52 protein-coding genes, 1 tRNA gene and 1 riboswitch (1 of these 54 cut by a window edge) are annotated in these 56,773 nt (G+C 66.7%); of the genes, 25 read left to right on the forward strand and 28 right to left on the reverse strand.

Features of this window, described 5'->3' with window-relative positions:
• Positions 1-136 precede the first annotated feature (136 nt).
• The 16 genes from tolA to RMP09_RS18065 all read right to left on the reverse strand — a co-directional run bounded on the left by tolA (position 137) and on the right by RMP09_RS18065 (position 15,573).
• Positions 137-1,021: a cell envelope integrity protein TolA gene (gene tolA, locus RMP09_RS17990; RefSeq protein WP_310567348.1), complete on the reverse strand. Its 885-nt coding sequence runs from the start codon at positions 1,019-1,021 to the stop codon at positions 137-139.
• A 16-nt stretch (positions 1,022-1,037) separates the two neighbouring features.
• The gene (locus RMP09_RS17995; RefSeq protein WP_310567349.1) at positions 1,038-1,466 is read right to left on the reverse strand and encodes a biopolymer transporter ExbD; all 429 of its coding nucleotides are present in this window, start codon (positions 1,464-1,466) and stop codon (positions 1,038-1,040) included.
• A gap of 2 nt (positions 1,467-1,468) precedes the next feature.
• The gene (gene tolQ, locus RMP09_RS18000; RefSeq protein WP_310567350.1) at positions 1,469-2,185 is read right to left on the reverse strand and encodes a protein TolQ; all 717 of its coding nucleotides are present in this window, start codon (positions 2,183-2,185) and stop codon (positions 1,469-1,471) included.
• A 12-nt stretch (positions 2,186-2,197) separates the two neighbouring features.
• Positions 2,198-2,656, reverse strand: coding sequence for a tol-pal system-associated acyl-CoA thioesterase (ybgC, locus tag RMP09_RS18005; RefSeq protein ID WP_310567351.1), 459 nt, complete (start codon positions 2,654-2,656; stop codon positions 2,198-2,200).
• On the reverse strand, positions 2,653-3,873 hold the full coding sequence (locus RMP09_RS18010) for a pyridoxal phosphate-dependent aminotransferase (RefSeq protein ID WP_310567352.1): 1,221 nt from the start codon (positions 3,871-3,873) through the stop codon (positions 2,653-2,655). The genes ybgC and RMP09_RS18010 overlap by 4 nt, the downstream gene beginning before the upstream one ends.
• 16 nt (positions 3,874-3,889) lie before the next feature.
• Positions 3,890-4,408, reverse strand: a complete 519-nt coding sequence (nusB, locus tag RMP09_RS18015) for a transcription antitermination factor NusB (protein ID WP_409559753.1) — start codon at positions 4,406-4,408, stop codon at positions 3,890-3,892.
• Between the two features lie 102 nt (positions 4,409-4,510).
• The gene (ribH, locus tag RMP09_RS18020) at positions 4,511-4,975 is read right to left on the reverse strand and encodes a 6,7-dimethyl-8-ribityllumazine synthase (RefSeq protein ID WP_310567353.1); all 465 of its coding nucleotides are present in this window, start codon (positions 4,973-4,975) and stop codon (positions 4,511-4,513) included.
• A 24-nt stretch (positions 4,976-4,999) separates the two neighbouring features.
• Complete coding sequence (gene ribBA / locus RMP09_RS18025; protein WP_310567354.1) at positions 5,000-6,133, reverse strand: bifunctional 3,4-dihydroxy-2-butanone-4-phosphate synthase/GTP cyclohydrolase II; 1,134 nt, start codon at positions 6,131-6,133, stop codon at positions 5,000-5,002.
• Positions 6,130-6,777: a riboflavin synthase gene (locus RMP09_RS18030; protein WP_310567355.1), complete on the reverse strand. Its 648-nt coding sequence runs from the start codon at positions 6,775-6,777 to the stop codon at positions 6,130-6,132. Before RMP09_RS18030 ends, ribBA begins: the two co-directional genes overlap by 4 nt.
• A 95-nt stretch (positions 6,778-6,872) precedes the next feature.
• A complete protein-coding gene (gene ribD / locus RMP09_RS18035) occupies positions 6,873-8,012 on the reverse strand; it encodes a bifunctional diaminohydroxyphosphoribosylaminopyrimidine deaminase/5-amino-6-(5-phosphoribosylamino)uracil reductase RibD (RefSeq protein WP_310567356.1) in 1,140 nt (379 codons plus the stop codon).
• 12 nt (positions 8,013-8,024) lie between these two features.
• Entirely contained in the window at positions 8,025-8,477 is a 453-nt protein-coding gene (locus RMP09_RS18040) for a type IV pilin protein (protein WP_310567357.1), read from the reverse strand.
• A gap of 36 nt (positions 8,478-8,513) precedes the next feature.
• On the reverse strand, positions 8,514-12,887 hold the full coding sequence (locus RMP09_RS18045) for a pilus assembly protein (RefSeq protein ID WP_310567358.1): 4,374 nt from the start codon (positions 12,885-12,887) through the stop codon (positions 8,514-8,516).
• Between the two features lie 16 nt (positions 12,888-12,903).
• Entirely contained in the window at positions 12,904-13,383 is a 480-nt protein-coding gene (locus RMP09_RS18050) for a PilX N-terminal domain-containing pilus assembly protein (RefSeq protein ID WP_310567359.1), read from the reverse strand.
• Positions 13,384-13,439: 56 nt separating this feature from the next.
• The gene (locus tag RMP09_RS18055; RefSeq protein ID WP_310567360.1) at positions 13,440-14,486 is read right to left on the reverse strand and encodes a PilW family protein; all 1,047 of its coding nucleotides are present in this window, start codon (positions 14,484-14,486) and stop codon (positions 13,440-13,442) included.
• On the reverse strand, positions 14,483-14,968 hold the full coding sequence (gene pilV / locus RMP09_RS18060; RefSeq protein ID WP_310567361.1) for a type IV pilus modification protein PilV: 486 nt from the start codon (positions 14,966-14,968) through the stop codon (positions 14,483-14,485). The genes RMP09_RS18055 and pilV overlap by 4 nt, the downstream gene beginning before the upstream one ends.
• Positions 14,965-15,573 carry a GspH/FimT family pseudopilin gene (locus tag RMP09_RS18065; RefSeq protein ID WP_310567362.1) on the reverse strand — a complete coding sequence of 203 codons (609 nt, stop codon included), beginning with the start codon at positions 15,571-15,573 and terminating at the stop codon, positions 14,965-14,967. Before RMP09_RS18065 ends, pilV begins: the two co-directional genes overlap by 4 nt.
• 197 nt (positions 15,574-15,770) lie before the next feature.
• Here RMP09_RS18065 and RMP09_RS18070 point away from each other — a divergent pair, with 197 nt between their 5' ends.
• On the forward strand, positions 15,771-16,286 hold the full coding sequence (locus RMP09_RS18070; RefSeq protein WP_310567363.1) for a GspH/FimT family protein: 516 nt from the start codon (positions 15,771-15,773) through the stop codon (positions 16,284-16,286).
• 10 nt (positions 16,287-16,296) lie between these two features.
• Here the strand turns inward: RMP09_RS18070 and nrdR are convergent, their stop codons facing one another.
• The 3 genes from nrdR to RMP09_RS18085 form a co-directional block, all read right to left on the reverse strand.
• Positions 16,297-16,746: a transcriptional regulator NrdR gene (gene nrdR, locus RMP09_RS18075; protein WP_310567364.1), complete on the reverse strand. Its 450-nt coding sequence runs from the start codon at positions 16,744-16,746 to the stop codon at positions 16,297-16,299.
• Between the two features lie 91 nt (positions 16,747-16,837).
• Positions 16,838-18,082: a serine hydroxymethyltransferase gene (glyA, locus tag RMP09_RS18080; RefSeq protein WP_310567365.1), complete on the reverse strand. Its 1,245-nt coding sequence runs from the start codon at positions 18,080-18,082 to the stop codon at positions 16,838-16,840.
• Positions 18,083-18,143: 61 nt separating this feature from the next.
• A riboswitch (ZMP/ZTP riboswitch) is annotated at positions 18,144-18,288 on the reverse strand.
• A gap of 62 nt (positions 18,289-18,350) precedes the next feature.
• Positions 18,351-19,265, reverse strand: coding sequence for a transglycosylase SLT domain-containing protein (locus RMP09_RS18085; RefSeq protein WP_409559754.1), 915 nt, complete (start codon positions 19,263-19,265; stop codon positions 18,351-18,353).
• A gap of 704 nt (positions 19,266-19,969) precedes the next feature.
• Between RMP09_RS18085 and RMP09_RS18090 the strand changes: the two genes are divergently transcribed.
• Both RMP09_RS18090 and RMP09_RS18095 read left to right on the forward strand, forming a co-directional pair.
• Positions 19,970-23,683 (forward strand): DUF748 domain-containing protein, encoded by a 3,714-nt coding sequence (locus RMP09_RS18090; RefSeq protein WP_310567366.1) that lies wholly within the window; start codon positions 19,970-19,972, stop codon positions 23,681-23,683.
• 101 nt (positions 23,684-23,784) lie between these two features.
• Positions 23,785-26,496, forward strand: coding sequence for a DUF349 domain-containing protein (locus tag RMP09_RS18095; RefSeq protein WP_310567367.1), 2,712 nt, complete (start codon positions 23,785-23,787; stop codon positions 26,494-26,496).
• Between the two features lie 50 nt (positions 26,497-26,546).
• On the opposite strand, the gene RMP09_RS18100 is transcribed toward RMP09_RS18095, so the two are convergent.
• From RMP09_RS18100 to RMP09_RS18125, 6 genes are all read right to left on the reverse strand, one after another.
• Positions 26,547-27,404: a zinc-dependent peptidase gene (locus RMP09_RS18100; RefSeq protein ID WP_310567368.1), complete on the reverse strand. Its 858-nt coding sequence runs from the start codon at positions 27,402-27,404 to the stop codon at positions 26,547-26,549.
• Positions 27,405-27,423: 19 nt separating this feature from the next.
• Positions 27,424-28,224, reverse strand: coding sequence for a UDP-2,3-diacylglucosamine diphosphatase (locus RMP09_RS18105; RefSeq protein ID WP_310567369.1), 801 nt, complete (start codon positions 28,222-28,224; stop codon positions 27,424-27,426).
• Positions 28,225-28,244: 20 nt separating this feature from the next.
• The gene (locus RMP09_RS18110; RefSeq protein WP_310567370.1) at positions 28,245-28,751 is read right to left on the reverse strand and encodes a peptidylprolyl isomerase; all 507 of its coding nucleotides are present in this window, start codon (positions 28,749-28,751) and stop codon (positions 28,245-28,247) included.
• A gap of 4 nt (positions 28,752-28,755) precedes the next feature.
• Complete coding sequence (locus tag RMP09_RS18115; protein ID WP_310567371.1) at positions 28,756-29,343, reverse strand: peptidylprolyl isomerase; 588 nt, start codon at positions 29,341-29,343, stop codon at positions 28,756-28,758.
• Positions 29,343-30,758 carry a L,D-transpeptidase gene (locus RMP09_RS18120; RefSeq protein WP_310567372.1) on the reverse strand — a complete coding sequence of 472 codons (1,416 nt, stop codon included), beginning with the start codon at positions 30,756-30,758 and terminating at the stop codon, positions 29,343-29,345. The genes RMP09_RS18115 and RMP09_RS18120 overlap by 1 nt, the downstream gene beginning before the upstream one ends.
• A gap of 95 nt (positions 30,759-30,853) precedes the next feature.
• Positions 30,854-31,870, reverse strand: a complete 1,017-nt coding sequence (locus RMP09_RS18125) for a tetratricopeptide repeat protein (protein WP_409559755.1) — start codon at positions 31,868-31,870, stop codon at positions 30,854-30,856.
• Positions 31,871-32,161: 291 nt separating this feature from the next.
• Between RMP09_RS18125 and cysS the strand changes: the two genes are divergently transcribed.
• From cysS to RMP09_RS18210, 17 genes are all read left to right on the forward strand, one after another.
• Positions 32,162-33,547, forward strand: coding sequence for a cysteine--tRNA ligase (gene cysS, locus RMP09_RS18130; protein ID WP_310567373.1), 1,386 nt, complete (start codon positions 32,162-32,164; stop codon positions 33,545-33,547).
• Positions 33,547-34,197 (forward strand): DNA-3-methyladenine glycosylase 2 family protein, encoded by a 651-nt coding sequence (locus tag RMP09_RS18135; protein ID WP_310567374.1) that lies wholly within the window; start codon positions 33,547-33,549, stop codon positions 34,195-34,197. Before cysS ends, RMP09_RS18135 begins: the two co-directional genes overlap by 1 nt.
• A 55-nt stretch (positions 34,198-34,252) precedes the next feature.
• A complete protein-coding gene (locus tag RMP09_RS18140; protein WP_310567375.1) occupies positions 34,253-35,242 on the forward strand; it encodes an acetyl-CoA carboxylase carboxyltransferase subunit alpha in 990 nt (329 codons plus the stop codon).
• Positions 35,243-35,249: 7 nt separating this feature from the next.
• Positions 35,250-36,236, forward strand: a complete 987-nt coding sequence (gene tilS, locus RMP09_RS18145) for a tRNA lysidine(34) synthetase TilS (RefSeq protein WP_409559758.1) — start codon at positions 35,250-35,252, stop codon at positions 36,234-36,236.
• Positions 36,237-36,347: 111 nt separating this feature from the next.
• Entirely contained in the window at positions 36,348-37,628 is a 1,281-nt protein-coding gene (locus tag RMP09_RS18150) for an aspartate kinase (RefSeq protein ID WP_310567377.1), read from the forward strand.
• Positions 37,629-37,687: 59 nt separating this feature from the next.
• Positions 37,688-37,780: transfer RNA gene (locus RMP09_RS18155), tRNA-Ser, on the forward strand.
• A 184-nt stretch (positions 37,781-37,964) separates the two neighbouring features.
• Positions 37,965-39,188, forward strand: a complete 1,224-nt coding sequence (locus RMP09_RS18160) for a tyrosine-type recombinase/integrase (protein ID WP_310567378.1) — start codon at positions 37,965-37,967, stop codon at positions 39,186-39,188.
• 466 nt (positions 39,189-39,654) lie between these two features.
• Entirely contained in the window at positions 39,655-40,101 is a 447-nt protein-coding gene (locus RMP09_RS18165) for a hypothetical protein (protein WP_310567379.1), read from the forward strand.
• Positions 40,098-40,574 carry a hypothetical protein gene (locus tag RMP09_RS18170; RefSeq protein ID WP_310567380.1) on the forward strand — a complete coding sequence of 159 codons (477 nt, stop codon included), beginning with the start codon at positions 40,098-40,100 and terminating at the stop codon, positions 40,572-40,574. The genes RMP09_RS18165 and RMP09_RS18170 overlap by 4 nt, the downstream gene beginning before the upstream one ends.
• A 97-nt stretch (positions 40,575-40,671) precedes the next feature.
• On the forward strand, positions 40,672-40,890 hold the full coding sequence (locus RMP09_RS18175) for a helix-turn-helix transcriptional regulator (protein ID WP_310567381.1): 219 nt from the start codon (positions 40,672-40,674) through the stop codon (positions 40,888-40,890).
• Entirely contained in the window at positions 40,887-41,114 is a 228-nt protein-coding gene (locus RMP09_RS18180; protein ID WP_310567382.1) for a hypothetical protein, read from the forward strand. Before RMP09_RS18175 ends, RMP09_RS18180 begins: the two co-directional genes overlap by 4 nt.
• A 39-nt stretch (positions 41,115-41,153) precedes the next feature.
• The gene (locus tag RMP09_RS18185; protein ID WP_310567383.1) at positions 41,154-43,373 is read left to right on the forward strand and encodes a DUF927 domain-containing protein; all 2,220 of its coding nucleotides are present in this window, start codon (positions 41,154-41,156) and stop codon (positions 43,371-43,373) included.
• 217 nt (positions 43,374-43,590) lie between these two features.
• Positions 43,591-43,887, forward strand: a complete 297-nt coding sequence (locus RMP09_RS18190) for a hypothetical protein (RefSeq protein WP_310567384.1) — start codon at positions 43,591-43,593, stop codon at positions 43,885-43,887.
• Positions 43,881-44,174 carry a hypothetical protein gene (locus tag RMP09_RS18195; protein ID WP_310567385.1) on the forward strand — a complete coding sequence of 98 codons (294 nt, stop codon included), beginning with the start codon at positions 43,881-43,883 and terminating at the stop codon, positions 44,172-44,174. The genes RMP09_RS18190 and RMP09_RS18195 overlap by 7 nt, the downstream gene beginning before the upstream one ends.
• A 10-nt stretch (positions 44,175-44,184) precedes the next feature.
• A complete protein-coding gene (locus tag RMP09_RS18200; RefSeq protein ID WP_310567386.1) occupies positions 44,185-44,745 on the forward strand; it encodes a hypothetical protein in 561 nt (186 codons plus the stop codon).
• Positions 44,746-45,155: 410 nt separating this feature from the next.
• Positions 45,156-47,063 (forward strand): hypothetical protein, encoded by a 1,908-nt coding sequence (locus RMP09_RS18205; RefSeq protein WP_310567387.1) that lies wholly within the window; start codon positions 45,156-45,158, stop codon positions 47,061-47,063.
• Between the two features lie 777 nt (positions 47,064-47,840).
• Entirely contained in the window at positions 47,841-48,752 is a 912-nt protein-coding gene (locus RMP09_RS18210; protein ID WP_310567388.1) for a DMT family transporter, read from the forward strand.
• 7 nt (positions 48,753-48,759) lie between these two features.
• Here the strand turns inward: RMP09_RS18210 and RMP09_RS18215 are convergent, their stop codons facing one another.
• Genes RMP09_RS18215 through RMP09_RS18225 form a run of 3 tightly spaced genes read right to left on the reverse strand, consistent with a single transcriptional unit; the run spans position 48,760 to position 51,304 of the window.
• A complete protein-coding gene (locus RMP09_RS18215; RefSeq protein WP_310567389.1) occupies positions 48,760-49,200 on the reverse strand; it encodes an RNA-binding S4 domain-containing protein in 441 nt (146 codons plus the stop codon).
• Positions 49,201-49,205: 5 nt separating this feature from the next.
• Positions 49,206-50,624, reverse strand: coding sequence for a sensor histidine kinase (locus RMP09_RS18220; RefSeq protein ID WP_310567390.1), 1,419 nt, complete (start codon positions 50,622-50,624; stop codon positions 49,206-49,208).
• Entirely contained in the window at positions 50,621-51,304 is a 684-nt protein-coding gene (locus RMP09_RS18225) for a response regulator transcription factor (protein WP_310567391.1), read from the reverse strand. Before RMP09_RS18225 ends, RMP09_RS18220 begins: the two co-directional genes overlap by 4 nt.
• Positions 51,305-51,434: 130 nt before the next feature.
• Between RMP09_RS18225 and RMP09_RS18230 the strand changes: the two genes are divergently transcribed.
• The 5 genes from RMP09_RS18230 to RMP09_RS18250 form a co-directional block, all read left to right on the forward strand.
• A complete protein-coding gene (locus RMP09_RS18230; RefSeq protein ID WP_310567392.1) occupies positions 51,435-52,397 on the forward strand; it encodes a tripartite tricarboxylate transporter substrate-binding protein in 963 nt (320 codons plus the stop codon).
• Between the two features lie 80 nt (positions 52,398-52,477).
• Positions 52,478-53,014 (forward strand): tripartite tricarboxylate transporter TctB family protein, encoded by a 537-nt coding sequence (locus tag RMP09_RS18235; protein ID WP_409559756.1) that lies wholly within the window; start codon positions 52,478-52,480, stop codon positions 53,012-53,014.
• A 93-nt stretch (positions 53,015-53,107) separates the two neighbouring features.
• The gene (locus RMP09_RS18240; protein ID WP_310567393.1) at positions 53,108-54,601 is read left to right on the forward strand and encodes a tripartite tricarboxylate transporter permease; all 1,494 of its coding nucleotides are present in this window, start codon (positions 53,108-53,110) and stop codon (positions 54,599-54,601) included.
• A 174-nt stretch (positions 54,602-54,775) separates the two neighbouring features.
• On the forward strand, positions 54,776-55,411 hold the full coding sequence (locus RMP09_RS18245) for an HAD family phosphatase (RefSeq protein WP_310567394.1): 636 nt from the start codon (positions 54,776-54,778) through the stop codon (positions 55,409-55,411).
• A 175-nt stretch (positions 55,412-55,586) separates the two neighbouring features.
• On the forward strand, positions 55,587-56,773 hold the 5' portion of the coding sequence (locus RMP09_RS18250; protein ID WP_310567395.1) for a sigma-54 interaction domain-containing protein. 292 nt of this gene lie beyond the right edge of the window; only the first 1,187 of its 1,479 coding nucleotides appear in the window; it begins with the start codon at positions 55,587-55,589; its stop codon lies off the right edge, out of view.

A 56,773-nucleotide genomic window follows, 5' to 3' on the forward strand; every position in this document is an offset into this window, starting at 1 on the left:
GCAAGTTCCTGCAAACCAATCAACACGATGAACGCGCTAAAAGCATACAAGGGGGGCTGGGCCTGCCTTGGGGCGGCCCGGCGGCTGGCCCGTCTGAGCCCCCACGCTCCGCCGCTGCGCGGGGCGCTGGCCTTCCTCAATCCTGCGGTCGCAGGCCGATGATGAGGGCGGGCGGCACGCGGCCGTCGGTGTCGCGGGGCAGGGTGGCCGTGCGGTCGATGGCCTTGAGCACCGCTTCGTCCCAGTCGGCGTCGCCGCTGCTCTTGACGATGCGCCGGCCCGCGATGGTGCCGTCGGGCAGGGTGCGCACTTCCACCTCGGTGCGTGGGTTGCCCACGATGCTTTCGGTGAACACCACGTTGGGCTTGATGCGCGCGGCCACGCGCGCGCCGTAACCCGCCGACGGCCCGGCTGACTGTTGTGCCGTGCCGGTGGCCTGTGGCCCACCGCTGGCGCCGGCCTGGCCCAGCATGCGGCGGATGTTGGCTTGCCTCTGGCGCTCGGTGGCTTCTTCGCGCTCGCGCTGTTCCTCGGCCACTTTCTTCTGGTCGGCCGCCTTTTTCTGTTCTTGCAGACGCTTCTTGTCGGCCGCCGCCTTGTCCGTCGCGGCCTTTTCGGCCTGGGCTTTCTGCCGCGCGGTTTCCAGCGCACGCTGGGCCTGTTCCTTTTTCTGCTGCGCCCGCTGGGTGGCGATCTGCGCTTCGCTGGGGCCGGATGGCGGCGGTGGCGGCGGGGCCGGTCGCGGTTCGGGGCGCACCTCGGGCGCAGGGGGGGGCGGAGCAGGGGGCGGCGCTTCGGCGCGCGGGGCGGCCTGCACCGGCAGGCGCGACCAGAGTTCGGCCTCGAACACGGGCGTGGGCGCGTCCTGCTTCCAGCCCACGCCCCAGGTCAGCGCCGCCACCAGCAGGACGTGCGCCAACAACGCCAGCGCGGTCGGACCGAGCCAGTGGCCCTGGCGCGGCGGTGCCAGGCTCAGGTGGTCCTGGGCGGCGTGGCGCGACAGGGCGAAGCTGCTGGTCATGGCCGGTGGGTGGGCGTCAGCGTGTGGTCTGCACCGACAGGCCGACGCGGTCGACACCGGCGCGCTGCAAACGGTCCATCACCGCCACCACGGTTTCGTACTTCACGCCCTTGTCGGCGCTGATGACCACTGGCACCTGCGCGTCGCCGCCTTGCAGCTGCTGCACGCGGGCGGCCAACTGGGCCAGCGGCACGTCGGGGCCCTCGGCGGCGCCGGCGCCGTCGCGCACCTGCAGGCGCTCGCCCTGGTCCACGATCACCTGCACGAAGCGGTCGGGCTGGCGGCCGGCCTGGCCCACACTGGGCAGGCTGATCTGGCTGGGCGTGATCAGCGGCGCCGTGACCATGAAGATGATGAGCAGCACCAGCATCACGTCGATGAACGGGACCATGTTGATCTCGTTGATGGTGCGGCGGCCGCGGCCGCGGGGGGCGAACCGGGCCATGTTCAGCGGGCCGTGGGCGCGGCGGCGGCGGCAGCGGCGTTGGCCTGGGCCGCCACGTTGCGCTGCAGGATGTTGGAGAACTCTTCCATGAAGGTCTCCATCTGGTTGGCCACGCGGTCGATGTCGTGCGCGAAGCGGTTGTAGGCCACCACCGCCGGGATGGCGGCGAACAGGCCGATGGCGGTGGCCACCAGTGCCTCGGCAATGCCGGGGGCCACGGTGGCCAGCGTCACCTGCGCCAGCGAGGCTAGGCCGGTGAAGGCGTGCATGATGCCCCAGACCGTGCCGAACAGCCCCACATAGGGCGCGACCGATCCGACGGTGCCGAGGAAGGCGAGGTTGGCTTCGAGCGCGTCCATCTCGCGCTGCAGGCTGGCCCGCATGGCGCGGCGCGCGCCGTCGAGCAGGGCGCCGCTGTCGGTGATGCGGCGCTCGCGCAGCTTGTGGTATTCGCGCATGCCGCTGGCGAAGATGCGCTCGATCGGCCCGCCCTCGCGGTTGGGTTGTGCCGCGGCGGTGTAGAGGTCGTTGAGGTTGCTGCCCGACCAGAAATCGCGCTCAAAGATGTCGTTGCGGGCGCGCACGCGGCCCAGCGCAAACAGCTTGCGGAAGATGGCGGCCCAGCTGACGACGGACACGCCGACCAGCAAGGCCACCACGGCCTGGACCACCCAGCTCGCGTGGAGCAGCAACTGGACGATGGACAGGTCTTGGTTCATGGCGGGTGGGGGTCAGGTTGTGGGGGATGGGGCGGGATGGGCGGCTTGCAGCACCTGCAGCACCGCGGCCGGTATGCGCTGCGGCCGCAGGGTGGCGGCGTCCACCCAGCCGATGCGGATGCTGCCGTCGCACAGCAGCGTGGGTTCTTCACCGGCCTGCGGCGGTTGCAGGAGCGCGCGCTGCGCAATCGTAAGCGAGGCCTTGCCGATCTCGACCGGCGCAGCTGTGACCAGCAGTAAATCGTCCAGCCGCGCGCTCTGGCGGTAGCGCAGGTGGCAGTCGCTGACCACGAACATGCCGCCGGTCTGCTCGCGCAGGGCCTGCTGGCCCAGGCCGAGCTGGCGCAGCCATTCGGTGCGCGCGCGTTCGAAGAACTTGAGGTAGTTGGCGTAGAAGACGATGCCACCGGCGTCGGTGTCTTCCCAGTACACCCGCACCGGCCACTGGAAGGCAGCGGCCTCGCGGTTCACAGCGCGGCCTCCAGCCGGGTCACCGCCTCGCGCAACTGCTCCATCGAATTGGCGGTGGAAAAACGCAGCCAGTGCTGCGGCTCGGCCAGGCCGAAGTCGCGCCCCGGCGTGGCGGCGATCTGGCAGCGCCGCATCAGCTCGAAGGCCAGGGTCCAGCTGCCGCCGGGCGCGCCATCGGCGCCCTGCAGGGGAATGCCCCAGCGCTCGCACAGGCCGCGCACGTCGGTCCAGGCGTAGAAGGCGCCGTCGGGCATCACCGGCACGCCCAGGCCCAGGCGGTCGAGTTCGGGGATGAAGAAGTCGCGCCGGGCCTTGAACTCGGCACGGCGGCGCTCGTATTCGGTCAGGCTGTCGGGCGCGAAGCAGGCCAGGGCGGCGTGCTGGGCGATGGTGCTGGCGCAGATGAACAGGTTCTGTGCCAGCCGTTCCACCACCGGCACCAGCGCGGGCGGCAGCACCAGCCAGCCCAGGCGCCAGCCGGTCATGTTGAAGTACTTGCTGAAGCTGTTGATGCTGATGACCTCGTCGCCCAGCCCGTCGGGCAGGCCCAGCGCGCTGTGGCCGTAGGCGTCGTCGTAGCTCAGGCCGAGGTAGATCTCGTCGACCAGGGTGATGCCGCCGCGTTCGCGCACCCAGCGGGCGATGCGTTCGAGTTCGTCGCGCGCGATGCTGGTGCCGGTGGGGTTGGACGGCGAGGCCAGCAGCACGCCGCGCGTGGCCGGACCCCAGGCCTGCGCCACATGGTCGGCGCTGAGCTGGAATCGGTCTTCAGGACCCGACGGGATGAGCACCGCACGCCCCTCGGCCGCCTGCACGAACTGGCGGTTGCAGGGGTAGCTGGGGTCGGGCATCAGCACCTCGTCGCCGCTATCGATGAGCGCCAGGCAGGCCAGCTGCAGTGCGGCCGAGGCCCCGGCGGTGACGACGATGCGGGCCGGATCGATGGCCAGGCCGAAACGGCTGGCGTACCAGCCGCTGATGGCCTCGCGCAGCGCGGGCAGGCCGGTGGCGTCGGTGTACTGGCTGCGGCCGTCGCGGATGGCGCGTTCGGCGGCGGCCTGCACCAGCGGCGGCGCGGTGAAGTCCGGCTCGCCGATGTTGAGCTTGATCATCGGCCGGTCGCCCGGGCGGGCGTTCGCGGCCATGTCGCTGGCCGCCTTGGCCAGCTCCATCACGTAAAAGGGTTCGACCCGCTGGGCGCGCTGCGAAATCCGCATGGACCGGGCGCCGCGTTCAGTCGCCGGCGGGCGTGTCGCTCGCCGGCTTGGCCTTGCGGGTGGGTGCCTTGGCGGGGGCGTGGGCCACTTCCACCGGGCGCAGCTTTTCGGCCAGCTTGTGCAGCACACCGTTGACGTACTTGTGGCCGTCGGTGCCGCCAAAGGACTTGGCCAGCTCGATGCATTCGTTGATGACCACGCGCCAGGGCACATCGGGGCAGTGCTGCAGCTCGTAGGCGCCGATCCACAGCACGCCGCGTTCGATGGGGGAGATCTCGACCAGCGGGCGGTCCAGCAAGGGGCCCACCAGCGCGTCGGCCGCGCCCCCTTCGGCGATGCAGCCGTGCAGCAGGGCGTCGTAGTGCACGCTGTCGGCCTTGTGGAAGCCGCTGAGGTCGCGGGTGAAGGCGTCGATGTCGCTCGCCTCGTTGCGGCCGACCAGGTGCTGGTAGAGCGCCTGCAGCGCGAATTCGCGCGCACGGGTGCGGGCCGACTTGTCGGCCGCTTTGCGGGGTTTGGGGGTGTCAGTGGTCATGGTGTGTGGTCAATGCCGGCCGCCGGGCCGCCCCGAAGCAGGCAGCGCCTCCCTTTTTGAGGGGGCCGCAACCCGCGCAGCGGCGCAGCGTGGGGGTGTCGCTTATCCGATCTGGGCCAGCAGGTGTGCCATCTCGATGGCGACGCGGGCCGCATCGCGCCCCTTTTCTTCCTGGCGTGCCACGGCCTGCGACACGTTTTCGGTGGTCAGGATGGCGTTGGCAATGGGGGTGTGCGTGTCGAGCGACACGCGTGTGACGCCGGCACCCGATTCGTTGGACACCAGCTCGAAGTGGTAGGTCTCGCCGCGGATGATGCAGCCCAGCGCGATCAGGGCGTCGTAGTCGTCCTGCTCGGCCATGGCCTGCAGGGCGATGGGCACTTCCAGCGCGCCGGGTACGGTCACGCGCTTGATGTTCTTTTCCTGCACGCCCAGGGCGATCAGTTCTGCATGGCAGGCTTCATACAGGGCGTTGGTGATGCCTTCGTTGAAGCGGGCCTGGACGATGCCGATGGCCATTTTTTTGCCGTCCAGCGGCTGGGTGCTGCCTTTGTCTGCGCCAAACATGGTGGTTCTTTCTGTGAAATGGGATCAGGCCGCCGTGCGGGCGAGGTAGCCGGTGATTTCGAGGCCGTAGCCGGTCATGCTGGGCATGCGGCGCGGGTTGCCCATGAGCTGCATCTTGTGTACGCCGCATTCGCGCAGGATCTGGGCGCCCACGCCGTAGGTGCGCAGGTCCATGCGGCCGCGTTCGGGCGCATGGGCCGAACGGGCCGTGCCTTCGAACTGGGCCAGCAGCTGCTCGGCGGTTTCGCCGCAGTTGAGCAGGACGGCTACGCCGGCACCGACTTCGCTGATGTGGCGCAGGCTCGCTTCCAGGCTCCAGCTGTGCATGGCGCGGCCGACTTCCAGCGCGTCGAACACCGACAGCGGCTCGTGCACGCGCACGGCCACGCTCTGATCGGGCGTCCACTGGCCCTTGACCAGCGCCAGGTGCAGGGCGCCGCTCGGCTTGTCGCGGAAAGCCGTGGCGCTGAACTCGCCGAAGGCGGTGTTGAGCGAACGGGTGCCCAGCTTCTGGACCAGCGATTCCACTCGGCTGCGGTACTCGATCAGGTCGGCGATGGTGCCGATCTTCAGGCCGTGTTCGGCCGCGAACAGCTGCAGGTCCGGCAGGCGGGCCATGGTGCCGTCGTCTTTCATGATCTCGCAGATCACCGACGCCGGGCTGCAGCCGGCCATGGTGGCCAGGTCGCAACCGGCTTCGGTGTGGCCGGCGCGCATGAGCACGCCGCCCTCGACCGCCTGCAGCGGGAAGATGTGACCGGGCTGCACCAGGTCGTCGGCGGTGGCGTGGGGGGCCACGGCGGCCTGCACGGTGCGGGCGCGGTCGGCGGCGGAGATGCCGGTGGTCACGCCCTCGGCGGCCTCAATGGACACCGTGAACGCCGTGCCCTTCTTGTCGCCGTTGCGCGCCACCATGGGCGGCAGCTTGAGCTGTTCGCAGCGTTCGCGCGAGAGGGTCAGGCAGATCAGGCCGCGGCCGAAACGGGCCATGAAGTTGATGGCGTCGGCCGTGACGTGGTCGGCCGCGAGCACCAGGTCGCCTTCGTTTTCGCGGTCTTCTTCATCGACCAGGATCACGATGCGGCCGGCGCGCATGTCGGCCACGATGTCTTCGACCGGGGAGATGGCCACCGGGGCCAGGGTTTCGGGGGCGTTCATGCGGTTTCCTTGTGCGTGTCGGTCAGGCCCGCGCTGAGCATGCGCTCGACGTAGCGGGCCACGGTGTCGATTTCGAGGTTCACCTGGCTGCCCGCGGTGAGCTGGCCCAGCGAGGTGTTCTCGACGGTGTGGGGAATGAGGTTGATGCTGAAAGTGCAGCCGTCGGCCGAGTCGGCCACGCTGTTGACCGTCAGGCTCACGCCGTTGACGGTGATGGAGCCTTTGTAGGCCAGGTACTTGCCCAGCGCAGGCGGCGCGATCACGCGCAGTTCCCAGCTCTCGCCCACGCGGTCAAACCGCGTGACGGTGCCCATGCCGTCGACGTGCCCGGACACGATGTGCCCGCCCAGCCGGTCGTGCGCGCGCAGGGCTTTTTCGAGGTTGATGCGGTGGTCGACGCGATCGAGTCCCGTGGTCTTGGAGAGGGACTCGGCCGAAATGTCGATGGTGAAGCGGTGCTGGGGCAGGTCCAGCGTGGTGACCGTCATGCAGGCGCCGTTGAGGGCGATGCTGTCGCCCAGGCCGACGTCGTCGAGGAAACCCGCAGGCGCCTCCACCGTCAGGCGCTTGCCATGGTCCAAAGAACTGCCGAGGGCGTGGAGGGCGGCGATCCGCCCCACGCCGGTGATGATGCCGGTGAACATCGGCGTATTTTCGCAGGTTTGCGCTGCCTGGCCGGCACAGAGGCTGGGTGGGCCGGAAAAAGCCCCGCGGCTCGTGGTGTGGTGTGGCGCCGGGGTCAGGTGTGCAGGAAGGCGTCGCGGCCACGCACCCGGGCGACGATGCGCAGATCGTCCCCGACACGGTCCACGCTCTGAAACGCCAGCGGGACGCCGTCGCTCAGCCTCTCCAGCGGACCGAAGTGGGCCACGCCACCGCCTTGGCCGAGCAGTTGGGGGGCGAGGTAGAGCAGGCATTCGTCCACCAGCCCTTCGCGCAAGAAGGAGCCGTTGAGTTTGTGGCCGGCTTCGACATGCAGCTCGTTCACTTCGCGCCGGCCCAGATCGAGCAACATCGCGGCGAGATCCACTTTGGCCCCGCTGCCCGCCGCCGGCCCCGGCATGTGGACCACGGTGGCCCCCAGGGACTGCAAGGCGGCCGTGCGATCACGGTCCTGGCTGGCGGTGTAAATCAGAATCTGCCGGGGCAGCCCATGCGCCGGAGGCTGGAACAGCCGCGCTTCCGGTGGCGTCTGCAGCCGGCTGTCCACCACCACCAGATGCGGTTGGCGCGGGGTCTCCACCAGGCGCACGTCCAGCATGGGGTCGTCTTCGAGCACGGTGCCGATGCCGGTGAGCACCGCACAGGCCCGGGCCCGCCAGGCATGGCCGTCGGTGCGCGCGGCCTCGCCGGTGATCCACTGGCTGACGCCATTGGGCAGGGCGGTGATGCCGTCGAGCGAACTGGCCATCTTCATGCGCACCCAGGGGGTCTTGCGGACCATGCGGCTGAAGAAGCCGATGTTGAGTTCGCGGCAGGCGCGAGCCACTTCGCTGCTCGGTGGCAGCAGTTTCACGTCGACTCCGGCGGCGCGCAGCCGCTCCAGCCCACGCCCCGCCACCAGCGGGTTCGGGTCGGTGGTCGCCACCACCACTTTGGCAATGCCGGCCGCGATCAGCGCATCGCAGCAAGGCGGCGTCCGCCCATGGTGGGAGCAGGGTTCCAAGGTGACGTAGGCGGTGGCCCCCACCACCGATGCACCGCGTGCCTGCGCATCGCGCAGCGCCATGACTTCGGCATGCGGGCTGCCGGCCTGCTGGGTGTGACCCAGGCCGATCACATGGTCATCGGGGTCGGTGATGACGCAACCTACGCGGGGATTGGGGTTGGACAGCCTCAGCGACCTGGCTGCCTGCTGGGCTGCCTCAGCCGTTCGCATCAACGAAGCCCGTCACTTCCAGCAACCCGAGCTGGCGGCGGCGCCCTTTTGCCCTTTTTGATCCAGCGTGAGCGTCCCGCAGGTGGTGTCACCGGATTGCGGCCCCTTGGGTGCGGCTTGCAGTTTGTACGTATTGACCGAAAGGGTGGGAGTTGTTGCGATGGAGATGGTGTAGCTGGCCGTCAGGTCGTTCATGCAGGCCAGTGTGGGCAGGCTGGAGGATGTGACGTTGGTGCCGCAGCTGGCCCCGGTCTTGGTGTAGGTCAGGCAGGTGCTGTAGTTGCGGTCCATCCATTGGGCCGTTTCGGTCAGGCAGCCGGTCGCCGTGGTTCGGCGGGTTTTGAGGACGTGGCTGGTGTAGCTGGGATACGCGATCGCGGTCAGGATGCCGACGATGGCCACGGTGATCATCAACTCGATGAGCGTGAAGCCTTTCTGGCGGTCGGGGTGCGTGAGGTTCTGCATGTCGTGTGATCCGTGCGTATGTCAGCCGTGTGTATGTCAGTCTCGGACGATTTCCCGCCAGGACAACCTGCCCTTGACGGGTGTGATGCCCCGGTTGATCCGAATGTCTTCAATGGTGCCTTTTGAGCCCCCAACGGCCAGCCGGTTGCCGATCAGGATGGCTTCACCTGGCTTGCCCACACCCAGGTCCACTGAACTGACATAGGCGCCACCGAACACATCGTCGGTGAACGAGCCATTGTCATTCACGTCAAAAAACGGTTTGGTCAATCGGGCGCCGGTGAAGGCGTTGATGGCGTTCACATACCCCCGGCCTCCTGGTTCGCAGGCGTTCACCGTGGGAATGAGCGAACTGGCCAGCAGCACCGGTTCGGCCAGCTTGTAGTAGTTGGATGCGGTCACGATGCGCTCGCCGGACCCAGGCAAGTCCAGATAGAACCCACTCTTGCCGCTCATGTCACCCGTGGTCGCAACGGCAACCACCCGCACTGGGGTCAGTTCGGTCTGCGTTGAGGTGCTGCCGTCACTGAGCGTGATGGTGGACGTCACGGTGAGGTCCCCTGTGCTGGGGACCGAACGAGGCACCAGGTTGGTTCGACCGGTGATCACCGCGCTCTCGTCGATCAGACCGTACCAGGTCTGCGTGCCCGTGCTGGAGGAGTCCGAGGCTTGGAAATCGCTGCCCGTGCCGAAATAGATGAACCGCTTGCCGTAGTTGGGGCTCTCCGACACATCGTTGACGGCCATGGTGATGGGCGCCGTGATGGGTTGCGCAACGGTGCCGTATTTGGCCGTGTAGAAGGGGGCTGGCACGGTGCTGGTGCCGACGATGGCGGTATGACTCACCACCCAGGTGGTTGTGGTGGAGCCGGACACATCGAACTTCCAGACGTTGCCTTTGAGGTCGCCCGCGTACACCGTTTTGGCCTTGCCGTCTGCATCCAGCAGAACGCCGGGTGTGGCCAGGCCGTTGTCTCCCGCTGCCCCCGTGTCAATCTTGCGCATGAGTGCGCCCGTCTTCAGGTTGATGACGTAGAGAACCGCCTTGCCGTCGATGCTGTTGTAACCGTTGCCCACGATCGCCGCCCATTCGTCGTTCTTCATTTGGGCGATCACGGGGCGTCCGAGCATGTGGCCGAGATCCCGGTCTGTGGTGGATATGTATTCCCACAAGACATCGGTGTTGGCGAACGACCCGGGATTCGTGACCTTCAGACCAAACAGCCCCTTGCCACCCCGCCCGAGTGTGGCCACCAGGTGGTTTTCGGTGGTCTGGGCCCGGCTCGAAACGGCGATATCACCGTCGACGAAATACTGGTGACTGTCGTTGTAAGCCGCACTGGTGAGGTCTTTGAGGCGCGGCAGCATGGTGCTGGGGATGAAGGCGAACTGTTCGACGCCCGTTCCCGAATCAAAGGCATGCAGCATGCCGTCATTGGCCCCGACATAAACCGTGTTGGTGTCCTTCACGTAATAAGGTGACGAATGCGCGATGTCCCCCAGCACATTCGCAGCGGGGCTTGCCGGGCGGTTGCGGAACGTGCCGCCGTTCTGAATCTCTTGCGAGCGCTCACCGCGCACGTAACTCAGGACGTAGGTGTCGCTGTTCAGCGCCGTTTTTTCCGCCACGGAAAGGTTGTCCCAATCGAAACCCTTGCCCGTGCCCGCGTCCGACATGTACCGAATGTTGCGTGAACTCGCTGCAGGTACGTTCTCGGACGCTCTCCAATACACGTTCTTGCTCACGCCCGCGCTGGTGGCTCGGTAGGCATCCAGGTCGCCAGACCAGCGGGTGCTGTTGAAGGTCGCCTGGTACACCAACGCATCGGTGGACAGCACCGTGCTGTTCGCGATCACGTTGCCGCCACTGCCGTTGCGTTCGATGATGGTGTCGAACGCCTTCTTGAGCGATTCGCGCAGCTTCAGCGGGTTCTGGACCAGGAAATAGGTGTCTGGAACCCCATTGGCGTCTGCATCCCATTCCAGCGTCTTGTCGGGGGTGCCGCTGTCGTTCCGGTCGATGAAACCACCGTATTTGGCCGCGTACCAGAGCGGGTCCTTGAGCAGTGTGGCGCCACTGGCTGCGCCGGCCGTGAACGTGAAGGTTGCGGTGCCGCCGAGGGCGGGCAAGGTGTTGCACGAGGCGGGCATCGGTGAGGCGTCGCAGTAGCCGGCGGCCTGCCCCGCTGGAACGTTGAGGTAGTAGGCAGGGCCATACGATTCGTCTGTTGCGACCAGGTAGACGCCGTCCTGTGTGGTGCCGGAGATGACGTAACCCATGTTTTGAATCATGCCGCCAGCCTGGTAGGTCGGGATGACCGTCACGCTGAGCGAGCCGGTGGCGGTTTTTTGCACGATGTATTTGGCGATCGCGTCCATGTCGTGGTCCGCGCCCTGCTCCACGTCCTCGAAGTTGATCTGAAACTCCGCGTAGTAGCGGCCGCCATTGACCGAGGTATCGGCATCGCCGGCGCCGGAGTTGACAATCTTCTCGACGTAAAAGTCGACGATCTGGTCGGTGGGCTGGAACCGGCCTTTGGTTTCGTTGATGTTTGTACCGTCTTTGACCGATTTGGCAAACGGAACCAAGGTGATGACCTTGGTCGCCGTTCCCGAACCGAAGGGCACTTCAATCTTGGGCAACGGTGAGCTCAACGCCACCACATAGTTGTCAATGGTCTGCTTGCCCTTGAGGTCGCTGCGCAGATCGTTGGTCTTGGCATAGAAGGCCATGGAGGCGGAGTAGTAGCTGCCTTCCTTGGTGGGCTCTTCCGGGGCCAGGCCGCGGATGCGTCCCAGCGAAGTCACGTTCTTGGGGGTCGGTGCCGAATCGGCCGATGTGCCAGACTCACCAATGAACCGCATGCCGGTGATGTTCGACTCCACACCCGTGATGGTGGTGCCCAGCGTTTCGACATTCAGACCGGTGAGGTCGCCTGCGAAGGTGGCAGTACCCAGGGACGTGAAACTGTAGTGGCCCGGAATCTGGTCGGAGTCGAATGAAGGGTTGACGTCTGAAATGGTGAGGAAGGATGCCCGTGCGCAATACGGGGCTTTGGCCGAACTGGTGACCGAATAGGGGTCTTCCCAGGTGGCTGTGCTCAGGCCCACCTCCGCATCCTTGGTGGTGGCCGAATTGAAATCCGTGGTGCTGCTCGCCTTGCCAGCGAAATAGCGGGTCGCCTCGTACAGCATTTCAGAAACGGGGTTGCCCCAGTCCACGAATTCACCTGCGGCCATGGCGCGGTTGCTGACCCAGCCCCCACGGTAGGACTGCGAGCTGTTGCCATCGTTGAAGCCGCGGATGCGCAGGCGGTCAAAGGTGGTGACGATGCGGGAGTCGGTGGCCGATCCGCCGCTCAGATACGCCTTGAAAATACCGGTGGTCGCGTCCACCTCGTTGGCGAAACTGCCGACGGTCTTGCGCAGCCGTCCTCCCGACATGTTGTTGTCGTAGCTGCCGCTCAGCAGGCCGAAGTACATGGCGTTGCTTTCACCGTACTCGTGCAGCAGGCCGACAGGTTTGTAGGTCACCACACCCGCGCTGTCGGTGTAGGCCTTGCAGCCGTTGCGATAGCCTGACGTGCACACCAGCACCCGGATCGCAAAGTTCTGTTCTGCACCCGTGCCGACAGGAAAGGCGCCCGACGACAGAGAGTCGTGCAGAACGGGGCGCTCTTTGGATGCCCATTCCCAGATGCGCTTGCCTTCGCCCACATTCGTGCGGACCTTCAGCAGTGGGTTGAGCGAGTTGCTGCAATTGTTCAGTGTCGCGCAATCGGTGCTGTGGTTGGCGGTCAGATTCCCGAAAAAGTGTCGCTTGTCGGTGTCCGGCTCCGAAAAGGGCGTGTAGTCGCTGAGCTTGTATCCATCCACAAGATTGCTCGTGAATTCCTTGCCCCAGCTGTGCGCGTCCTGGGGGACGTAAGCGCGGCGCAGAACCGTATTCGCCGTGGTGTCGATTTCACGGCGACCACCGTACAGCACCTTGCGCAGTGCATCGATGCGGGTCGTGGTCATGTAGTTGAGCCAGTTGCCCGACCACTCTGCACTCGAGCCGGTGCAGACCCCCAGAGCGCCTGCGGTTCCTGCTGCGTAGAAACGACTGTCGGTGGTGGAATAGGCGTAGCAGTAGGAAGAGTCGAAGAGCCCGTAGTACGTGATGCTGGGTTTGAATCGCGTGTCCAGCGTGCCGTCACCGTCCACATCGCTGGCGTCGTTGTAGGCCTCATAGAACATCTTGTGGTCTTTGCTGGCCACGAGCATGGTCATGGGGGTGGCACTGATGGTCGACCCCGCTGGTGTGGCTGGCCAGATCACGGCATTGACTGCGAAGTTGACACCCAGCGCCGAAAGGGCGAGCGTGCATTTGAGCAACCGGTTCAGGGATTTCCAGGTTTTTGACTTCATGTTCAGGCTCCCACGTTCATTCGGTGGCATAGATCGATTGCAGCATCACGCTGGCCCGATCGCTGCCTGCGTTGCTGCGAGCGGTGATGCGGTAGCGCTTGCAGTTGGAGCTTTGGCTCAAATCGTTGGGCACACATGGGAAGGTATTGCCCAGGTATTCGATGAAGTACTGTGGGCGGATCGAATTGGAGCCGCTGACCACGGCGGTGGCGGTTTTCCAGCCGCTGAAGCTGCTGTCAGTCCAGCGGCTTGTATCGGTCGCCGCGGGGGCGCCACACACGCCAGCGCTGTTGCAGGCAGCCCCGGCCGCTGGTGTCGGTTTGTTGGCCTCGGCCCAGCTTTCGGCTTCGCGCAGCGCGGCTTCGGTGCTTTGAAAAGACAGGCTGCGATCGTAGGTGTGACCGGTCATGCGCTCTTCAAGCGACACGGTGCGCATCGCGCTGAGCCCCAGCAGCGTCATGATGACCAGCAGCACGAGCGCGATGATGAGGGCCACCCCCTGTTGCGGCTGCCTTGGGGTCGCGCGCCGTGAATGTTGATATCTCGAATCCATCAGATCACTCGGTTGCGCAGGTTGACCACAAAAATCTGTTGCCGCTTCAATGTGGCCTGGTTGGTGCCCACTTTGGTGAGGCTCTCCAGGTCCAGCGTCACCCGAACGGCAATGACTTGCTTGCTTGCAGCAGACGTCCAATTGGTGATCGAGCTCGCGCTGACCCAGTCGGCATCGGGCAGGCCGGTCGCCTCGTCTCGTTGCAGGTATTCGATCTGCATGTCCCTCACCCCTTCGGCAATCTCATCGGTGGCTGTTTTTGTCTTTCTGTAAAGAGACCGACCGCCTCTTGAGTTGATGCCGATGTACCAGAAAGAGGGCGCAATTCTGGCCATCACGCCGCCGGACGCGAATGTCTTGGTGTTGCCCACTGCGCCCAAGCAAATTGTCGGATAGCCCAGGCCCTTGGAACAGTTGCCTGGCGTCACCGTGCCCGTGTTGTGCACCACCGTGTCGTTGGTGCCGGTTGATGCGTTGGTGATCTGGAAAATCGCGGCGGAACCGTTGTCGCAAACCATGACAATGTCGCCCTCAACGAAACCATGGGTGAGGGTTGAGAGCTTGAAGGATGCCGCCGTCGCATTGTGTGAAACGACTGTGATCGCGCCATTGGCGTCGGCCAGTCGGATCGACACCGCGGCGGTGTTCGTGACCCGATTGGATGACGCGGTCCCGACTGGCACCACCAGGGGCGATGCCTGATTCTTGTCGTAGCCGCGAATGGGGCCTTCCGCCCAATTGGTTGTCCATTCGTCCGTGGCGTCGTTGACGACATTGGCCACCAGTTTTGCGCCGCATTGATTTCCGTCGGTTTCGCGGATTTCCCGCGCCATCAGCTCAAAGGAAATGCGGGCGTTTTCTTGCAGGCGGGCAAGCCCTTCGTTGCTGCGAAACGCCTGCTGATTGCTCAGGAAGATGCTCAGCACGCCGCCGATCAGGATCAGCCCGAGCAACATGGAGACCATGAGTTCGACAAGACCGAAGCCGGCTTGCCGTGTCCGGCCGGACCTGTTGAATGGTCGGATGTCTTGGCGGGTTGCGGTCACAGGCGGCTCCTGGTCTCGAAGGTCTGCGCACCCAGTCCCCCGGCAAGTTCGTCATTCCATTTGACGGTGATCGAGCACACGCCGGCGTTGTCGCAATCGATGATGCCGCAGGTGGAGTCGACATCGCCCAGGTTGCTTCTGAGGCTGTCCACCCAGTCTTTTCGCGTGTTGTCCGCCAGCGCGGTGCCGGTGAGGGCGGTGGAACTGCAAAGACCCGAAGAGGCCGTGTCGTAGCTGCCGCTCACGGCGGCAGATCGGTCGGCACGCATGGCATCGAGCATGTAGTAACTCAACATCACGGCCTGGCTTCTGGCAAAACTGCTCTGATTCTTTTTCAATGCGTTCGCCTGCAGGCCCGCCATGCCAAGCAGCCCCAGCGCCAGAATCAGGACGGCGACCAGCACTTCGATCAAGCCGGCTCCGCGCTGGGCAGGCCGATGCGCAGTCCATCGAATGTCGGTTGTTCTTCGATTCATCTTCATGTTGGAGCAGGGCAGGTGGATGCCACACTGGTCGGTGTGGAGGTGCTTAGGCGGCCTACGCGGCTCAACTCCACGTCCCGCGCACGAGAGTTGTTGGTCAACGCGGTGCTGGTGTTGCAGGAGCGCAGCATCCCGAGGGTGGAAATGCCCGCCAAGGTTCTGGGCCGACCGTCTGCACCGAACGACACGTAGCTGTTGACGGTGAGATTGCCTTTGATGAGCGTGCTGCCTGAGACCGCTTGTTGGACCAGCAACACCGTTTCACCGCTGTCAATGCTCGCAGTGGTGCCGGATCGGGTGGTGTCCACAAAAACCACCCAGCCCTGTTCCCAGTCGCCAGTGGACGAGCACGAGGTGCCTGTGCTGCTCTTGCACAGCGTCACCCGCGAGCCCCGGCGGATGGCTTCAGACCGCGCCATGTTCAAGGCACTGACCAGTTCGTTGGTCCTGCTCGTGAGCTGGTTGGCGGCAATGGTCGCGCGAAAACTCGGGACCGCGAGGCCCATGAGGATGGCCAGCACGGACAGGCTCACCAAGAGTTCGATCAAGGTGAATCCGCGATTCGCGGATTTTGTAGTGCCAAAGAAGTACGGTTGGAATTTCACATCCCAATTGTCTGGTGCGCCCGCCGGCTGCGAGGCGGTGGGCCGCCGAAGGGGTTGAGCCTGGGGATGAACGGTCTGTCCGGGGCACATGTTCCCTATTTTTGGGGAATACAAGGGCGCTGAATCTGAATACATTTTTGCTATTCGATTCAGGGGGCGACATGGGGAATACACCGTGCGAACGTGGGGCGAGTCTGGTGGAAACACTGGTGGCGCTGGGGGTGGCGAGCATTTTGGTGACCACGGCTGCACCATGGTTCTCGGGCATCGTCACCGATGTCAGGAGATCCAGCGAAACCAATGAGTTGTTGGCAGACCTGGCGTTGGCCCGCGCCGATGCCGTTCGCAGTGGACACCGCGTGGTCCTGTGCGTCTCTGGGGATCAGGCGACCTGCGCATCCTCTGGGCAATGGAGCCAGGGGCGGATCGTTTTCCAGGATCTGAACAACAACGCTCAGCGGGACGATGGGGAGCGGATTGTGGTGGTGCGAGAGAGCATCGCGCCCGATTGGGTGATCAAAGGCAACGCCTCGGTGGCTTCCTATGTGTCATACCACCCTGTGGGGCGGTCGAGGCTGGTCAACGGTGCGTTTCAAGCGGGGACTCTGACCATTTGCCCTGCCAGCGATGTTCCCATCAAAGGGGTCGAGATCGTGATCAGTTCGGCCGGCCGAGCGCGCAGCCAGCCGTCTGCGTTGTCCGAATGCCGGTAGCGCGAGCCGACTATCGGCGCACCTCATCCACCAAGGCACGGAACTCGTCGATGTCTTCGAAGCTGCGGTACACGCTGGCAAAGCGGATGTAGGCCACCTTGTCGAGCTTTTTGAGTTCGCGCATGACCATCTCCCCCAGCCGTGTGGCAGGGACCTCGCGGACACCGAGGTTGAGCAGTTTTTCCTCGATGCGCTCGATGGCGGCATCGACCTGCTCGGTGCTGACCGGGCGCTTGCGCAGGGCCAGAGCGAACGATGCGCGCAATTTGGCCGGCACGTAGTCCACGCGCCGGCCATCTTTCTTCACCACGGCCGGGAAGCTGACTTCCGGGCGTTCGTAGGTGGTGAAGCGCTTTTCGCAGTGCCCGCACTGTCTGCGGCGGCGGATGAAGTCCGCGTCTTCGGACACCCGGGTCTCAACGACCTGGGTCTCCAGATGACCGCAGAAAGGGCACTTCATTGGGAATCCGGCGCCGGGCCGCCCCAAGCCGGATTCGCGCCCCCATGGGGGGCAGCGACCCGCGCAGCGGCGGAGCGTGGGGGCACCATCCTCACTTGTAGACCGGGAAGCGGGACGTCAGGGCGTTGACCTTGGCGCGCACGGCTTCGATGTTCGCCGGGTCGCGCGGGTTGTCCAGCACGTCGGCGATCAGGTTGGCGGTCAGGCGGGCCTCTTCGTCCTTGAAGCCGCGGGTGGTCATGGCCGGGGTGCCGATGCGCACGCCGCTGGTGACCATCGGCTTTTCCGGGTCGTTGGGGATGGCGTTCTTGTTGATGGTCATGTGGGCGCTGCCCAGCACGGCCTCGGCTTCCTTGCCGGTGATGCCCTTGGCGCGCAGGTCGACCAGCATGACGTGGCTTTCGGTGCGACCGCTGACGATGCGCAGGCCGCGCTGGGTCAGCGTCTCGGCCACGATCTGGGCGTTCTTGACCACCTGCTGCTGGTAGGCCTTGAACTCAGGCTGCAGCGCTTCCTTGAAGGCCACGGCCTTGGCCGCGATGACGTGCATCAGCGGACCGCCTTGCAGGCCCGGGAAGATGGCGCTGTTGATGGCCTTCTCGTGCTCGGCCTTCATCAGGATGATGCCGCCGCGCGGGCCGCGCAGGCTCTTGTGCGTGGTCGAGGTCACCACGTCGGCGAACGGCACCGGGTTGGGGTAGACGCCCGCGGCGATCAGGCCGGCGTAGTGGGCCATGTCCACCATGAAGATGGCGCCGATTTCCTTGGCGATCTTGGCGAAGCGCTCGAAATCGATGCGCAGGCTGTAGGCGGAGGCACCGGCCACGATCAGCTTGGGCTTGTGCTCGCGCGCTTTGGCTTCCATGGCGTCGTAGTCGATGGCTTCGTTCTTGTCCAGGCCGTAGCTCACGACGTTGAACCACTTGCCGCTCATGTTCAGCGGCATGCCGTGGGTCAGGTGGCCGCCTTCGGCCAGGCTCATGCCCATGATGGTGTCGCCGGGCTTGAGGAAGGCCAGGAACACGGCTTCGTTGGCAGAGGCGCCGCAGTGCGGCTGCACGTTGGCGGCGTCGGCGCCGAAGATCTGCTTGATGCGGTCGATGGCCAGCTGCTCGGCGATGTCCACGTATTCGCAGCCGCCGTAGTAGCGCTTGCCGGGGTAGCCCTCGGCGTACTTGTTGGTCAGCTGGGTGCCTTGGGCGGCCATCACGGCCGGGCTGGCGTAGTTCTCGCTGGCGATCAGCTCGATGTGGTGTTCCTGGCGCGCGTTTTCCAGCTCAATGGCCTTGAACAGTTCCGGGTCGGTTTGTTCGATGAGGATGTTGCGGTCGTACATGGTTTGGCAGTCTCGGGACGGTCTCGGGAGTGTGGGACCCCACGCACTCGGGACGAGCGGCAGGGACTGCCCAGGCGAACGGCGGATCACCCGGCGGGCGGGCGGTGCACTTCCCAGTGGTTGTCCAGACCGGGCGGTCGGGGGGCCACGTCAGCGCCGACGGCGGGAAAACCGCCGCGCGCCTATCGCCAGTTGCGCACCGCGGTAGTTTAGCCGAGGGCTGGATGCCCGAGCGCGCGCCAAGGGCGGCGATCGGGCAACCTGGAGGTCAGGAGGTGGACAGCGCGCTGTCCGTGGCCGGCGGGGCGGCTGGCGATGGCGTGGCCAGCGGCGCCACCTCCGGCTCCAGCAGGCCGGTCTGGGTGGGCAGCTCCGGGCCGGGTTCGACGGGCACAGCCGCAGGGGCGGCCGTGTACACCGGGAAGCTGGTGGGCATGGGCTTGCCCAGTGCCACGCTCTGGATGCGCAGGTGCTCGGCCATCACCTTGTTGATGTAGTCGCCCCCGTCGCTGGTGACGGCGCCCACGTACAGCCGCAGACCGCCCTGAACGGAGCCGGCCTGCTTGATGCAGTCCTGCAGCACTTTCACGCCCACCCGCAGGTTGGAGACCGGGTCGAAAGCGGCCATGTGGCCACCGAAGTTGTCGTACTTGTCGGTGTGCACGCGCGTGAGCACCTGCATCAGGCCTTGTGCACCCACTGGGCTTTGAGCGTAGGGGTTGAAGCGCGACTCGATGGCCATGACCGCCAGGATCAGGGTCGGGTCTAGACGCTGTTTCTGGCCGATGGTGAAGGCTTCGGACACCAGCACGCTCAGCGGCTCTTGCGCCACGCGGTACTTGCGGCTGAGCCACTGGGCCACGTTGGCCTGGGCTTTGGGCAGCTCGGCCGGGTCGAGTGTGCTCACGCGTTCGGTCGCCAGCGGGTCTTCCGCCACCGTCTGCGCCATGACGGCCACGTCCTGGCGCTGCTGCAACCAGCCCAGCAACTGCTGCTCGGCATCGGCGCGCAGATCGGCGCGGGCCACCAGCGTGACCGCGGCGACCACGATGGCGGTGCCCAGCAGCGCCATGCCGTTGTGGCTGACGTCCAGGAAACCTTGGTAGGCATCCCGCAGGGCGGTTTTCAGTGAGGTGGCCGGGAACCGCTGGGCGGTGCTGAGGCTCGGGAATCTCGCTGTCATGTTGTCTCTCCGTTCAGGGCTGCGCGGGCCGGTGGGCTCAGGCAGTTGGATTGGGGGGACGCCATCAACGCCTGTGCCTCTTGGGCCGGGAGGGCGTCGAATTAGCCGGAATCGGCAGCGCTCGGGTTTACCCTGGGAGGGCAAGCCGGCGCGAATGGTAGGGGGTGTCAAATACCCAGTCAATGTTTAAGAATTGTTTTGTTAGATCAATTGGTAATAAAAAAAGACGATGCCGGGTGTGGGCGACGGTAGGTTCCGGCGACGAGCCCAGTGCGGGCAAGGGTTTGAGGGCGGCTTGGGTGGGTTGACCGTTTGTCGGCTGAGTGCCACCTTTCACGTCAAAAAGAGCGGTTTGCATCGGACCCGAATGACCCGCCCGACAGTGATTGAAATTCCCCATGGCGGTACCCGGCCTGGCGGCTTGAACCGCAGAGCGAAGCGGAGTAACCTGCAGCTGTCTGCTTCACTGCAGGCATCAGCCGGTTCAACGGTCCGTCCGTGCTCCGGTCCCCAACGGGAGCAATCTGTTGCTTCCAGGCTGGAGAGACATCCAACTCCCTCCGCCAAAACCGATGGCAAGTGCACTACGCCCGCCGTCAACCCCGACAGGCCCAGCCTGCCGGGGTTTCTTGTTTCTGGGGTGCTGCATTTTTCGTGCTGGTTTGTGCCGTGGTGTGGCGGCGGGCTTCAGCGACACTCGCAGCATGGACGCCGACCGCTCTGCACCCGTACCCTCCGTTTCTCCCGTTGCCGTGGCCGCTGGCCGTTGGCGTCGCCGCCTGGCCATCGCGCTGGCCGCGTTGTTGGGCCTGTGGGCGCTCGCCTGGCTGGGCGTGCCACCCTTGTTGAAGTGGCAGTTGCAGAAGCAGGCCAGCCAGGCCCTGGGACGAACGGTCACGGTGGATCGGGTGGACGTGCGGCCCTGGTCGCTGGAGCTGGAAATTACCGGTCTGAAGGTGGCCGATGCGGCCGGGACGGCCGAGCAGTTTTCGCTCGCTCGCCTGTATGTGGACGCCGAGCTGCAGTCGCTGCTGCGGCTGGCACCGGTGGTCGATGCGCTGAAACTGGAACAGCCACGCCTGCGCCTGCGCCACCTGGGGCAGGGGCGCTACGACGTGGACGATGTGCTGCAGCGCCTGAACCCGCCCGATGCTTCGCCGCCGGGTGAAACGCCGAAGTTCGCGCTGTTCAACCTGGAGCTGACCGGGGGAGGCATCGAGTTTGTGGACGCGCCGGTCGGTGTCACCCACCGGCTCGACCAACTGGTGCTGCGGCTGCCGTTCCTGAGCAACCTCGATTCACGCCGCGATGTGAAGACCCGGCCACAACTGGCTTTTGAACTCAACGGCAGCGCTTTTGACTCGTCCGGGGAGACGGCGCCGTTTGCGGACGCGCACCAGACCGACCTGCGTTTCAAGGTGCCGTCTCTGGATCTGGCGCCCTACCTGCCTTACTGGCCTGCGCAATGGCCCTTGCGGCCGCAGGCGGGCTTCCTGCATCTGGCATTGCAGGTGGCGTTTGAACAGCGTGAGGCGCCTCAGGTGGTCCTGTCGGGGGATGTGGCCTTGTCGGGCATCCGGCTGCAACAGGTGTTGCCTGGCGCCGCGCCGGCCGACGCACTGGCGTTTGAACGCCTGGCGGTCGATATCCGCCGGGCCGAGCCGCTGGCGCGGCAGATCCAGCTGGGCAAGATCGCGTGGCAGGGGCCGCAACTGGCGGTGGCGCGCGACGCACAGGGGCGCCTGAACTTGCAGCGCATGGCCGAGGGTTTTGTGACCGGCGGGCCCAAGACCACCGAACCGGCCCCGGCCGCCGCGGCGCCGGCCGAGCCCTGGCGCATCGGGGTGGATGAGGTGATCGTCAGCGGCGCAACGCTGCGCTGGGACGACGCAGCGGTCCAACCCCAGGCCCGGCTGGTGGCGGAAGACCTGAAGGTCGCAGCTCGGGACCTGACATGGCCGGTGCAACGGCCGGTGCCGTTTGAGCTGAGCACCCGGCTGGGCACCAGCAGCCTGACCGTGCAAGGCAGCGCGACGCAGGCCCGTGCGCAGGCGCAACTGCACCTGGGAGCATTGCCGCTCAGCCCCTTTGCGCCCTACCTGGCGCAGACGCTGGCCGTGCCCCTGAGCGGGCAGGTGGCGGCCGAGCTGTCGCTGGACTGGCAGGCCGCACAGCCGGACAAGCCCATGGGCCTGGTGCTGGGCGCTTCCACCGTGACCCTCTCAGACCTGGCCCTGGGCGCGCCCCGCAGCCCGCAGGCGGCCCTGCAGTCGCTGGTGGTGCAGGGCGCCCGGGTGGACCTGGCGCAGCGCGCGGTGAACATCGACCAGCTGCAGATCCAGCGCCCGCGGGTGCAGCTCGAACGCGATGCGCAGGGCCAGTGGTCGGTGCAGCGCTGGCTCAAACCGGCGCCCGCCACCGCGCCGGCCCGGCCCGCGGCCGCTTCGGCGCCGCCCTGGACGGTGGCCCTGCGGTCGCTGCAGCTGGGGGAGGGCGCACTGCGGTTCAAAGACGCCCAGTTCTCCGAGCCGGTGCAGCTGAGCGTCTCGGGCATCCAGCTCCAGTTGCAGAACCTGCAGCCGATGGCGGCGCGGCAGGCGCCCATGCCGCTGTCGTTCGCGGCGCGGGTGGCCGATGCGGGTGGCGGGCCGAACGAAGCAGGGCGGTTGAACTACAAGGGCGCGCTGCGCCTGCCGGCGCCCGCGCCGGGCCGTGATGCCCTGCTGGTCAAGGGCCAGCTGCAGGCCGACCACCTGCCGGTGCACGCGCTGGTGCCGTACTTTGGCGAGCGCCTCAACCTCGATTTGCTGCGCGCCGACACCAGCTACCGCGGTGCGATCGAGCTGGGACTGCCGGCCGACGGGCTGGCGCTCTCGCTCGCCGGTGACGTGGCGCTGGAAGACTTCCGCGCCAACACCCTGGCGCCCAGCGAAGAGCTGCTGGCCTGGAAGGCGCTGAACCTGCGCGGCCTTCAGCTGGCGCTGGCCCCTGGCCAGCCGCTGCGCCTGGCGGTGAACGAGACGGTGCTCAGCGACTATTTCGCGCGGGTCATCATCAGCGAGCAGGGGCGCATCAACCTGCAGGGGCTGGTCAAGGACAGCGACGCTCCGTCGGTGCCCGCCGGCAGCGCCACCGGCTCGGTGACCGCCGTTGCGTCCGGCACGGTTGTGGCGGCTGCACCCGCACCAGTGGCGACGCCCGCCGGGCCCGCGCCCGACATCCGTTTCGGCCCGATCAGCCTGGTCAATGGTCGGGTGTTTTTCTCCGACCGCTTCATCCAGCCCAACTACTCGGCCAACCTGAGCGAACTCAGCGGCGGCCTGAGCGCCTTCAGCAACGCCAGCACGCCGGGCGGCGGCACGCCGCAGCTGGCCGACCTGACCCTGCGCGGCCGGGCCGAAGGCACGGCCGCGCTGGAGATCGTGGGCAAGCTCAACCCGCTGGCCCAACCGCTGGCGCTGGACATCCAGGGCAAGGTGCGCGACCTGGAGCTGCCGCCGCTGTCGCCCTACAGCGCCAAGTACGCGGGTTATGGCATCGACCGCGGCAAGCTCAGCGTGGACGTGACGTACCGCATCGCGCCCGATGGCCAGCTCAACGCCAGCAACCAGGTGGTGCTCAACCAGCTGGCCTTTGGCAACCGCATCGAAGGCAGCGATGCGCCCAACCTGCCGGTCAAGTTGGCGGTGGCCCTGCTGGCCGACCGCAATGGCGTGATCGACATCAACCTGCCGGTCAGCGGTTCGCTCAACGACCCGCAGTTCCGGCTGGCGCCCATCATCTTCAAGCTCATCTTCAACCTGATCGGCAAGGCCATCACCGCGCCGTTCTCGCTGCTGGCCGGTGCCATGGGTGGCGGCGGGGACGAGCTCCGCCAGGTCGCCTTTGCGCCCGGCAGTGCGGTGCTGAGCGACGAGGGGCGCCAGCGGCTGGACAAGATCGCCAAAGCCCTGGCCGACCGGCCGGCGCTGCAATTGACGGTGATCGGCCACAGCGACCTGGAAGCCGAACGCAGCGGCCTGCGCCGCGCCCGCCTGGACGCCCAGGTGCAGGCCGAAAAACGCCGCGCCCTGGCGCGCAGCGGAGGCTCGGTCACCGGCACGGTGGTGGTGACGGCGGCCGAGTACCCGGCCCAGCTCAAGGAGGTCTACAAGCGCGCCGACATCAGCAAGCCGCGCAACCTGATCGGGCTGGCCAAGGACCTGCCGGTTCCGGAGATGGAAGCGCTGCTGCTGGCGGCCATCCCGGTCACGGCCGACACGGTGCGCGAGCTGGCTGTGGCGCGGGGCGTGGCCGTCAAGGACTACCTGGCCAGCCGCGAACTGCCCGAAGACCGCATGTTCCTCGGGGCGCCCAAGCTGGCCCAGGAGGGCGATCGCTGGGTGCCGCAGGCCGAACTGAAGCTGGCCGTGCGCTGATTTGACGGCGGGGGGCTTTCACCCCGCGCGACAGCGGCGACAATACGGGGTTGCCGCGCTCTGACCAGGGCGCGGCCCCCTTTTTGCATTCTGAGTCCTGTATGTCGCTGTTTTCCCTGCGCAAGTCCCCGACCAACGCCCCCGCTGCCGTGAACACCCCCGCCCAACCCAAGGCAGCTTCTGCTGCGACGCACCCCCTGGACGCCGTCACCGGCGGCGCTTTTTCGGCCCCCACCTCGGGTGAACGCGCTGCGCGCGTGCGCGAATGGCTGGCCACCGAGCCGGGCCTGGAGCAGATGAACGAGGTGTTCAAGGAACTGTCGCAGCGCGACCGCGGCGCGGCCAAGCCCTTGAAGGAAAAGCTGGACGAGCAGAAGCGCCAGAAGGCGCAGGAACACATCGCCGCCGAATGGGCGCAGAAGGCCGAGGCCCTGATCGGCCAGAGCCGCCTGAACCTGGCCGACGCCATGGCCTGGCAGCGCGACGCCGCGCGTGCCGGCGCACCGCTCTCGCGCGAACCGCTGGCGGGCCTGAAGCAGGCGCTGGCCGAACGCGTGAAGTCGATTGAAGACCTGCAACACCGGGTGCAGGTCGAGCGTGAGGCCGCCGTGCTGATCGCCCAGCGCATCGAGGTGCTGTCCACCAAGTCCTGGCGCGACGCGCAGCAGCAGGCCGATGCGCTCAAGGCCGACGTGGCCCAGTGGCAGCAGCAGTCCCAGCTGCTCTCGGCTGACAGTCAGTGGCCCAGCGTGGAAGCCAAGTTCCCGCCCATGCTGGAGGCCTCGCGCACCCAGCTGCAGGTTGTGTGGGAGGCTTTCGATGCCGCGCTGGCCCAGGCCGTGGCGGCCGATGCCGACGCGAGCCAGCCATTGCCCGCCGTGCCCGTGTGGGCCGACGAACTGCGCGTGGCCCGCGGTGAACCCGCTGCCGCCAAGGCCGAACAGGCCGCGCACGACGCCCAGGCCCACCAGGAACGCCGCGCCAAGGCGCAGGCCGAGATGGAGCGCGTGCTGGCGGTGCTGGAAAAAGAGCTGGCCGAAGGCCACGGCAAGGCCACGCCCAAGGCGGCGGCCGATGTGCGCAACCTGCTCAAGTCGCAGGGCCGTCTGATCGGCCCCGATCTGGACGCCAAGGCCCACGCGGTGCTGGGCCAGGCCGGCGAGCTGGAAGACTGGCAGCGCTGGCGCGCCGACCAGTTGCGCGAAGAACTGGTCAAGAAGGCCGAAGCCCTGCTGCTGGCGCCCGAAGGCCAGCGCATCGGCGGGCGCAAGATGCAGGAAACCCTGCGCACCCTGCGCGAGCAGTGGAAGACCACTGACCAGGGCGGTCAGTCCAACCACGCGTTGTGGAAGCGCTTTGACGCGGCTTGCACCGAAGCCCACAAGACGGTCGAAGTCTGGCTGACCCAGGTGCGCCAGCAGGCCGACGCGCACAAGGCCCAGCGCCTGGCCATCATCGAAGAACTCAAGGCCTGGGCTGCCGCCCACGCCCAGAACACCGACTGGAAAGCCCAGCTGCGCGAACTGCACGCGTTCTCCGAACGCTGGCGCGAAGCCGGCCACCTGAGCGAAAAAGCGTTTGCCGAACTGCAGCCGGTCTGGAAGACCGCGATGCACGAGGCGCACGCGGGTGTGGAAGCGGCGCAGGCGCAAAGCGTCGCGCGTCGCCAGGCGCTGATCGAAGAGGCCGCGGCCCTGGGCGCGGCGCCGCAGTTGCGCATCGACGCGGTCAAGGCCCTGCAGCAGCGCTGGCAGGCCGAGGCCCACGCGGTGCCGCTGGAGCGCAAGCAGGAACAGAAACTGTGGGATGCGTTCCGCAAGCCCATCGACGAAGCCTTTGCCCGCAAGAGCACCGAGCGCGAAAAGGTGAGCCAGGCGCTGAGCGCACACGACCAGCGCGTGCTGGACGCGTCCAAGGCGCTGGACGCCGCCACCGCCAGTGGCGATGCGGCGCAGATCCGCACCGCCATGGCCGCGCTGGATGCCGCCTTGCGCGGCCAGGCGGAGGCCGCTGCGGCACCCGCTGCAGCCGCCGCTGCCGCCACGGCGGCGCCAGCGGCCGAGCCCGCTGCCGAACAGCCCGCTGAAGCCGGCGCCGAAGCGGCAGAGCCTGCGGCGTCGGATGAAGCGCCCGCCGCACCGGTCAAGCCGGTGGCGCCGCCCAAGAAGATCGTGGCGGTGCGCGGCGATGACCGCCCCGGCATGAAGAAGGCCGAACCGGCCGGGCGCGACGAGCGCCGCGGTCCGGGTGGGCGCGATGGCCGTGGCGACCGCGGCGGTTTCGGTGCCCGTGGCGACAGCCGCGATGGCCGCGACAGCCGGGGCTTCGAGCGCGAGCCGCGCGAGGCGCGGGGCCCGCGCCTGGGCGATGCCGCCTTCCGTGCCCAGCGCAACGCCGTCGAGCACGCCGAAGCCGCGCTGCGCAAACTGGCCGCGCAGGCCCACGGCGAGGTGCTCACGCAACTCATGAGCGCCTGGGAGCAGCGCGACGCGGCCCAGGTGCCGGCGGCGCAGGCGCTGGGTTCGCGTGTCAACGCGGCCGCACGCGGCGCGTGGTCGCAGAGCCTGGCCGCGACGGCGGCGCCGGTACCCACCGAACCGTTGCTGCGCCTGGAAATGGCGGCCGAAGTGCCGACGCCCGCAGACCAGCTGGACGCGCGCCGTGCGTTGCAGCTGCAGTTGCTCACGCGCCGCCACGAAGCGCCCCCCACCGACACCTGGGCCCAGGACGTGGCCCGCGTGCTGGCCGGGCCGTTCGACGCGGCCGCCGCGCGCCGCCTGCAGGCCACGCTCAAGGTCCTGCTCAAGAAGTGACGTGAGCCCCGCGACCGCGCCTTCCGAGGTGCGGTCGCTTCGCCAACGGTCTAGACGGCTGCCCTGAAGAAGCCGTCGTACAGCGGCAGCAGCGTGGGCAGCTCCTGGGCGAAGCGCTCACGCTGCACGAAGTAGGCTTCACAGGTCACGGCGAAAAACTCCGCCGGGTGGGTGGCCGCGTAGTCGTCCAGCCAGGGCGGCTCGCCGCCAAAGCGTTCGGCCATGGCGACCGACTCTTTGAAGCCGGTGTAGGCCGCCTGCATGGTGTGGCGCCAGTGCTGGCGGGCCGCTTCGGGTGACAGGCCGAGATAGCCGGGGGGCAGGGGCGGGGCACCGTCGGGCTGCTGTCCCGGCCGCATGCCGCGCATGTCCAGCTTGTGCGCGAACTCGTGGATCACCACGTTCTTGCCCAGGGGCGCCAGTTCGGCCGCGCGCGCGACCTCGTCCCAGCTGAGCATGACCGGACCGCGGTCCATGGCCTCGCCGGCCAGCACCTCGCGGTAGCGGTGCACCACACCCACGCCATCGGTCACCTCGCGTTGGGCCACGGCGGCGCCCGGTTGCACCACGATGCCCACGAAGTCGGCGTACCAGTCCAGCCGCTGGGCGTCCGCTTGCGACGCGTTGCCATCGGCGCACCGCATCTGCAGCAAGGGCAGGCAGGCCTGGGCGGCGATGTTCAGCGCCATGCGGTCGGTGATGACCAGGCCGTGGGCGCCGTGGAATTCCTTTTCCTGCAGGAAGTGGGCGCACAGCGTGCGCAGCCGGTCTTGTTCGGGGGCGGACAGCGCGGCCACGAAGGGCAGGGCGGTGGTCACGCCGCGCCACAGACCTGGGTTGATGGGCGGAGCGCTGCGCCAGCGGCGCGGCAACCAGGTCTGGAGAGGGCGGAGCAGGGACAGGGCCATCAGCCGCACATGGTGGCGCTCAGGCGGTCTTCAATGGCCGGCGTTGCAGGCCCTGGGCGCTGATGCGCAGCACTTGCGCGCGCGGTGTGGGTGCGCCGAGATCCCAGTCGCTGAGCACTTCGCGGCGCAGACCATCGCCCAGGTCGTGCCCGCCTGGACGGTGGGTATGGCCGTGGATCAGGGTGGCGGCGCCGGCGGCCTGCAGCCACTGGCGTGCGGCGGCAGCGTCCACGTCGGCCCACAGGCTGGGGTCGCCACCGCTGGCCTGTTTGCGCGCTTCGCTCTGGCGGCGCAGTTCGCGCGCGGTGGCTTCGCGCTGGGCCAGCGGCTGGGCCAGAAAGGCCTGCTGCCACTCGGCGCTGCGCACCTGGGCGCGAAAGCGCTGGTAGTCGGTGTCGGCCAGGCAGAGTTCGTCCCCATGGCTGAGCAGCCAGCGCTGGCCCGCGAAGTCCAGCACCGTCGGGTCGCTCAGCGCCTGCATTCCGCAGGCTTGCAGGCCGGCTGGGCCGAGCAAAAAGTCCCGGTTGCCGGCCATGAAGAAGGTGGGTGTGTCCTGCGCGTGCGCCCGCAGGGCCTCGGCACAGTGGCGCCAGAACGCGGCGTCGGGGCCTTCGCCTTGCAGCGCGTCGTCGCCGACCCAGACCTCGAACAGATCGCCCAGGATGAGCAGCGCGTCGGCCCGCTCGCCGACCGGGCGGGCCAGCCAGGCGCGCCAGGCGTCGAAGGTGGCGGGCTCGCCGGCCTGCAGGTGCAGGTCTGAAATGCAATCGACCGCTTGCCAGTGCGCGGGGGCGCGCCACTGGGCGAAGCGGTCGGTCATGGCCGGAAGGGGCGGGGCGATCAGAGCGCGACGGCCTTCTCGATCACCACGTCGTCCTTGGGCACGTCGTCGTGGAAGCCCTTGCGGCCGGTGGCCACGCCTTCGATCTTCTTGACGATGTCGGTGCCGCCGGTGACCTTGCCGAACACGGCGTAACCCCAGCCCTGGGCGCTGGGCGCGGTGTGGTTGAGGAAGCCGTTGTTGGTGACGTTGATGAAGAACTGCGCCGTGGCCGAGTGCGGGTCGTTGGTGCGGGCCATGGCCACGGTGTAGTGGTCGTTCTTCAGGCCGTTGTTGGCCTCGTTGTTGATCGGCTGGTCGGTGGGCTTCTGGGTCATGCCGGGTTCGAAGCCGCCGCCCTGGATCATGAAGCCGGGGATGACGCGGTGGAACACCGTGTTGTCGTAGTGGCCCTTGTTCACGTAGGCCAGGAAGTTGGCAGTGGACAGCGGGGCTTTCTCTGCGTCGAGTTCGAGCGTGATGACGCCCATACCGGCGATGTGCAGTTCGACTTGAGGATTGGCCATGGTGTTATTTCTCCAGGGTGGCTTTGAGGATGGTGACGTTGTTCAGTGGCACGTTCTGGTGCATGCCCTTGTTGCCGGTGGCAACCCCCTTGATCTTGTCCACGGTGTCCATTCCCTGGATCACCTTGCCGAACACGGTGTAGCCATAGCCGTCCGGGTTGGGGGCGTTGAGCATGGCGTTGTTCACCACGTTGATGAAGAACTGGGCGGTGGCTGAGTTCGGGTTGCCGGTGCGCGCCATGGCGATGGTGCCGCGGTCGTTCTTCAGACCATTGGTGGCTTCCAGCGGCACGGGCGTGCGCGTGGGCTTTTGCTGCATGTCGGCGGTGAAGCCTCCACCCTGGATCATGAAGCCGTCCATCACGCGGTGGAAGACCGTGCCGTCGTAGTGCTTGTCGCCCACGTACTGCAGGAAGTTCTCGACCGTCTTGGGGGCTTTGTCGGGGTAGAGCTCCAGCACGATGTCGCCCATGGACGTGTTCAGCCGCACCTTGGGGGCGCTCTGTGCCAGTACGGGGGCGGAGATCAGGGCCAGGGCGCTGACGGCGGCGGCGAGCAGCAGGCCGGTGCGGCGGCGCAGGGGGGACTTCATCACGGGGTTCCTTCGAAAAAGATCTTCCACTGGTCGTTTTCACGGGCCCAGTACTGGCGTTTGGTCGTGCCGCGGGACTGGCCCATGGCCACTTCACCGAAGGTCACGACCATGGTGTCCTGGTTGTCACGCCACTGCAGCAGCGACAGGTCCTTCAGTTCCAGGCCCCGCTGGCCGTTGGCGTTGTGTACCTCGGCTTCCACCTTGGGCCACCACTGCGCCAGGTTGCGTCCCTGGTTCTGGAAGCGGCCTGAATAGAAGTCCTTGAGTCTTTGCAGGTCGCCCTGACCCTTGGTGTCGCGCCAGGCCTGCAGCGTGGCCTCGAACCGCTGGCGTTCGGTGTCGAGCACCTCGGGGCGCACCCAGTGCAACTCGGGGGCGATCACCACCGGCGTGGTGCGGATCTGCACCATGGACAGCAGGTGTTCCAGGTCGGGGTTGGACAGCACCACACAACCGTCGGACGCTTGCGGCGCCCGCACGAACTGTTCGCGCGGCGTGCCGTGCAGCCAGATGCCGCTGCCGGTCTTGCCGCGCTGCACGTCCAGCGGGTTGGGGTAGTTGATGGGCAGGGCGCCCACGCCGTAGAGATCGGGCAGGCTCTCGGGGTTGAGGCTGCTGGTGATGTAGTACACGCCCAGCGGCGTGCGCTTGTCGCCTTCGAGCTGCTTTTCGATGCCTTGCAGGCCGACCGAGATGTAGTAGTCCCCGATCAGCCGCAGCTTGGGGGCGCCTGCGAGCGTGCCGTTGCTGGCCGCTGGCGTCTGGTTTTCGAACAGGTACAGGCGCGAACGCGACGCGTCCACGGCGATGGCGTGGCGGCTTTGCGAAGACAGGCTCAGGAACTGGGTCGGAACGCTGCCTTCGGGCGGGCGCTCGGTGAGCGCACGCAGACGGCGGCGCGATTCCTCGCGCAGCACGTTGAGCTGGTCCAGCGCTGCGCGGGCCTTGGTGTCCGGCACATCGCCGATCTGGCTGACCGGTCGCACCTGCACGCTGAGCAGATCGCCATGCACGAGATGGGCCAGTTGGAAATTGGGGTGGTCGCGGACCAGTGCATCGGCCTGTGCCAGCGCCTGGCGGTGCTCACCCTGGCTGATGAGGCGGTAGATGTCGATCAGCCGGGCTTCGGCGCGGCCAAGCTTGGGCAGCACCTCTTTGAGCGCCTCACCCGAGAGCGGCCGCGACTGCAGGCCGGTGGACGGCCGGGCGGACGTTAGGTCCTGAGCCGCGTCCTGCACCTTGGCGAGGGCGCTGTGCAGCAAAGAAGGCTGGTCTGCCGAGGTGGCCGACGTCGACGCCTGCGCGGCCGACCCCAGGTTCACCGGCTCCAGCGCGACGCCGGCGTTGTCCTTGCGCGCGACACAGGAGCTGAATAGCAGGGCGAGCAGTGCTGCCGTGATCAGCGCACCCACGCCGGCGATGGGCCGCTTCCAGGTCCGAGAGGCTGGGCTCGGGAACGCGGCGGGAAAGCTGGCATGCCCCCGCTGAAAAGTCCGCCAACCGGCCATCAGGAGCCCGTGGATTCGCGCAGGATCAGCCAGCGGTTGCCGCTCTTGACCAAATCCAGCGTCTTGCGACTGGTCACGTTCAGGTTGTCGGAGCTGTAGGCCTGGCGGAACTTGGCCGAGGCGCGGTCGCCGTTGACCGTCACGTTGATGTCGCTGAGGTCCACACCGATGCGCGTGCGCGGCACGATGCGCGCCTTGCGGTCGGCTTCCCAGTCCTTGCGCGACTGGCCGCCCGGGGGCGTGAAGTTGGGGGCGTAGGCGCCCAGGTAGCCCTGCATGTTCTTGGTGGCCCAGGCCTTGGCCCAGGCCTGCACGGCGCCTTCCACATCGTCCTTTGCAGCGCTCGACGCGGCAGGTTGTGCGGGGGTGGCCGGCGGTGCCGTGACCGTGGCGGGCTTGGTGCTGGCCGCTGGCGCGGTGACGGGGGGCGTGACCGCGGCCACGGTGGCCGGGCGCACGCCCTTGGCGTCCGCGGCGAACAGGTTGCGGATCAGGCTCAGCTTGGGGGCCACGGCGGCGTTGCTGGCGTCCAGTTGCAGGGCCTTGCTGTACGCCTGGCTGGCGAGCTTGGCGTACACGTCGCCCAGGTTTTCGTGGGCGGTGGCGTAGCTGGGGTTGGTCCGGATTGCCATTTCCAGCGCGGCACGGGCCTTGTCGAACTGGCTCTGGCCGGCGTACAGCACCGCCAGGTTGTTGTAGGGCTCGGGCAGTTCAGGGAAATCTTCCGTGAGCTTGGTGAAGGTGGTGATGGCGTCCGTCGGCTTGCCGGTTTCGGTCTGGATCACACCCTTGAGAAAACGCATCTGCGGGTCGCGGGGTTTGCCGGCCAGGTACTGGTCGGCCTTGGTCAGGGCTTCGCTCATCTGACCGGCGCGCATCAGGCGGTTGACCTCGGCGTAGTCCTCGGTCTGGGCCATGGCCAGCGGCGCGCACAGCGCGGCCGACACCGCCACCGTCACCGCCAGCAGGCGCAGCGGAGCGGACAGGAAGGACGTAGATTTCACGGTTTGGAGCATGGGACCTCGGGTGGCGAAGGCGGCTGGGCGTGGCCCGCTCTCAGAGCGGTAGCGCAACACCTGAATGCCCGATGGCGCGCAGGCGTGCGCCGCAGGGCTGGCTATACTGGCACATTGTATCTGAGGGTGTAAGTCCAATGGATGCCCCGGCGGGCCTGGTTCCGCCGTGTGGCACCCTCCTTGTCGAGCCATCCTCCGCCGTTCCGCACGCCCTGTGCCGACCCCACCCGCTCGACCGCCCACCCCGCGTATCACCATTCGCCGGCTTGATGCCCGGCCATTCCGTTTCCCATGACCCTGAGCATCTTCAACACCCTGTCCCGTCGCCCGGAGCCGTTTGAGCCCATCGAGCCTGGCCATGTGCGCATGTACGTCTGCGGCATGACGGTCTACGACCTCTGCCACCTGGGTCATGCGCGTTCCATGCTGGCCTTTGACGTGGTGCAACGCTGGCTCAAGGCCAGTGGCTACCGCGTGACCTATGTTCGCAACGTCACGGACATCGAGGACAAGATCATTGCCCGCGCTGTCAAGAACGGCGAGACCATCAAGCAGCTGACCGACCGCATGATCGACGCCCTGCACCAGGACGCCGACGCGCTGGGCATCGAGCGGCCCGCGCTGGAGCCAAGGGCCACCGACTACGTGCCGCAGATGCTGGACATCGTGCGCCAGCTGGAAGACAAGGGGCTGGCCTACCGCAGCCCCAATGGCGATGTGAACTACGCGGTGCGCAAGTTCCCCGGCTACGGCAAGCTCTCGGGCAAGTCGCTGGACGATCTGCGTGCGGGCGAACGCGTGGCGGTGGACGACGGCAAGCAGGACCCGCTGGATTTCGTGCTCTGGAAATCGGCCAAAGCCGACGAGCCCGCCGAAGCCCAATGGGACAGCGCCTATGGCAAAGGCCGCCCGGGCTGGCACATCGAATGCTCGGCCATGAGCTGCGAGATGCTGGGCGAGAGCTTCGACATCCACGGCGGCGGCGCCGATCTGCAGTTCCCGCACCATGAGAACGAAATTGCCCAGAGCGAGGGGGCGACCGGCAAGCCCCTGGCACGCTTCTGGATGCACAACGGCTTCGTGCGCGTGGACAACGAGAAGATGTCCAAGAGCCTGGGCAACTTCTTCACCATCCGCGAGGTGCTGGAGCGGTACGACGCCGAGACGGTGCGCTTCTTCGTGCTGCGCGCCCACTACCGCAGCGCGCTCAACTACAGCGACGCGCACCTGGACGACGCGCGCGCCGCGCTCAAGCGCCTGTACACCGCACTGGCGGCGGTGAAGGCGCAGGTGCCGGCCGCCATCGACTGGTCTTCGCCTTTTGCGGCCCGTTTCAAGGCGGCGATGGACGACGACTTCGGCACGCCCGAAGCGGTGGCCGTGCTGTTCGATCTGGCCAGCGAAGTCAACCGCACCCGCGATGCGGCGACGGCGGGCCTGCTGCAGGCCCTGGGCGGCGTGCTGGGCCTGCTGCAGCAGGATCCGCAGGTCTACCTGCAAGCGGGCGGGGCCGGTGATGGGCTGGACGAAGCGGCCATTGCACAGCAGATCGCCGACCGCGCCGCCGCCAAGGCGGCCAAGAACTTTGCCGAGGCCGACCGCATCCGCCAGGCCCTGCTGGCCCAGGGCATCGTGCTCAAGGACGGACCGGCCGGCACGGCCTGGGAGCGTGCCTGATGGTCACGTCCGTGTTGCCCGACGTGGGCGCCGAGGCGCCCGACTACTGGCAAGAGGCCTGCCGCCACCTGATGAAACGCGACCGCGTGATGAAAAAGCTCATCCCGCAGCACCCGGGCGTGAGCCTGCAGTCGCGCGGCGATGCCTTTGTCACGCTGGCGCGCAGCATCGTGGGCCAGCAGATCTCGGTCAAGGCCGCGCAATCGGTCTGGGAAAAGTTCGAAAAGCTGCCGCGCAAGATGACGCCGGCCTACGTGCTCAAGCTCAAGGTGGACGACATGCGTGCCGCCGGCCTGTCGGCCCGCAAGGTCGAGTACCTGGTCGATCTGGCGCTGCACTTCGCCAACGACCAGGTGCACGTGAAGGCCTGGGCCGAAATGGACGACGAAGCCATCATCGCCGAGCTGGTGGCCATCCGTGGCATCGGTCGCTGGACGGCCGAGATGTTCCTGATCTTCCACCTGATGCGTCCGAACGTGCTGCCGCTGGACGACATCGGCCTGCAGAACGGCATCAGCCGCGCCTATTTTTCCGGGGAACCGGTCAGCCGCAGCGAGATCCGCGAAGTGGCGGCCTCCTGGGCCCCTTTCTGCAGCGTGGCCACTTGGTATATTTGGCGCTCTCTGGACCCGCTGCCGGTGAGCTACTGAGCATCGCGTTTTCAGCCCCGGACGTCGTTCACGCAAAGACCAAAGGAGTCACACCTTGGCCAAGAAGAATTTTCTCGACTTCGAGCAACCCATTGCCGAACTCGAAAGCAAGATTGAAGAGCTGCGTTATGTGCAGACCGAATCGGCGGTCGACATTTCGGAAGAGATCGAACAGCTGGCCGGCAAGAGCCTGCAGCTGACCAAGGACATCTACAGCAGCCTCACGCCCTGGCAGATCACCAAGATCGCGCGTCACCAGGACCGGCCCTACACGCTGGACTATGTGAACGCGATCTTCACGCACTTCCAGGAACTGCACGGGGATCGCCACTTCGCGGACGACCTGGCCATCGTGGGTGGTCTGGCGCGCTTCAACGGCCAGCCCTGCATGGTGCTGGGCCACCAGAAGGGCCGCGACACGAAGGAGCGCAGCCTGCGCAACTTCGGCATGACCAAGCCCGAGGGCTACCGCAAGGCGCTGCGCCTGATGAAGCTGGCCGAGAAGTTCAAGCTGCCGGTGTTCACCTTCGTCGACACGCCCGGTGCCTACCCCGGCATCGACGCCGAAGAACGCGGCCAGTCCGAAGCCATCGGCCGCAACATCTTCGAGATGGCTCAGCTGGAAGTGCCCATCATTTCCACCATCATTGGTGAAGGCGGTTCGGGCGGCGCACTGGCCATTTCGGTGGCCGATCAGGTGCTGATGCTGCAGTACTCCGTGTATTCGGTGATCAGTCCCGAGGGCTGCGCCTCCATCCTCTGGAAGACCAGCGAACGGGCCAGCGATGCGGCCGACGCGCTGGGCATCACCGCGCACCGCCTCAAGGCCATGGGCCTGGTGGACAAGATCGTCAACGAGCCGGTGGGCGGGGCCCACCGCGACCACGGCCAGATGGCCGCCTTCCTCAAGCGCGCGCTCAACGACGCCTGGCGTCAGTTGGCCGATCTCAAGGTGAAGGAGCTGGTGGACCGTCGCTACGCGCGTCTGGACAGCTACGGCCGCTTCACCGACACCAAGGCCGACGGCAAGCCGGAAAAACGCTGAGGTGAACATCCCCGCGCCTGTGCCCAACCCCTGCGGGCCGGCGCTGGCGCAGTGGCTGGTGCGCTGGCCGGTGCAGGCGCATACCCGGGTGGCGGTGGCCTACAGCGCCGGCGCCGACTCCACCGCCTTGCTGCTCGCCGCCCATGCGCACTGGCCGGATCGGGTGGCGGCCCTGCATGTGCACCACGGACTGCAGGCTGCTGCCGACGGCTTTGAGGCCACCGCGCGCGCCGTGTGCCGTGGTCTCAACATTCCCCTGCTGGTGGCCCACGTTCAGGCTGCCCCGACGCCGGGGCAGAGCCCGGAAGACGCCGCGCGCACCCACCGCTATGCCGCCCTGGCCGACCTGGCCCGTGAGGCCGATGCGGGCCTGGTGCTGCTGGCCCAGCACGCCGACGACCAGGCCGAGACCGTGCTGCTGGCGCTCAGCCGCGGAGCCGGTCTGCCGGGCCTGGCCGCCATGCCTGAGCGCTTTGAACGCCATGGCATGGGATTCGGGCGTCCACTGCTGGACCTGCCGTCCAGCGCCTTGCGTGCCTGGGTGCAGGACAGTGGTCATGCGTTTGTCGACGACCCCAGCAACGCCGACACGCGCTTCACGCGCAACCGCATCCGGGCGCAGCTGTTGCCGGCCTGGCAGGCGTGCTTCCCCGGTTTTCGCCCCATGCTGGCGCGCAGTGCGCGGCACGCCGCCCAGGCGCAGGGCCTGCTGGACGATCTGGGGCGCATCGACCTGGCGCGCGTGGGCGATCCGCCCGCCATCGCCGCGCTGCAGGCGCTCGGTCGTGAACGCCAGGCCAATGTCTTGCGCCATTGGCTGCGCCTGCATTGGGGTGTGGTGCCCAGCGAAGCGCAGATGGACCAGGTGCTCGACCAGCTGGCCGCCTGCCGCACGCGGGGGCACGGCATCGAACTCAAGGTGGCCGATGGCACGCTGCGCCGCGAGGGTGCGCGTCTGGCCTTCAGCCGGCCAGCACAGGCTGCGCCGATATAATTCCGAGGCTTTGCCGGGCGCGCCCGGTGGCCCCGCCGGTTCTCATGCCGGCTCTCGTGCGGCGTCCCGGTCGCATGGTCATTCCAACGATCTACAACCCGATCCAACCCGATGGCTTTGATTGTTCACAAGTACGGCGGCACCTCCATGGGGTCGACCGAGCGCATCCGCAACGTGGCCCGGCGTGTGGCCAAGTGGCACAAGGCCGGTCACCAGATGGTGGTGGTGCCCAGCGCCATGAGCGGCGAAACCAACCGCCTGCTGGCGCTGGCCAAGGAGCTGCAACCCGCCCAACAGGGCCAGGCCTATGGCCGTGAGCTGGACATGCTGGCCTCCACCGGCGAGCAGGCCTCGTCGGCCCTGCTGGCCATCGCGCTGCAAGCCGAAGGCATTGATGCCGTCAGCTACGCCGGCTGGCAGATGCCCATCAAGACCAACGACGCCTACACCAAGGCCCGCATCGAATCCATCGACGACGCCCGCGTGCGCGCCGATCTGGCCGCGGGCAAGGTGGTCATCGTCACCGGTTTCCAGGGCGTGGACCCGAACGGCAACATCACCACGCTCGGCCGTGGTGGCAGCGACACCTCGGCCGTGGCCGTGGCCGCTGCCATGAAGGCCGCCGAATGCCTGATCTACACCGACGTGGACGGCGTCTACACGACCGACCCGCGCGTGGTGCCCGAAGCCAAGCGGCTGGAGCGCGTGAGTTTTGAAGAAATGCTGGAGATGGCCAGCATGGGCTCCAAGGTGCTGCAGATCCGCTCGGTGGAATTTGCCGGCAAGTACAAGGTGCCGCTGCGTGTGCTCTCCAGCTTCACGCCCTGGGACATCGACCTGAACGAAGAAGCCAGCTCTGGCACCCTGATCACTTTTGAGGAAGACGAAGATATGGAACGAGCCGTTGTTTCCGGCATTGCCTTCAACCGTGACGAAGCCAAGGTGTCCGTGCTGGGCGTGCCCGACAAGCCGGGCATCGCCTACCAGATCCTGGGCGCCGTGGCCGGTGCCAACGTCGAGGTGGATGTGATCATCCAGAACCTCTCCAAGGACGGCAAGACCGACTTCTCCTTCACCGTGCACCGCAACGACTTCCAGAAGACGGTCGACCTGCTCAAGGGCGAGGTGCTGCCGGCCCTGGGCGCTGCTGACGTGGTGGGCGATGCCCGCATCTGCAAGGTGTCCATCGTGGGCATCGGCATGCGCAGCCACGTGGGTGTGGCCAGCCGCATGTTCAAGTGCCTGAGCGACGAGGGCATCAACATCCAGATGATCTCCACCTCCGAAATCAAGACCTCGGTCGTGATCGACGAGAAGTACATGGAACTGGCCGTGCGCGCGCTGCACCGCGAATTCGACCTGGACCAGACCGCCGACACCATCTCAAAGTGATGCGGCGATGCCTGTCGCTTCGAAAAATGGTCGCGACTTGAGGCATAATGCGAGGCTCTGGAGTGATGACCGAGTGGCCGAAGGTGCTCCCCTGCTAAGGGAGTATGGGGTGTAGAGCCTCATCGAGGGTTCGAATCCCTCTCGCTCCGCCAGAAACGTGTTTCTAGACTGATCAAACGGTCTCAGACAACACCCTAAAAACCCCGCTTCCCCCTAGGAAGCGGGGTTTTTTTGTTTCAGACGCGATCAGGTGGCGTCTTTACAGCTCATCACATGTGGGGGCATATTTGGGGGCACGAATCGGCGTTTTCCGATGCCCCCAGCAAAAATGCCCCCATGCCCCTGACAAAGCTCGAATGCGACCGGGCAACCTGTCCCACAGGCAAACCCTACGCCCGCCTGGCTGACGGCCTGGGCATGTACCTGGAAGTCACTGCGGCTGGTGGCAAGTACTGGCGCATGAAATACCGCCACGCCGGCAAAGAGAAGCGGCTGGCCCTGGGCGTGTATCCAGAGATCTCGCTGGCTGACGCGCGCAAGCGGCGCGACAAGGCGCGCGAGACCCTGGCGGCAGGTGACGACCCCGGCCAGCTCAAGCGCGAGGCGAAGCTGGCCCGGGTCCTGATGGGTGCGAACACTTTCGAGAAGGTAGCCCGGCAGTGGTGGGACCAGTGGAAAGGGCCGAAGAGCCAGCACCACGCCGACTACGTGATCAGGCGCCTGGAGGCTGACGTGTTCCCTGTGCTGGGCTCACGACCAGTGGACACCATCACGGCCCCCCAGCTGCTGGCGATGGCGAAGCGGATCGAGTCCCGCGGCGCTGTTGATATTGCAAAGCGATCGTTGCAAACCTGCGGCCAGATCATGCGGTTCGCGGTGGCCCATGGCCTGATCGAGCGCAACCCGGGCGCCGACGTGCGACCGTCCGACGCCCTCAAGCCACGCGAGAAAGAGAACTACGCGCGACTGGACGCGCGGGAGATGCCCGAGCTGCTGCGCAAGATCGAGGCTTACGCCGGCACGCCCTACACCCGGCTGGCCATGAAGCTGATGGCTTTGACCTTCGTGCGCACTGGGGAACTGATCGGCGCTCGCTGGGCAGAGTTCGACCTGGGGGCGGCGGAATGGCGCATCCCTCCCGAGCGCATGAAGATGCGAACCCCGCACATCGTGCCCCTGGCCCCGCAGGCGGTGGAGGTGCTGCAGGCACTGCAGACCCTTTCGGGTGGGCGGGCCCTGCTGTTCCCTGGCGAGCGGGATCATGAGCGCCCCATGTCCAACAACACGATCTTGGCGGCGCTCAAGCGCATGGGCTACGCCGGCCGGATGACGGGGCACGGCTTCCGGGGGGTGGCTTCGACCATCCTGCACGAACAGGGGTACCCGCACCACGTGATCGAGCTGCAGCTGGCGCACCAGGAGCGCGACCAGGTAGCCGCCGCCTACAACCACGCCACCTACCTACGCGAGCGCCGGGCCATGATGGCCGCGTGGGCCGACCACCTGGACAGGATGCGCAAGGGCGCCGACGTGATCCCGATGCCACAGAGGGCGGCCTGACATGGGCCAGGCACAACACCCCGTCACGGGTCCTTCCAGAAACACCCCTGATGCGGGTCGTTGCGAGCGCGTCAAAGCGCCAGCAGGCAGGCCAGGGAAAAGTGAACAAGTGAACGATCTGGTGAACCATGCCGGCGATTTGCACGCAGACCACCGGGGAACCGGGGGCAGCAGAAAGGAACCCAGCATCCATGCGGGTTCCAGGCCGATCAGGTACCGGGGACAGTCAGGGGACATACAGGGAGCAAACAGGGAACAAAGAAGTGTTCCATCCACAACCATTCACCAGTTGAAGCCACCTGACACCCCTTGAAAAAATAGCGCAAAAGAGTGTTCCTGCGCGCCCCTCAAATGGCGCGCGACAACGCCAAGCCCAGCGGCGGAATGAGCTGGGCACAAAAGGCGGCGGGGCCTGGTGATTCGACCACCGGCCCCGCCTGACCACCTTCAAAACGGAGCTTTGAAAATGGCTGAACAAACTGTACCCCAGCGCCCCGACCACTACGGGCATGCCGACGCCCTGAACAACCAGCGCCAGACCGCGCGTGCAGCGAGCATCGTGCGAGCCGTGTTGATGGCGGTGGATGCCCAACGCAATGAGAAGATGACCTTCCAGAACGACGTTGTTTCGCGCTGGGCATCATCCATTGATGCCGCCTGCTGGTGCCTGGAAAAGGTTCGAGACGACTACTACAACACTGTCAGCCCGCCGTGCTCGGGTGACTGGGGAACACCGCTGAACTTGCTGGAAGCCATGGGCGCCGCCCTGTGGAGCATGGAGTCCGGATCGAGCAAGACCGACATGACGGCGGTGCAGGTGCGAGACCTGTGCGAGGTCATCCTTGACACGCTTTCCACGTTGCATGACGACCTGACAGAAGTAGCCAATAGCCTGAAAGGCGATGCAGCATGAAACCCCTGCAGGGTTCGGCGGTCGGTCTTTTCACGTTTGAACCGGAGCGCCTGCAGGGTGTGGTTGCTGCCTTGGAAAAAGGGGACATCTCCGAGTGCAGGGCGCTGGATGTAGCGCACGCGGCTAAGGTTTTGCGGGCAGTGCTTCTGACTGACCAGCTCGCACCCCGCGCCATACAGGGGTTTTTCGATGTTGGTTTGCCGACGCTCATGATGGCCAGAGTGCACGAGGCCGAAGAGCAGCAGGCGCAGGAAGCCGCAGATGCTATGGGATGGGGCGAGGCCCTATCAATGGTGCGTGAAGCGCGGGACAGACCAAATCAAAGAGGCCTTGTCGAAGCCATGGTGAACATGGCAATGCTTAAAACCCAAGGAAACCGGAGCAAAGCCTTGGAAATGGTTGCCGACTACATGGGGCGGGATGTTGAGTCAGTCAGGAGAAGTATGAACAGAGCCAAGAGCCGCAAGAAATAAGGCCTGTTACACGCAGTGGACACTAACAAATTAGTGTCACTGCACAGATGAACACATATGAAATGAAATGAGCGCTCTTGAAACAACAGGAGCCCTCATGGAAAGCAACACAGTCGATCAACAACCGAAGCTGCAGAAGTGGTTTCGGCTTCAAGAGGTCATTGAGATGACCTCTCTCAGCAGCCCGACCATTTACCGAATGATGGCCGCGGGCACGTTCCCCAAGAGCGTGCAACTCGGAAGAAAGGCTGTCCGCTGGCGCGAATCCGATCTGCTCAACTGGCAGGCCAAAGCAGGCCAGGGGAATCAGCAATGACCCCGGCCCCCGACGACAAGGACCGCCAGATCCAGGAAGCGCGCAAGGTCCTGAAGAACGTGGCGCCCCGCGTGATCTGGAAGCGGACCATCAAGGCATACCAGGCCAAGTTCGGACCCGAGACCGTTCGGGTCGAGGTCACCAAGGATCTGCGCATCCGTGTGGCGAACCCGCGAACAGGCGAGGCAGTGGAGGCGCCGGCCGAAGGCCCGTGCGCTCTGTGAGCTGGACACATATCCGAACACGGAAGGCCAGCCCGCAGGATGCCACCTGAACAACACATCACCCCCAAGCTGATCCGCGAAGTCCTGGCACACGTGCCAGCCGATCAGCACCGGGAAGAGCGAGCCCTGATCGGGTCCGCCATCAAACACCACTGCCCAGATGCAACCGGGCTGGCCCTGTTCGACGCATGGGCCGCCACCGACCAGCAGCTGTATGACCGGGCCGGCGTGAAAGCCAACTGGAACAGCCTGCAGAGCGATGGCGCCAGCTTGCTGACCCTGTTGCACCTGGCCAGAGCAAACGGGTATGAGCTGCCCGATGACTGGCAACCGCCCGCAGCACCTGCAGCTGCCCCAGAACGCCCGCAGGCGCCGACCGGGCGCAGGCCCAAGGGCAAGGCGCAGCGCCCCCAGAAAAACGGCGCCAGCGGCCGTCCAGGCGATCAGGCAGACGACGCCCACAAGCCAGAGCAGGACGCCCGCCCGGATTGGGACCGATTCACCGTCACCGATGCCGGCGTGTTCTACACCGGCAAGGACAAGGACGGCGAAGCGACGAAACCCGTCTGGGTGTGCAGCCCGTTGCACGTGGAGGCCTTGACGCGCGACCAGGACGGCCAGGGCTGGGGCTATCTGCTGACCTTCGACGACCCGCTGGGCAACCCGAAACAGTGGGCCATGCCGGCGCGCATGCTGGCCACGGATGGCGGCGAGTACCGGGGCGCCCTGCTGAATCTCGGTCTGCGCATCGCCACCAACCCGGCCGCCCGGAACCTGCTGACCCAGTACATCCAGACCCGCAGCCCTGGCGCCTTCGCCACCTGCACAGACCGCATCGGCTGGCACGGGCGGCACTTCGTGTTGCCTCACGAGACCATCGGCGACGGCACCGAGCGCATCGTGTTCCAGACCGAAAACGCGCAGGAAAACACCTTCCGCGTGAAGGGCACGGCCGAACAGTGGCGCCAGCGCGTGGCGGCCCTGTGCGTGGGCAACACGCGCCTGGCCTTCGCGGTGGGGTGCGCCTTTGCTGGCCCGCTGCTGCGCGCTGCTGGCGTTGACAGTGGCGGGTTTCACTTTCGGGGCGACAGTTCGGGCGGCAAGACGACCGCCCTCAAGGTGGCGGCGAGCGTGTACGGCGGTACGTCCTACCTGCAACGCTGGCGCACCACCGACAACGCCCTGGAAGCCATCGCGGCGCAGCACTGCGACGGGCTGCTGATCCTGGACGAGCTGGCGCAGGTGGACCCGAAGACCGCGGGCGAATGCGCGTACATGCTGGCCAACGAACAGAGCAAGGCCCGCGCGACCCGCACGGGCACACCGCGTGCGCGCCTGTCGTGGCGCCTGCTGTTCCTCAGTGCGGGTGAGTTGGGCCTGGCCGACCACATGGCCGAAGGCATGAAGAGGATGCGCACCGGGCAAGAGGTCCGCATGGCCGACATACCGGCCGACGCTGGCCGGGGCATGGGCGCCTTCGAACACCTGCACGACCGCGAAGGCGGCGCCGACTTCGCGCGGCACCTGGTGGCCGAAGCCAGCGCCGTCTACGGGGCGCCGGGCCGCGCCTGGCTGCAGTGGCTGACCGAGCAGGGCGAAGGGCTGGCCGATCGCATCCGAGAAGCCGCCGACCGCCTGGCCCGCCAGATCGTGCCCGAGGCCGCCAGCGGCCAGGTCGAGCGCGTGGGCGCCCGCTTTGCCTTGGTGGGCGCTGCGGGCGAGCTGGCCACGTCGGCAGGCCTCACGGGCTGGCCAGAGAGCGAAGCTGAGAACGCCGCCCGCGAGTGCTTCAACGCCTGGCTGGCCGCGCGTGGCGGCATTGGCAATGGCGAAGTCACCGCCATGCTGCGCCAGGTGGCCCGCTTCCTGGAAGCGCACGGCGAAGGCCGCTTCACCTGGTGGCACCGTGCGGCCGACGACCACAGCGCCAAGACCCTGAACCGCGCAGGCCTGCGGCGGATGATCAACGACCGGGGCGAGCCGATCAAGACCAACAGCGACCACCTCAGCGAGTACGGCGACAAGATGCCGGCCGCACTGGGCGAACAGGTCGAGGTCGAATACTTCGTGCTGGCCGAAGTGTTCCGGTCCGAGATCTGCCAGGGCTTCGACCCTCAGGCCGTGGCCCGCGTGCTGTTGGAGCATGAATGCCTGACGGTCAAGGAAGCGGGGCGCCTGAACGTCAAGGAACGCTTGCCAGGCATCGGCAACGCCCGTTGCTACCGCATCAGCCCGGCCATCTTCAAGTTGGATCTCTGAGGCTATGGGGCGCCCATCTGAACCATTCGAGCTGATCGAGCGCTTCCTCGCTGGGGATACGTCTGCGGAGGTTGTGAATCCCCTTCGACGTGGCTTGTCGGCGTGGTTTCTGTGCGGCGGGGAGGTCTCACTCGAAAGGTGCCTGCACTTCCCCAACACGCCCCACCGTGTGCGACTGGCACAGCGCGATGCGTGGATCAGGAGGGCCGCATCGCTGATGAAGTGCCGCTCATCTCACGCAGCGGCTGCAGCCCTGGAGAGCGAGCTTTATCGGTTTGTGACCCGTGGCCGTTGGGCACAGCTGCAGGACCTCAAGGCGCCGCCCGAAGGGCTTTCAACGCTCACGGTGTGCTTGTTCCACATCGCCAGGCTGAACGACGGGGACACCCTGTCCAGCAAGCAGATTCACCGCTTGATCAGACGCGAATACCCCGAGAAATGTCCGCCCGATACGCCGACCATTGAATCTGTCGAAACAACGCCGGGAGACCGGCAATTGGAAAACAGATGCTGATCATCATGCTGACAAACGTCAAAAGGGGCGGCATTCAATACCGCGCCGGGGAACAGGTCTTGGTCCCCAACAAGGAAGCATTCGAGCTCGTCAAAGGTCTCCACGCCAAACCCGCCACGCGCCAGGCGCGCCGGACCTATGACGCCATGCTCGAAGCCCACAAGGCGCTGCACCCGCCGAAGGAAATCGGGCCGGACATCCGGGACCAATTTGTGTCGGCGCCGAAGGTGCAGGACACGCTGCAGGCCCATATGGGCCGCATCACGCTGGGCAACCGCAACAACTGAGGGGATGAGCATGGGAATTTTCGACGCATTCAAGAGCACCCTCAGCAAGTACAGCAGCACCCTCAAGGGTGTGCGCGAACAGATCGATCGCATCGAGATCGAAATCGAGGACATACATTTCGCGCCCATTGCAAAGGAGGATGTGCAGTCCGCTTTTCGCAGTTGGGTCATGAGCGAGGGCATCGAGTGGCGCCGCCTTTTGGGCGATCGCCTGTCAGCGCTGCGGGATCAGCCTATTGCCATGAACGACCCCGAACGCCTGGCGAAGAGCATGCACGATCACGGTCTGCTGCTGCTGGGGGCGATGCCTGGTCCTGGCCAGGTTTTCTTCGAGCCGAGGCTTTTGCAACGATCCCTGATCGGTATGTTCGAAGAGCCGATCAGCAAGGCCATCGATGCGGCCCTTGACGGCCTTGAGTGGGCACCTGGCGCGATCAATTTGAAAGACCGACAGGCGAAGCTGAAGACCTTGAACGAAAAGCTGGCGGAACTCAAGGCAACCGAAGCCGAGTTGGTCAAGCAGGCCATGGAAGTTGGCATTGACCCATCGGGTATTGAGCCAGGCGCCTAAGTGATAAAAAGAGATCCCCCGACGGTCTGTAACGGGGATTCACTGGCCGAAGAGCATCAGGGCGCGGGGGGATGCTCCCGCCGCTTCACGGCTCAACCCCAACCACCTACAGGGATGCCCATGAACGCAACCGACAAAACCAGGTACCTGAACGCCGTTGGCGCCACATCCGCAGCGGTCCGAGGCATGAGGGGCCTACCCCTGCCTGCCGTCGTCAGTGCGCCAGCGCCCCCCAGTCCTTCAGCCAAAACCGACAAGCAGATCGCGGACGAAGCTGTCGCCATGTCGCGGGCAGAAGGCATATCCGTGGTCCAAGCACTCAAGCGTATGGGGATCACGACGTGGCCACGCGCCGAGGCCAGCAGGTAAACAAACCACAGCCACAGCCACAGCCACATCCAGGAGCCAGCATGTCCAACGAAGCAAAAATCAAATTCAGCGCGGAGGACAAAACCTCTGCTGCATTCGCCAGCATCAGCCGCAGCGCTGACAAGCTCGGTTTCAACCTCAACACGCTCAAGGGCGGCGCCATTGCGGCGCTGTCGGCGCTGGCGGTGCCCGTGTCATCTGTTGCCCTGGTCAATATCTCCAAGGCATCGCTCAGCGCGATTGATAGCCTGAAGGATCTTTCCGAGGCGGTGGGTTCCAGCGTTGAGAAGATCAGCGCCATCGACGGGCTCAACCGCGAGGTGGGCGGCAGCTTCGACACCCTCAGCGCCGCACTGGTCAAGTTCAACGGCATCCTCAAAGACGCCGACCCCGACAAGGGCGCCGGCGCCGTGCTCAAGGCGCTGAACCTCGAAATCGAAGAACTCAAGCGCCTGGACCCAGTGGACGCCATGCAGCGCGTGGCCGTGGCGCTGAACCAGTGGGCCGACGACGGCAACCGTGCTCGCGCGGTGCAGGAACTGTTCGGCAAATCCGTGAAGGAAATTGCCCCCTTCATGCGCGACCTGGCCGAGGCCAGCACCCTGCAGGCGCGCGTGACGACGAGGCAGGCCGAAGAGGTGAGCCGCTTCAACGAAGAACTGGCCAAGCTCAAAGCGACGTCGGAGGACGTGGGGCGCTCAATCAGCGTTGACCTGGTCACCGAGATCAACGACATGGTCGACCGCCTGAACAATGGCGCATCGGCCTGGGATGCATTCTTCGGTGCAGCCGAGGCTGGCGCGCGACGCTTCCACAACGGGAAGCTGGGCTTCAACAACCTGGTGGAAGACCCCAAAGACCAGACCGACGCGGAAACCGCGAGGCTCGATCGCCAGTCAGGCTTCTACAACCCCGACAACCAGAGCGTGGCAGAGCTGGCCCGGCTCACCAGGAAGCGCAGCTTGAACATACCGGCCAGCAACGGGAGCACATCGAATGGAAGCCCACGCGGTGGAGCTGGCGAAGACCCCTATGCCAAGGCCAATCGCTACCTCGACAACCTCAGGCAGCAGCTGCAGGCCTCTGCCGAGCTGACAGAGTACGAGAAGCTGCTGGTCGACATTCGGTCGGGCAGCCTGGGCAAGCTCAACCCAGCACTTGAGGCGCAGCTCAAGGCCACAGCCCAGCAGCTGGACATGGACAAAGAGCTGACCGCGATCACCGAGGAATTCAAGGCTCTGAACGATGCCGCCGCTCGCAGCCAGCAGGCGCTCAAGGAAGAGGCCCGCGGCTTCTTCGAGGCCACGCGCACCCCCATCGAGCGGTTGAACATTGAACTGGCGCGGCAAGATGAGTTGTTGCGCAAGCTCGGGCCGTCTTACAAGGAAACGTACATGCGTGCCAACGAGGCCGCGCAAGACCGATACGACTCCGAGACCAAGCTCACCCAGCAGATCAGCGAACTCGACCAATTCGCCCAGCGCGCCGCGCAGAACATGCAGGACTACCTGGGAGATTCTTTCCAGCAGATCATGGAAGGCAACTTCGAAAACGTCGGTGACGCCTTCGTGTCCATGCTCAACAACATGGTGGCGCAGGCAGCAGCGGCAAACCTGGCTGAGCACCTGCTAGGTAAGTACGCCACCGGCAAAGGGGACGGCACAGGCCTACTGGGGAGCGCACTGACCAGCCTGGCGAACTTCGCAGGCTTCAAGGCCGAAGGCGGCCCGGTTCAGTCAGGCAAGGGCTACATCGTCGGTGAGCGTGGTCCCGAGTGGTTCGAGCCTGCCACCAGCGGAACCGTGGTGCCCAACCACGCATTGGGCGGCCAAACTGTGCAGGTCAACAACCACTTCAGCTTCTCCAGTCCGGTGGATCGGCGCACTCAGCAGCAAGTAGCCGCGGCGGCGGGGCGTGGTGTGCAGCTGGCCATGTCCCGTAACGGATGAATGGGCCGATCCTCGCCCCGAGCTGCGGCGCGATGGGGTGGGGGATGGGGTCTTCTTTGCGCGCCACCTCGCATGCCTGCATCCGCATCAGGAAACGAGGGAAGTCAGCCAGTCGGCCGCTACGGCGCCCATCCCCTTGCGGGTCCTTCCTGAAACACCCCTGATGCGGGTCGTTGCGAGCGCGTCAAAGCTCTAGCGTATCGGCTGGGGAAAAGTTGACAGGTTGGTTACCAGCGGGGCGACGCCCCGTTAACTGATTCAGCTTGATAGCACCTGAACAGAATCTGCCCCCGGCGCCCCGGTTGAATGGGCGGCTGTCCCCGGTTTGACCGGGGACAGGAATCTTCAAAGTTGACAACGGGTTACGTGCGAACTTGGTTCTTGTCCCCGGTGCCCCCGGTGTTTTGAGGTCAACTGCTGGATGCGTGGTCAATCGCCAACGGCCAGATACCCGCCCGACGAACGGAGAAGCCCAGAGGAAGAGCCCACCAGGTGGGGGCAATGAAGAGGGCAGGGCGTGGGGGCATATTTGGGGGCACAATCCAGTCCATGCAAGGCGAAAAACCAGTGTTTGTGCGGGTTGCAGGGCTTCATGGGGAAGCCTCTCGCCCGCCAGTCAGACAAGGCCCCCACGCAAGTGGGGGCCTTTTGTCTTTCTGGCTGCTCTGTTTCTCTGCAGCGCCAGGCACGACGGCCTGCAGCGATCTCGATCTCCTGGTGTCGCCGCCGTAGCGTGCGCGACGCCTCGGTGGTGGTGGCGACCCGCACAATCGGGCGATGTCGTCGTCCGCTGTTGCACGCCCGCTCTCGGGCTCCGCTTTTGCCACCCTGCTGCTCATCGCTTTCATGATGGGCGCCAACCACGTGGCGGCCCGTCTGGCCTTCGATCACGGGGTCGATGTGCCGACCGCGGTCGCGTTTCGCAGCGGCCTCACCGCGCTGGTGGTGGGGCTGCTGTTGCGCGCCTACCGCGTGCCGGTCCGTCTGACCGCTCGCCACCGCAAGGCCTTGCCGGCCATGGGCCTGCTGGTCGGTGTGCAGAGCCTGTGCCTGTATTCGGCCGTGGCGCGCCTGCCGGTGGCGCTGGCGCTGCTGGCCTTCAACACCTACCCGCTGTGGACCGCGCTCTGGGCCCGGCTGGTCTACGGGCACCGGCCGCACCGCAACATGGTGCGCGCCATGCCGGTGATGTTGCTGGGTCTGGCCCTGGCGCTGGACGTGCTGGGCGCCGCGTCCGGTCTCGGTGCGGCGGGGCACTGGAGCCGCATCGGCGCCGGCGTGGCCTTTGCCCTGATGGCCGCGGCCACCTTCGGGCTGGCGCTGGTGCTGACGCAACACGAGGCGGGCGATCTCGACGGCCGTCTGCGCACCTTCAGCACCATGGGGATCGTGGCGGTGCTCGCGCTGGCCGGGGTGGCCTACCAGGGCGGGTTCCACCTGCCCACGGCACCCCTGGGCTGGTGGGGGCTGCTGGGATTGACCGCGCTGTACGGCACGGCCTTCACCGTCATGTTCACGGTACTGCCGCGCCTGGGCGTGGTGGGCAACTCGGCCATCATGAACATCGAACCCATCTTCGCTCTGCTGCTGGCCTGGGCGGTGCTGGGTCAGGCAATCGCGCCGGTGCAGGTGGCCGGGGGGCTGCTGGTCGTGGCCACGGTGGTGTGGCTGGGCACGCGCAAGGCCTGAGCGACTTCTATTCGTCGTCGACCGACGCGCTCCAGCGCTGGTTCCACTGTCCGCGCCCTGAGAGCTGCTGCATGTCGCGCCTGTCGCGTTTGGTGGGGCGGCCCTGTTGCAGCGCGAGCGCGGGTTCGGGCGCCAGGCGGCGCTGTTCGGCCTGGTCTTGCCGGCGCGCCAGCGATTCGGCCGTCTCGTCGTAGAGCAGGGCGGCCACCGGGGCCGGGCCGCGCACACCGCTGAGCGCGCGCACGACCACGGTGCGTTGCACGGGGCCGCTGCGCAGTTCCAGCACGTCACCGGGCTTGACCTCGCGCGAGGGCTTGGCCACCTGGCCGTTGACCGTCACGCGGCCTTTGTCGATCTCGTCGCTGCTGAGGCTGCGCGTCTTGTAAAAGCGCGCGGCCCAGAGCCATTTGTCCAGCCGGACTTTGCCTTCGGATGCGGGTGTGCTCATGGTGTTCAGGTGGCGGCCAGGGGCAGGCGCACGGTGGCGTCCAGGCCCTGCACTGTGCCGTGGGTTTCTCGGTTGACCAGCTCGATGCTGCCGCCCAGCGATTGCGTGATTCCGTGGCAGATGGCCAGGCCCAGGCCGGTGCCGCCGCTGCGCCGCTGCGGTTCGGTGGCAAAGGGCTGGAACAGGCGTTCGCGCAGCGCGGCCGAGATGCCCGGTCCGCTGTCGCTGACGGTGAGGGCGGCCGTCTGTGCGTCGGCCACCAGTGCCACCGCCAGGCGCCGGCCGGTGGGCGTGTACTGGATGGCGTTGTGCAGCAGGTTGCGGCTGAGTTCGCGCAGCGCCCATTCGTGCGAGCGCACCGTGACCGCCCGGGCGGGCAGGTCGAGTGAAAAGTCCAGCGACAGGTCGGCGATCAGCGGGGCCAGGTCGAGTGCGACCTTGCGCACCACGTCGGTCCAGTCCATCAGCGGGGCATCGCGGTCTTCGCGCAGCTGTTCGACTTTGGCCAGGGCCAGCATCTGGTTGGCCAGTTCGGTGGCGCGTTCGACCGTGTGGCCGATTTCTTCCAGCGCCTGGGCGGGCGGGATGTCGCCACGCCGGGCCGACTGCACCTGGGTCTTGAGCACGGCGAGCGGCGTGCGCAGCTGGTGCGAGGTGTCGCGCACGAAGCGCTTCTGGTGTTCCAGCAGGTGCGACAGGCGCTGCATGTGCTGGTTGGTCGCTTCCACCAGGGGCTGCAGTTCGCGCGGCGCGTCGTCGGCGGGCAGGGGGGACAGGTCGTTGTCGTTGCGCGCCGTCAGCGCGTGGCTGAGGGCGCGCACCGGGCGCGTGGCGCGCTGCACGACGAACACCACGACGCCGACGATCACGATCACCAGCGCGGCCTGGCGCCACAGCGTGTCCAGCAGGATCTGGCGCGCCAGGGTCTGGCGCAGTTCCAGCGTTTCGGCCACCTGGATGGTGCTCATGCCCTGTGCGCTGCTGCTGGCCACGGGCTGCAGCAGCACCGCCATGCGCACCGGCATGCCGCGGTATTCGTCGTCGTAGAAGTGCACCAGCGCAGCGTAGATCTTCTGGTCGGGCAGCTGCGCCCGGGGCGGTGGCAGGTCTTCGAAGCCCGAGACCATTTCGCCGGCGAAGCCGCTGACGCGGTAGAAGATGCGGCTGCGGTTGTCGGCCTCGAAGGCTTCCAGCGCCGAATATTGCAGGGTGGAGTGCACGCGGGCCTGTTCGCCCCGACCTTCGACGTTCAGCTGTTCGCTCAGCGACTTGGCGGTGGCCAGCAGGGTGCGGTCGTACGCGGTGTCGGCGGCGGCCAGCGCCTGGCGGTACAGCACCACGGTATTGATCACCACAAAACCGGCCACCGGCAGCAGGATGCCCAGCAGCAGCGTGCGCCGCAGCGACGCCGGGCGGTGCTTCATGCGGCTGCCTTGAGCAGGTAGCCCAGCCCGCGCAGCGTGACCAGCTGCGCGCCGGTGTGGGCGATCTTCTTGCGCAGGCGGTAGGCCACGACCTCGATGGCCTCGGGCTGGATGTGGCTCTCGCCGGGGAAAACGAGTTCGGTCAGCCGTTCCTTGGCGATGGCCTGGCCGGGCTTGGCCAGCACGGCGCGCAGCAGGGCCAGTTCGCGCGGGGCCAGTTCCAGCGGAGCGCCTTCGAAGTAGACGGCGCCGTTGTCCTTGTCCAGCTGCATGCCGCACCAGGCGGCGCTGTGGCCGGCGCTGGCGCTGTCGGGGCTGCCGCCCGATCGGCGCACCAGGGCGCGCACCCGGGCTTCGAGTTCGTCGAGGTCGAAGGGTTTGGGCAGGTAGTCGTCAGCCCCGGTGTTCAGGCCGATGATGCGGTCGCCCACCGTGCCGCGCGCGGTGAGGATGATGACCGGGGTGGCCAGGCCGGCCGCGCGCGCATCGCCCAGCACCTGCAGGCCGTCGCGCCCGGGCAGGCTCAGGTCCAGCAGCACGGCGTCGGGCAGGCTGGCCTGCCACAGCGCCAGCGCGCGTTCGCCGTCGCCACAGGTGAGCACCTGCATGCCGCGGCGCTCGAAGGTGCGCGCCAGCGTGGTCTGCAGGGTGGGGTTGTCCTCGATCAGCAGCAGTTTCATGCGCGGCCATTATCGGCACGCCGCGCCCACCGACCGCATCCTAGGGAAACCCCTGAGCCGCTGGACAGCCGATTGACAGGGAGCGACAGGAACATCAGGGCTGTCGATCAACCACCACCGGAGACTGTTCATGCGTCGCGACACCTTCCTCAAATCCCTGGCCGCACTGGCCGCCGCTGGCGCCCTGCCGAACGCTGCCTGGGCCGCCAACAACATCAAGATGATGATCCCGGCCAACCCCGGTGGTGGCTGGGACGGCACGGGCCGCGCCCTGGGCGAGGCCCTGCGCGATGCCAAGGCGGCCGATACCGTGACGTTCGAGAACAAGGGCGGTGCGGCCGGTGCCATTGGCCTGGCCCAGTTCTACAACGCCACCAAGGGCGACCCCAATGCGCTGATGGTCATGGGCGCCGTCATGCTCGGCGGCATCATCACCGGCAAGCCGCCGGTGTCCATCACCCAGCTCACGCCCATCGCCCGCCTGAGCACCGAATACAACGTGTTCGTGCTGCCCGCCAACTCGCCTTTCAACACCATGAAGGACGTGGTCGATGCCCTGAAGAAGGACCCCGGCAGCGTCAAGTGGGGCGGCGGTTCGCGCGGCTCCACCGAGCACATCGCCGCCTCGCAGATCGCACAGGCCGTGGGCGTGCCCGCCGCCAAGATCAACTACGTGCCGTTCCGTGGGGGCGGTGAGGCGGTCGCCGCCATCCTGGGCGGCAACGTCACCGTGGGCGGCAGCGGCTACAGCGAATTCCAGCAGTACATCGAGAGCGGCAAGATGAAGGCGATCGCCGTCACCTCGCCGACCCGCGTCAAGGGCATGGACAAGATCCCCACGCTCAAGGAGCAGGGCATCAACGTCGAGATCGGCAACTGGCGCGGTGTGTTCGGTGCGGCCGGCCTGACGCCGGCGCAACGCGATGAGCTGACGCAGCGCGTGATCAAGGCGACCCAGAGCAAGGCCTGGCAGGACGCCCTGGTCAAGAACAACTGGATGCCCGCGCTGCTGACCGGCAAGGCGTTCGACGAGTTCGTGGACAAGGACTTCTCCGCCCTGCGCGCGACCATGGTGCGCGCCGGCATGGTCTGAGCCCGCTCACCCAACCGGTCTGACACAGCGGCCGCGGCGTTCGCGTCGCGGCCTTTTTGTTCCTGCGAGGAGTTGCGCACATGCAAACCGAATCCATGGGCTCGCCCGAAGCGCGTCCCGATCACCGTCCCGCTCAGCTGGCCATCGGCGTGGGCGCCGTGCTGCTGGCCGCCGCGCTGGCCTATGGCGCGGCCAACATCCCGTCCGATGCGGGTTACGCGGGCGTGGGCCCCGACTTCCTGCCCTGGCTGGTGGCGGCGGCCATGGCCCTGTGCGGCGTGCTGCTCATCTGGGAAGTGCGCACCGGTGGTTTTCGCAAGATGGAAGAGCCTTCGGGCGCGGCGCGCGGCGACTGGCACGCCCTGGCCTGGGTCTCGGCCGGCATCCTGGGCAATGCGGCCCTGATCACCACCATCGGCTTCATCCTCAGCTGCGCGCTGTGCTTCACGCTGGCGGTGCGGGGCCTGCGCATCAGCGAAGGCAAACCCGGCGGCCACGCCATGCAGACGGTCAGGGACGCGGCGACCGGCATGCTGATCTCGGCGCCCACCTACTGGCTGTTCACCAAATTCCTCGCCGTCAACCTGCCGGGCCTCACGGGCACCGGCTGGCTATGAGCCCCCACGCTCATCACTGCGTGTATTCGCTGCCCCCCGAGGGGGCGCAGTCCGCCTTGGGGCGGCCCGGCGGCGGACTATCAGGAGCACACCATGCTTGAACTCTGGAACAACCTGCTCGGCGGCTTCGCCACCGCGGGCACCCCCATCAACCTGCTGTGGGCGCTCGCCGGCTGCGCGCTGGGCACCGCCATCGGCGTGCTGCCCGGCCTGGGCCCGGCGGTCACGGTGGCCATGCTTCTGCCCATCACCGGCCAGGTGGAGCCCACCGCGTCGATGATCTTCTTCGCCGGCATCTACTACGGCGCTATGTACGGGGGCTCGACCACCTCCATCCTGCTCAACACCCCGGGTGAAACCGGCACCATGGTGACCGCGCTCGAAGGCTTCAAGATGGCCAAGAGCGGGCGCGCCGGTGCGGCGCTGGCCTCGGCGGCCATCGGCTCGTTTGTGGCGGGCTCCATCGCCACCGTGCTGGTGACGCTGTTCGCGCCCTTCCTGGCCGAGTTCGCTGTCAAGCTCGGCCCGCCCGAGTATTTCTGCCTGATGCTGCTGGCCTTCACCACCGTGAGCGCGGTGCTGGGGCAGAGCACGCTGCGCGGCCTCACCGCGCTGTTCTTCGGCCTGGCCCTGGGCCTGATCGGCATGGACCAGATCACCGGCCAGGTGCGTTACACCGGCGGCATCATCGAATTCATGGACGGCGTGGAGGTGGTGCTGGTCGCGGTGGGCCTGTTCGCCGTGACCGAGGCGCTCTACAACGCGCTGTACGAAGGCAAGAGCGAAGCCAGCCTGAACAAGATGAACAAGGCGCACATGACGCGCGCCGAGTGGAAGCGCTCCTGGCCCGCCTGGCTGCGCGGCACGGTCATCGGCTTCCCCTTCGGCACCATCCCGGCCGGCGGCTCCGAGATCCCGACCTTCCTGAGCTACGCCACTGAGCGCAAGCTGGCCGCCCCGGAGCACAAGCAGGAGTTCGGCACCACCGGTGCCATCGAAGGTGTGGCCGGCCCCGAAGCCGCCAACAACGCGGCCGTGACCGCCACCCTGGTGCCGCTGCTCACGCTGGGCATTCCCACCTCGGTGACCGCCGCCATCCTGCTGAGCGCGCTGCAGAACTACGGCATCAACGCCGGCCCGCAGCTGTTCCAGACCTCGTCGGCCCTGGTGTGGGCGCTGATCGCTTCGCTCTACATCGGCAACGTGATGCTGCTGGTGCTCAACCTGCCCATGGTGGGCCTGTGGGTCAAGCTGCTGAAAATCCCCAAGGCGCCGCTGTACGCCGGCATCCTGATCTTCGCCACCGTGGGCGTGTACGGCATGCGCCAGAGCTCGTTCGACCTGTTCGTCATGTTCGGCCTGGCGCTGGTGGGGGTGGTCATGCGCCGCTTCGACTTCCCGACCGCGCCGGTGATCGTGGGCCTGATCCTGGGCCCGCTGGCCGAGGCGCAGTTCCGCAACGCCATGTCGATCGGCGAGGGCAGCGTGGAGGTGTTCTTCCAGCGCCCGATGTCGGCCACGCTGCTGGCCATCGTGCTGCTGGTGCTGATCACGCCGCGTGTGCTGGCCTGGCACCGGAGGAGCTGAACCGAACACCCCCTGCGCCGCTGACGCGGCTTCCCCCTCTGTGGCGCGCCTGCGGCGCTTCGAGGGGGACGCACCTGGTGGCCGGGCGAAGCCCGTTCCACGGGTGCCCTGGACGCAGGCACTTCGCACCGGAGGTCGGTGTGCTCCCGCCTGCGCGGCGGCGAAAATCACCGGATGACTTCACAGACGGTGATTTTTGACCTCGGCGGCGTGTTGCTGCACTGGCAGCCGCTGGCCCTGCTGCAGCAACTGCTGCCGCAACACGCCCCCGACCCCGAGCGCGCCCAGGCGCTGGCGCGTCAGGTGTTCCAGGGCTTCGACCCCGGCAGCGACTGGGCCCTGTTCGACCTCGGGCAGATCGAGCCCGACGCGCTGGCGCAGCGCATCGCACAGCGCACCGGCCTGCCGGTGGCCGACGTGCAGGCGGTGATCACCGCCATCCCGCCGCACCTGGCCACGCTCGAAGGCACCGAAGCCTTGGTGCATGCCCTGCGCGAGGCCGGCCACCGGCTGTGTTTCCTCTCCAACATGCCGGCGCCCTACGCCGAGCACCTGCTGCGCGAGAAGCCGTTTTTCAGCGCGTTCGACGACGGCATCTTCTCGGCCCATGTGCAGCAGATCAAGCCCGACCCTGGCATCTACAGTCTGGCCGTGGAGCGGTTCGGCCTGAACGGCACAGGCGTGTGGTTCATCGACGACGTGCAGCGCAACCTGGACGCGGCACGATCGCACGGCTGGCAGGGCCTGCGCTTCGAATCGGCCGGGCAGGTGAGGGCGCAACTGGTGGACGCCGGCCTGCTGCCGGCGTGACGGATGGCCGGGGATGTTTTGCCTTGCAGCTGCCGCACCGAAGCGAACTGCCTGAATCCAGAGCGTCCAGAACGCGGCGGAACCACCCTTCGACCACGCAGGACGGGCCGCATCGCGTTGCCCCCCTTGGGGCGGTGGCGCCCAGCGCGGTGGGGGTGGGCCCTATCATCCCGCCATGACCCGAGACGACCGACTGCCGCGCGACGCCCAGAGCATCCTGGAGCTGGCCGCGCGCTCGATGTTCGACCTGTTCGCCAACGCCAGCGAAGGCATGCTGCTGGTGGACCGCAACGGCCGCGTGGTCTGGATCAACGACCAGTACCGCCGTTTCCTGCCCGCGCTGGGCTACGCGCGCGAGGAAGACTTCGTCGGCCACCCCGTCTCCAGCGTGGTGCAGAACACGCAGATGCACCAGGTGCTGGAAACCGGCAAGCCCATCCTGATCGACCTGCTGACCAACAAGGCCGGCACCTTCGTGGTCAGTCGCATCCCGTTGCGCGACGACGCGGGGGCGGTGATCGGGGTGCTGGGCATCGTGCTGTTCGACCATCCCGAGACCACGCTGCAGCCCTTCATCGCCAAGTTCGCGCGGCTGGAGCAGGACCTGAACGAGGCCCGCCGCGAGCTGGCCAGCCAGCGCCGCGCCAAATACACCTTTGCCAGCTTCGTGGGCACCAGCCCGGCCGCACTGGAAGTCAAACGCCAGGCGCGCCGCGCCGCGCAGTCGGCCAGCCCGGTGCTGTTGCTGGGCGAAACCGGCACCGGCAAGGAGCTGCTGGCGCACGCCATCCACGCCGCGTCGCCACGCGCGGGGCGGTCGTTCGTGGGCGTGAACATGGCGGCCGTGCCCGAGGCGCTGCTGGAGGCCGAATTTTTCGGCGTCGCGCCCGGCGCCTACACCGGGGCCGACAAGAAGGGCCGCGACGGCAAGTTCAAGCTGGCCGACGGCGGCACGCTGTTCCTCGACGAACTGGGCGACATGCCGATGGCCGTGCAGGTCAAGCTGCTGCGCGCGCTGCAGGACGGCGAGATCGAGCCCCTGGGCTCCAACCAGCTGATCCGTTGCGACGTGCGGGTGGTGGCCGCGACCTCGCGCGACCTGGTGCAGCTGGTGCGCGATGGGCTGTTCCGCGAAGACCTGTACTACCGGCTGAACGTGCTGCCGATCCGCGTGCCGCCGCTGCGCGAGCGGCGCGACGACCTGCCCCTGCTGGTCGAGGCCCTGTGCGAAGACATCGCCGCGCGCGGTGGCAGCGCCCAGCACGAGCTGGACGCCGGCGCCCAGGCCCTGCTGGCCGCGCAGCCCTGGCGCGGCAACATCCGCGAACTGCGCAACGTTCTCGAACAGCTGGCCCTGCGCAG

It is taken from the genome of Hydrogenophaga sp. (genome assembly GCF_031426985.1).
GTDB lineage: Bacteria > Pseudomonadota > Gammaproteobacteria > Burkholderiales > Burkholderiaceae_C > Hydrogenophaga.

Bases quoted from the DNA above. Each gene is read 5' to 3' on its own strand.
- tolA (WP_310567348.1), bottom strand. From the start codon at position 1,021: ATGACCAGCAGCTTCGCCCTGTCGCGCCACGCCGCCCAGGACCACCTG.
- RMP09_RS17995 (WP_310567349.1), bottom strand. From the start codon at position 1,466: ATGGCCCGGTTCGCCCCCCGCGGCCGCGGCCGCCGCACCATCAACGAG.
- tolQ (WP_310567350.1), bottom strand. From the start codon at position 2,185: ATGAACCAAGACCTGTCCATCGTCCAGTTGCTGCTCCACGCGAGCTGG.
- RMP09_RS18010 (WP_310567352.1), bottom strand. From the start codon at position 3,873: ATGCGGATTTCGCAGCGCGCCCAGCGGGTCGAACCCTTTTACGTGATG.
- nusB (WP_409559753.1), bottom strand. From the start codon at position 4,408: ATGACCACTGACACCCCCAAACCCCGCAAAGCGGCCGACAAGTCGGCC.
- ribH (WP_310567353.1), bottom strand. From the start codon at position 4,975: ATGTTTGGCGCAGACAAAGGCAGCACCCAGCCGCTGGACGGCAAAAAA.
- ribBA (WP_310567354.1), bottom strand. From the start codon at position 6,133: ATGAACGCCCCCGAAACCCTGGCCCCGGTGGCCATCTCCCCGGTCGAA.
- RMP09_RS18030 (WP_310567355.1), bottom strand. From the start codon at position 6,777: ATGTTCACCGGCATCATCACCGGCGTGGGGCGGATCGCCGCCCTCCAC.
- ribD (WP_310567356.1), bottom strand. From the start codon at position 8,012: ATGCGAACGGCTGAGGCAGCCCAGCAGGCAGCCAGGTCGCTGAGGCTG.
- RMP09_RS18040 (WP_310567357.1), bottom strand. From the start codon at position 8,477: ATGCAGAACCTCACGCACCCCGACCGCCAGAAAGGCTTCACGCTCATC.
- RMP09_RS18045 (WP_310567358.1), bottom strand. From the start codon at position 12,887: ATGAAGTCAAAAACCTGGAAATCCCTGAACCGGTTGCTCAAATGCACG.
- pilV (WP_310567361.1), bottom strand. From the start codon at position 14,968: ATGAAGATGAATCGAAGAACAACCGACATTCGATGGACTGCGCATCGG.
- nrdR (WP_310567364.1), bottom strand. From the start codon at position 16,746: ATGAAGTGCCCTTTCTGCGGTCATCTGGAGACCCAGGTCGTTGAGACC.
- glyA (WP_310567365.1), bottom strand. From the start codon at position 18,082: ATGTACGACCGCAACATCCTCATCGAACAAACCGACCCGGAACTGTTC.
- RMP09_RS18085 (WP_409559754.1), bottom strand. From the start codon at position 19,265: ATGACAGCGAGATTCCCGAGCCTCAGCACCGCCCAGCGGTTCCCGGCC.
- RMP09_RS18090 (WP_310567366.1), top strand. From the start codon at position 19,970: ATGGACGCCGACCGCTCTGCACCCGTACCCTCCGTTTCTCCCGTTGCC.
- RMP09_RS18095 (WP_310567367.1), top strand. From the start codon at position 23,785: ATGTCGCTGTTTTCCCTGCGCAAGTCCCCGACCAACGCCCCCGCTGCC.
- RMP09_RS18100 (WP_310567368.1), bottom strand. From the start codon at position 27,404: ATGGCCCTGTCCCTGCTCCGCCCTCTCCAGACCTGGTTGCCGCGCCGC.
- RMP09_RS18105 (WP_310567369.1), bottom strand. From the start codon at position 28,224: ATGACCGACCGCTTCGCCCAGTGGCGCGCCCCCGCGCACTGGCAAGCG.
- RMP09_RS18110 (WP_310567370.1), bottom strand. From the start codon at position 28,751: ATGGCCAATCCTCAAGTCGAACTGCACATCGCCGGTATGGGCGTCATC.
- RMP09_RS18115 (WP_310567371.1), bottom strand. From the start codon at position 29,343: ATGAAGTCCCCCCTGCGCCGCCGCACCGGCCTGCTGCTCGCCGCCGCC.
- RMP09_RS18125 (WP_409559755.1), bottom strand. From the start codon at position 31,870: ATGCTCCAAACCGTGAAATCTACGTCCTTCCTGTCCGCTCCGCTGCGC.
- cysS (WP_310567373.1), top strand. From the start codon at position 32,162: ATGACCCTGAGCATCTTCAACACCCTGTCCCGTCGCCCGGAGCCGTTT.
- RMP09_RS18135 (WP_310567374.1), top strand. From the start codon at position 33,547: ATGGTCACGTCCGTGTTGCCCGACGTGGGCGCCGAGGCGCCCGACTAC.
- RMP09_RS18150 (WP_310567377.1), top strand. From the start codon at position 36,348: ATGGCTTTGATTGTTCACAAGTACGGCGGCACCTCCATGGGGTCGACC.
- RMP09_RS18160 (WP_310567378.1), top strand. From the start codon at position 37,965: ATGCCCCTGACAAAGCTCGAATGCGACCGGGCAACCTGTCCCACAGGC.
- RMP09_RS18165 (WP_310567379.1), top strand. From the start codon at position 39,655: ATGGCTGAACAAACTGTACCCCAGCGCCCCGACCACTACGGGCATGCC.
- RMP09_RS18170 (WP_310567380.1), top strand. From the start codon at position 40,098: ATGAAACCCCTGCAGGGTTCGGCGGTCGGTCTTTTCACGTTTGAACCG.
- RMP09_RS18175 (WP_310567381.1), top strand. From the start codon at position 40,672: ATGGAAAGCAACACAGTCGATCAACAACCGAAGCTGCAGAAGTGGTTT.
- RMP09_RS18180 (WP_310567382.1), top strand. From the start codon at position 40,887: ATGACCCCGGCCCCCGACGACAAGGACCGCCAGATCCAGGAAGCGCGC.
- RMP09_RS18185 (WP_310567383.1), top strand. From the start codon at position 41,154: ATGCCACCTGAACAACACATCACCCCCAAGCTGATCCGCGAAGTCCTG.
- RMP09_RS18190 (WP_310567384.1), top strand. From the start codon at position 43,591: ATGAAGTGCCGCTCATCTCACGCAGCGGCTGCAGCCCTGGAGAGCGAG.
- RMP09_RS18195 (WP_310567385.1), top strand. From the start codon at position 43,881: ATGCTGATCATCATGCTGACAAACGTCAAAAGGGGCGGCATTCAATAC.
- RMP09_RS18200 (WP_310567386.1), top strand. From the start codon at position 44,185: ATGGGAATTTTCGACGCATTCAAGAGCACCCTCAGCAAGTACAGCAGC.
- RMP09_RS18205 (WP_310567387.1), top strand. From the start codon at position 45,156: ATGTCCAACGAAGCAAAAATCAAATTCAGCGCGGAGGACAAAACCTCT.
- RMP09_RS18210 (WP_310567388.1), top strand. From the start codon at position 47,841: ATGTCGTCGTCCGCTGTTGCACGCCCGCTCTCGGGCTCCGCTTTTGCC.
- RMP09_RS18215 (WP_310567389.1), bottom strand. From the start codon at position 49,200: ATGAGCACACCCGCATCCGAAGGCAAAGTCCGGCTGGACAAATGGCTC.
- RMP09_RS18220 (WP_310567390.1), bottom strand. From the start codon at position 50,624: ATGAAGCACCGCCCGGCGTCGCTGCGGCGCACGCTGCTGCTGGGCATC.
- RMP09_RS18225 (WP_310567391.1), bottom strand. From the start codon at position 51,304: ATGAAACTGCTGCTGATCGAGGACAACCCCACCCTGCAGACCACGCTG.
- RMP09_RS18230 (WP_310567392.1), top strand. From the start codon at position 51,435: ATGCGTCGCGACACCTTCCTCAAATCCCTGGCCGCACTGGCCGCCGCT.
- RMP09_RS18235 (WP_409559756.1), top strand. From the start codon at position 52,478: ATGCAAACCGAATCCATGGGCTCGCCCGAAGCGCGTCCCGATCACCGT.
- RMP09_RS18240 (WP_310567393.1), top strand. From the start codon at position 53,108: ATGCTTGAACTCTGGAACAACCTGCTCGGCGGCTTCGCCACCGCGGGC.
- RMP09_RS18245 (WP_310567394.1), top strand. From the start codon at position 54,776: ATGACTTCACAGACGGTGATTTTTGACCTCGGCGGCGTGTTGCTGCAC.